Consider the following 56610-nt stretch of genomic DNA (forward strand, 5'->3'; position numbering starts at 1 on the left):
TCATCCGCAATCGCGGCGATCAGTTCGTTCTTGGTCATGCAAACCTCCTGGGACCAATGATGCTTAAATTGACGCCGCGCCGGGCCCCGAGGGTTCCGGCACGTCGCGGCGAATCGACGCAATCGCGCACGAGCCCGCCATTTGACACGCTTGCCGACGGAACACGACGGCAGCGACCGTACATACGCACAGCAATCGGCTTCGTTCCTGTCAAAAGCCGCGAAATTGGGGCGGTTTTCACCAGCTTTGTGGAGCGATTGACAAAATGCCCCAGATTATTTGAAGCTTGAAATAATTCAGGGGAGCGGAACACGGCATGAAGGCCATCATCATTGGCGGCGGCATCGGGGGGCTGTCACTGGCCCTGATGCTGCACGCCCGCGGCATCGCCGCGACCGTCTACGAGCAGGCGAGCGAGATCCGGGAGGTCGGCGTCGGCATCAATACGCTGCCGCATGCGATCCGCGAGCTGGCGGAACTGGGGCTCCTGCCGGCCCTCGATGCGGTGGCGATCCGCACGCGCGAGTTGATCTACATGAACCGCTTCGGCCAGACCGTCTGGCGCGAGCTGCGCGGACTGCACGCGGGTGCATCTGTCCCGCAGTTCTCGATCCATCGCGGCCGGCTCCAGGGCGTGATTCGGGACGCGGTGATCGAGCGGCTGGGCGCGGGCGCGATCCGCACTGGCCGCCGCCTGCAGGGCTTCCTGCAGGACGAGGGCGGCGTGACGGCGCATTTCGCCGACGCCAGGCTGGGTGAGGGTGGCGAGACGGCGCGCGCCGACATCCTGATCGGTGCCGACGGCATCCATTCGACAGTGCGTGCGCACTACTTTCCGAATCAGGGCGGTCCGCGCTGGAATGGCGTCCAGATGTGGCGCGGCGCCTGCGACTGGCCGGCCTTCCTTGACGGTGAGAGCATGATCATCGCCGGAGGCATGGCCGGCAAGCTGGTGCTTTACCCGATCGCCGACGGTAAAAAACAGGGCACGCGCCTGACCAACTGGGTCGTCAACATCCGCACCGGCGACCCGTCGAAGCCTCCGCCGAAGGAAGCCTGGTCGAAGGCCGGGCGGCTCGAGGACGTGCTGCCTTTCGCCCGGCGCTTCACTGTCCCTGGCGTCGATATCCTCGCTTTGATCCACGCGAGCGGCGCGTTCTGGGAATACCCGATGTGCGACCGCGATCCGCTGCCGCGCTGGACCCATGGCCGGGTGACGCTGCTCGGCGATGCCGCCCATCCGATGTACCCGGTCGGCTCGAACGGCGCCTCGCAGGCGATCCTCGATTCCCGTTGCCTCGCCGACCTTCTGGTCAAGGCCGAGCATCCGCGCCATGCGCTCGCCGCCTATGAGGCGCAGCGTCTGCCGGCGACGGCCGAGATCGTGGCGATGAACCGGGCCGGCGGGCCGGAGCGTGTCATCGATGCGGTGGAGGCGCTGGCGCCCAACGGCTTCGACGATGTCGAGCGCGTCCTGCCCTATGGCAAGCGCGAGCAGATCGTGAACGCCTATGCCGGCAAGGCCGGCTTCTCGGCGGCGCAACTGGCGAAGCGCTGAGGTTGCCTCGGCGCTGCCATGGGCGCGTCTCTCTCAAACCGGCCGCAGGCCCTGCAACAGGTCGCGCAAGGTCGGATTTTGCAGAGCGGCGGCGCGGGGGCCGAGCGCATGCGTAGTCAGCCCCATTCGGGCGGCATCCCGGTACTCGCGGGGCGTCGTGCCGTACTCCTTCTTGAAGGATCGGCTGAAGCTCGATGGATCGTAAAAGCCAAAGCGCATGGCAACCGACCAAATGGAGCGATCTCCACTCGCATCGGACAATTCGGCGCAGCAGCGCCTCAGACGCCGCCGCTGGATGAAGTGCCCAACGCCGCCTTCGCCTTCCAGAAGCCGGTAAAGCTGCGAGCGCGACATTCCAGCCAATTGGCAGATCAGGGCCGGGCCAAGTGAAGGGTCGTGAAGGTGGGCGTCAACGAGCCGCGTCACCTTTTGCATCCGAATGATGGTGAGCGGCGCTGAAGCGTGGGTATCGCCCTCGACTTCCACGGTGGGCATAATGCAAGCGCGAAGCAGACCTCGCAAGGCAACGCTGAGGTTCGGCATCTGGGCTCCGGTGAGAGCCGACGCATTCTGTGAGAGCAACACGATGAAGTCGGCCAGAAGCCCTCCCAAGGGGCCGCCGACGGGGTGACCTTCGGCCTTTTCCAGGATCAAGCCAAGTTCTGGAAAGGCATCTCGCGGAAGATAGAGCTGGAGGCGCTCATCTGCCTCGCGGGCGCTCACAACGGCGCGGCCGAGCGAGGTGACGAAAGGCACCCCGGCGGGTATGTCCATCGGCCGGCCGGTCCCGGCTTGCCCCACCGTCCTGACATTGCCGATCGTGACGACCCAATGATCGACGGGATTGCGCCTTATCAGCTCTGGCGTCCGGACCGCTCGGAGCTTGGGGGCTCGCACGCGGCTCAGCCCGAAGCCAATGAAGTCCCAGGTCTCGCTGCTTGCGGGGAAGCCCCGCTCCGGATCGGCGGCTTCTGCTTCGAAGACAGGGTCGAACCAGCCGCGCCAGGCGTCCAGTTGCTTCACCCGGTCGATGGCGGCGGTAGAAAATACGATCGGCTGCATCGGGCCCCTCCGTCGCCGGTACCCTCGGCCTTCCTCCGATCCTCACGTAACGTCAAGTTAATTCCGCCGGGGCCGGGCGCCTTCCCTGCCGTCTCAGCGCCGTTCGGCCTGCACCAGCGGCGCGATCCGGTCGATCCGGCTCGTCCAGATGCCGGGGATCGGCCGCTTGAGAGCGCTGAATTCCTCAGCCCGATCGATCCCGGCCGAGCCGTCGCCGCCAACCAGCGGGCCGGCGACGATAACCTCGCTGCCGGCATCACGCATGCGGTCCGTGAACCGCGCCGGCCAGCCCCAGATCCAGCTGGTGTAGTTGGACGGGATCAGCAGCAGCTGCCGCTCGCAGGCTTTCGGCGTCAGCCCCGCCCAGCCCAATGCGAGATGGTGGATCAGGCAGCGCTTCTCCGCTTCCTTCGACATGGTGCGCAAGGTCGGGATGCGTTCGCGCAGCACCGTGATCGGCCGGTCGCCACCATAGGCCATCAGTAGGGAAAGCTGCGCCGGCGGCAGCTTCCGCAGGCGCTCTGCGAGCGCCTCGCCCTCGCGCGGATCGTTGCTCTTGACGTTGATCAGCAGGCGCCGGTCGGGAAAGCGCGCCAGTACCTCGTCGAGCGACGGCATCAGGCCGGTGCCCTTGCCGCGGAAGGGATAGGTCTTGCCGCCATCGGCTGTATAGCCGAAGCCGATGTCGAGCGCCTTGAGCTCGGCCAGCGTCTTCTCGCGGGTGACGCCGGTGCCGTTCGTGCGGCAGTCCAGCGTCCAGTCATGGATCACGGCGAACTGGCTGTCCGTGGTCGGATGGACGTCGAATTCGACGATGTCCGCTCCCGCCGCGAAGGCCGCCTCCATCGAGGCGATCGTGTTCTCCAGATATGGGTGCTCCGGCGGATTGATCCGGCTTGCCGTGCAGGTCGTGTCGGTGACGCCGCTCGATGGGTAGGTCTGCGCCAGGCCGCGATGCGCCGCCAGGACCGGGCGGCCCGTTGCCGCCGGCGCCAGCAGCGAGGTGTTTTGCACGAAGGCGGTGACGCCCAAAGCCGCGGCGACTACGCCGGCAGCTACCCAGAATCGTTTCATCGCTATCCCCTCGAAGAGGACGCGATGTCTGCTTCGAAAGCCGGCAAAATTCGGCCGGAACTCAGGCGCCTTCCGTCAGCTGGGCGATGCGGGCCTTCAGCGTGGCGTTCTCCTGTTCGAGCTGGCGCAACCGCCGCACCAGATCGAGCGGGATCGGCGCATCGTCCCGGTTGGTGGCGGCGAAGGAGACGCCGATGCGCTCGCCATCGCGCCAGCGGCTGCGCACCATCCGGCTCTCGCGCTTCAGCGGCAAATGGAGCTCGAACAGCTCGGGCAGGGCGACGCTGCCCGGGAAGATCAGTAGCGCCCCGTCATCCGACTGGTTCCTGACCATGCAGTCCAGCGTCGACTGGCGCTGGTTGAAGATGGCCTTGGCGCCGATGAAGGTCCGAATTCGGGTGGAACGGCGGCGTTCGGAGGAGGGCGTTGCGGCGGGCATGGTTCCTGACCCTATTCTAGCTCAGGTTGAAACAATGCCCGCTAATGCCGGTGGTTGCAGCAGTAAGCTTTACTTAACCTTAATTGCCCGCTTCTCGCTCAGGCGCCTTCGGGCGGGGGCGGCAGGAAGTCGATCTCATAGCGCGCTGCGAGGGCGACGACCTCGGCCGGGTTCTGCTCCTTCATCGAATGGATCGCCCAGAACAGATCGTAGAGCCGGCCGGTCGGCGCGACCCAGAACAGGCACTTCACGGCCGAATCGCTCTTGTTGAACAGCCCGTGCGGGATGTTGCGCGGCAGCTTGATCAGGTCGCTGGGCAGGGCATGCGATTCCTGGCCGTCGAGCACGAGGTCGAGCCGGCCCTCGAGCATGTAGATGAACTCGTCCTGCGTCGGATGGATGTGCGGCGGCACGAAGGTGCCGGGCGGGAAGGTGGCGTGCCAGGAAAAGCTGTCCTCGCTCAGCATCTTCGGCACATAGGTCTGGCCGAGGATATTCCAGGAGATCGCGTCGATCCCCTCATTCGCCTTGGTTACGCCAGCCGTCAGAGGCTTCATCGTCGGTCTCCTTCTAAGCAGGTTCCGCAAAAGTGTCGCGCGGTTTTGCGACAAGAACCTGCGACAAAACAAAGGCTAAACAGGCTTGCCAAGGCAAGTCTGCTTAGAGGTGCAGGAAGCGGTCCTTGACCGCGCTGTCGCTGCGCAGGTCGTCGCTGGTCCCGCGCCAGGCGACGCGGCCCTTCTCCAGCACAACATGGCGGTCGGCGATCTTTGCCAATGCGTCGACGTTCTTGTCGATGACGAGGATCGACTCGCCTTCGGCCTTGAGCGCTGCGAGGCAGGACCAGATCTCTTGCCGGATGATCGGCGCCAGCCCCTCGGTCGCCTCGTCGAGGATCAGGAGCTTGGGATTGGTCATCAGCGCCCGGCCGATCGCCAGCATCTGCTGCTCGCCGCCGGAAAGCTGGTTGCCGCGATTGGCCTTGCGTTCTTTCAGCCGCGGCAGGAAGGCGTAGACGCGCTCCAGCGTCCAGCGCGCCGGGCCGAAACGGCTGGCGGCGGTGGCGATCAGGTTCTCCTCGACCGAGAGCGTCGGGAAGACCTGCCGTCCTTCCGGGACGAGGCCGATTCCGGCCTGCGCCAGCCGGAAGGGCGCGCTGCCGGTGAGGTCGACCCCGCCGAAGCTGACACGGCCGGCGCGGGGGCGGATCAGCCCCATGATGGCGCGCACCGTCGTGGTCTTGCCCATGCCGTTGCGGCCGAGCAGGGTGACGACCTCGCCGGCGCCGACAGCAAGATCGACGCCGAACAGGATCTGCGCCTCGCCATAGCCGGCATCGAGGTTCTCGACGGTGAGCATTCAGCCCTCCTCGCCGAGATAGGCTTCTCGCACGGCCGAATCGGCCCTGACCGCGGCCGGGTCGCCAGAGGCGATGACGCGGCCATAGACCAGCACGGTCACCGTATCGGCGAGCGCGAACACCGCCTCCATGTCGTGCTCGACCAGCAGCATGGCGTAGCGGCCCTTCAAGCTCTTGAGCAGGCCGATCAGGCGCTCGCCTTCCTCCTTGCCGACGCCGGCGAGCGGCTCGTCGAGCAGGATCGCCGCCGGCTCGAGAGCCAGGGCCATAGCGATCTCCAGCGCCCGCTTCTCGCCATGCGACAGGCTGCCGGCAGGGACATGGGCGCGCTCGCTGAGGCCGACCGCGTCCAGCGCGGCGCGGGCAGGGCGGTTGAGGCGCTCGTCGCTGGCAGCTTTGCGGAAGAAGGAGAGCGGATGGCTCGCCTTGGCCTGCACGCCGAGCGCGACATTCTCCAGCGCCGAGAGCGAGGCGATGGTCGAGGTGATCTGGAAGGTGCGTGCCAGGCCGTGGCGGGCGCGCTTCTCGGCATTGAAGGCGGTGACGTCCTGGCCGCGGAAGCGGATCGTGCCGTCGTCCGGCGTCAGCATGCCGGAGATCTGGTGGACCAGCGTCGTCTTGCCGGCGCCGTTCGGGCCGATCAGCGCATGCAATTCGCCGGGCGCGACGGCAAGGCTGACACCATCGGTGACCTTCAGTGCGCCGAAGGACTTGCGAACGCCGTCGAGGATGAGGACCGGCTCAGCCATTGCGCGAGCCCAGCTTGCGCAACATCCCGACGATGCCGCCGCGGGTGAACAGCACGAAGAGGATGATCATCGGCCCGAAGATGACGCGCCAGTGCTCGGTCAGGTGCGAGAGCGCGTCCTCGGCGATCAGATAGGCGACAGCGCCGATGATGGCGCCATGCAGCGAGCCGACGCCGCCGAGCACGGCCATGAAGATCAGCTCGCCCGAGCGCTGCCAGGACATGAAGGCCGGGCTGACGAACTCGGTATGGTTGGCGAGGAAGAAGCCGGAGAGCCCGGCGAGCATGCCGCTGATCACATAAGCGATGAGGCGCACCTTGGTGACGTCGAAGCCGGTGACGCTGACCCTGGTCGGGTTCTCGCGCGCCGCCCTGAGCACCCGGCCGAAGCGCGAGGCGACCAGGCCGCGCACCAGGAGATAGGCGCCGCCGAGTGCGATCAGCACGCTGTAATAGAACGAGGTCCGGTTCGCGAACGGGTTGAAGCCGAGCAGCGTGCTCTTCTCATAGAGCGTCAGCCCGTCATCGCCGCCATAGGCCGAGAGCGCCTGGGCCAGGAAATAGACCATCTGGCCGAAGGCGAGGGTGATCATGATGAATGCGACGCCGCGCGTGCGCAGGCAGACCGCGCCGGTGATCGCGCCGAACAGCGCGCAGGTGACGAGGATCGCCGGCAGGATCGCGAGCGCCTCGCTGCGCCCCTCGGTGATCATGATGCCGGTGACATAGGCGCCGATGCCGACAAAGGCGGCGTGGCCGAAGGAGACGAGCCCGCCGACGCCGAGGATGAGGTCGAGCGAGAGCGCCGCGATGGCGAAGATCAGCGCCCGCGTCAGCAAAGCGAGCCAGCCGGCCGGCATGCCGATGGTGACGGCGAGCGGCGCCAGCGCCAGCAGCAGGAACAGCAGGGCCGGCAGCAGCACCTTGGCGCGCTCGCGCGGGGGGGCTGCGCTGGTGACCTCGGCCATGGCCGGTGTCGCGCTCATGTCCGGCCTCGTGCCGGCAACAGCCCTTCCGGCCGCACGAACAGCACCACCGCCATCAGGAGATAGATCAGCATCGAGGAGAGCGCTGCACCGGTCGCCCGCGCCGAGGGCGCGCTCATGAACAGCCTGAGCAGGTCGTTCATGAAGGAGCGGCCGAGCGTGTCGACGAGGCCGACGATCAGCGCCGCGACGAAGGCGCCGCGGATCGAGCCGATGCCGCCGATGACAATGACGACGAAGGCGAGGATCAGCACGGTGTCGCCCATGCCGGGTTCGACCGAGAGGATCGGCGCCGCCATCGCTCCGGCGAAGCCCGCCAGCATCGTGCCGAAGGCGAAGACGATCATGAACAGCTTGCGGATGTCGACGCCGAGCGCCGAGACCATCGAGGCGTTGGAGGCGCCGGCGCGCAGCAGCATGCCGGTGCGGGTCTTCTCGACGATGAACCAGAGCAGGGCGCCGACCGCGAGACCTGAGCCGATCAGCGCGAAGCGGTAGGTCGGATAGAGGATGCCATCCATCAGCGCGACATTGCCGGTGAGGAATTCCGGCAGCGGCACGGAGAGGGGAGCTGCGCCCCAGATGATCTTGACGCCCTGATTGAGCAGGAGGATCAGCCCGAAGGTCGCCAGCACCTGGTCGAGATGGTCGCGCTCATAGAGATGGCGGAAGACCAGGAATTCGAGCGCGAGGCCGAAGACGAGCGCGGCTGCCAGCGCCAGCACCAGGCCGAGCACGAAGGAGCCGGTCAGCGCGACGAAGGTCACTGCCAGATAGGCGCCGAGCATGTATTGCACGCCATGCGCCAGGTTGATGAAGTCCATCACGCCGAAGACCAGCGTCAGCCCGGCCGCCACCAGGAACAGCAGGATGCCGAACTGCAGCCCGTTCAGGATCTGGACGATGAGGAGGCCGGTGGTCATTGCTGGTTCGCGATCGGCTGTCCGGAAAAGGCGCGGGGAACCCTCTCCTGTAAGGAGAGGGCAGGGTGAGGTGTAGGCCATCGGACCAGCGCCGCGAGCGCTGACCGCGCGGTCAGGTTCAGGCCAATGATTTCGCTACGAACACCTCACCCCTACCCCTCTCCTTCCAGGAGAGGGGTTCCCGAGGTTCGGCTGCCCTATTTGAGGGCGCAATCCTTCGCGTGCGGATCGGCGTAGTCCTCGAACACCTTCTGGGCGATCTCGGTCTGGAACTTGCCGTCGGCGCGCTTGGCGACCTTGACCAGGTAGAAGTCCTGGATCGGGTAGCCATTGGTGTTGAACTTGAATTTACCGCGCAGCGAGGTGAAGTCGGCCTTCTTGATCGCGGCGCGCAGCTTGTCCTTGTCGGCGGTGCCACCAGCAGCCTTGACCGCCGAGTCGATCAATTGCGCCGCGTCGAAGGCCTGCTGGGCATAGGAGCCGGGCACGATCTTGTAGGCCGCTTCATAGGCCGAGACGAACTTCTTCGTCTGCGGGTTGTCCATGTTGGGGGCCCAGGTCATGCCGCCGAACATGCCGACCGCCGCATCCTGCTGCGCCGGCAGGGTCGACTCGTCAACCGTGAAGGCGGAGAGGAAGGGTACCTTGCCGGTGAGGCCGGCCTGCGACCACTGCTTGACGAAGTTGACGCCGAGGCCGCCGGGCAGGAAGGCGAAGACCACGTCGGGCTTGGCCGAGGCGATCTTGGCGAGCTCGGCCGAGAAATCGAGCGCGGTCAGCGGGACATAGACCTCGTCGAGGACCTCGCCCTTGAAGTAGCGCTTGAAGCCGGCGAGCGAGTCCTTACCCGCCTGGTAGTTCGGCGCGATGATGTAGGCCTTCTTGTAGTTCTGGTCCTGCGCGTACTTGCCCAGCACCTCGTGGACCTGGTCGTTCTGGTACGAGGTCACGAAGAAGTTCTGGTGGCAGGCCTTGCCGGCCATGGTGGACGGGCCGGCGTTCGGGCTGATCAGGATGGCGCCCGAATCGAGCACGGGCTTGGCGATCGCGCCGAGGATGTTCGAGAACACCGGGCCTACGACGAAGTCGACCTTGCCGCCTTCGACGAAGCTGCGGACCTTGCCGACGGCGACGTCGGGCTTGAGCTCGTCGTCGATCACGGTGATCTGCACCGGCACGCCGCCGAGCTTGCCGCCATTCTGGTCGACGGCGAGCTGGAAGCCGTCGCGAACCTGCTGGCCGAGCGCCGCCGCTGGCCCCGTCAGCACGCTGACCACGCCGATCTTCAAGGGCTCCTGCGCCTGCGCAGCGGAAAGCCCGAGCGCGAGCGCGCCGGCACTGAGCGACAAAGCGAATTTCAGTGTCATGTCTGATGTCCTCCCGGGACCTGCCAGATGCGTCCGCCGGCAGGGTTCCCCAACCCCGTCCATGCGGCTCGGCAGTCATATTGTTTCAAGCTTAAAATATCTGCAAGGGGGTTCCTGCGGGTAATTTTTGTGCGTGGCTGGAGGGCGTCATTCTCGGGCAGAGCGAAGCGTAGACCCGAGAATCGCTGGACGAGAAGGCGCTGGATCGCGCCTCCTCCGGCCTGAGATGCTCGGGACGAGCCCGAGCATGACGCGCTCTGGCTGCCGGCCTTAGGCCTGCACGCCGTCGACGTACCAGTCCATCTTCGAGAGCATCTCGTCGCTGGCGGTCTCGCCGGCCTTCAGGCGCAGCGTGCCCTTCTGGTCCTTGAGCTCGCCGGTGAAGGGGTGGAGCGTGCCGGCGATGATACCCTTTTGCACTTCGTCCGCAGCGGCGCGGGCCGCTGGCGTGATCGCGTCGTTATAGGGCGCGAGCTTGACCATGCCCTCTTTGAGGCCGTGCCAGACGTCGCCGGTCTTCCAGCTGCCGTCCATCGCCTCCTTGACGCGCTTGATGTAGTAGCCCGACCAGTCGTCGACGATGGCCGAGAGATGCGCCTTGGGCGCGAAGGCCTTCATGTCCGACGCCTGCCCGAAGGCGAAGACGCCGCGCTGCTCGGCCGCCTGCAGCGGGGCGGCGGAATCGGTGTGCTGGGTGATCATGTCGGCGCCCTGGTCGATCAGCGCCTTGGCCGCATCGGCCTCCTTGGCGGGGTCGTACCAGGTCGAGCACCAGATCACCTTGGTCTTGAAGTTGGGGTTCACCTTCTTCGCCGCCAGGTGGAAGGCGTTGATGCCCATCACCACCTCAGGAATCGGGAAGGAGGCGACATAGCCGGCCTGGCCGGTCTTCGACATGTGGCCGGCGATGGTGCCGATCGCGGCGCGGCCCTCATAGAAGCGGGCATTGTAGGTCGCGACGTTCTCGGCGCGCTGATAGCCGGTGGCATGCTCGAAGAAGATCTTCGGGAACTGCTTGGCGACCTGGATCGTCGGGTTCATGAAGCCGAAGGAGGTGGTGAAGATCAGCTGGTTGCCGGCCTGGGCGAGCTGGCGGATGGCGCGCGCCGCGTCCGGGCCCTCGGCGACGTTCTCGATGAAGCTGGTCTTGATCCTCGCGCCGTATTCCTTCTCCAGCGCGAGGCGGCCCTGGTCGTGGGTCCAGGTATAGCCATGGTCGCCGATAGGGCCGACATAGACGAAGCCGACGCCGAACGGCGCCTGGGCGCGCGCGCCGAACAGCGGCAGGGCCGAGCTGGCAGCAGCGCCGGCAAGAAGAGTGCGGCGGGTGATGATGGTCGACATGGTGTGGTTCCCCGTTGTCGGTTGCGGCGTCGTCACGACGCCGGGAAAGGCTTGCCGAGGCAGGCGGGCGCGTCGCGCCCACCGGTCCGTCCTCCTAGCGACATCATGGTCAGAACCACAATCGTCGCAAGGTAGGGGGTCATCGCCAGCACCTCGGGCGCGATGAAGCTCCAGCCGGCAGCCTTGGCCTGCAATTCGAAGGTCGCGACCGCGCCGAAGAGATAGGCGCCGAGCAGCAGCCGTCCCGGCTTCCACGCGGCGAAGACGACGAGCGCGAGCGCGATCCAGCCACGGCCGGCGGTCAGCCGGTCGGCCCACATCGGCGTCAGCGCCAGCGAAAAATAGGCGCCGCCGAGCCCAGCCAGCGCGCCGCCGAAGGCGGTCGCAGCCGTGCGGATCGCCAGCACGCGATAGCCGATGGCGTGGGCGGAATCGGCATTCTCGCCGACGGCGCGCAGGATCAATCCGGCCCGCGTCCGGCGCAGGAACAGGCCGACGGCGAGGACCAGCGCCAGCGAGAGATAGACGATCGCGTCATGACCGAAGACGAGGCGCAACCAGGGATGGGCGGCATAGTCGGCGGGAAAGAGCGGGCCGAGCCGCGTGATCGTGCGGCCGACGAAGCCGGCGCCGATCAGCGACGAGGCGCCGATGCCGAAGATCGTTAGCGCGAGGCCCGTCGCGACCTGGTTGGAGCCGAGGCCGAGCGTCAGCAGCGCGAAGATCATCGCGGCCGCGACACCGGCCAGCGTCGCGGCGATGAGCCCGAGGGCGATGCTGCCGGTCGAATAGGCGACCGCGAAGCCCGCGACCGCGCCGCACAGCATCATGCCCTCGACGCCGAGATTGAGGACGCCGGCCTTCTCGGTCACGAGCTCGCCGAGACCGGCAAGCAGGATCGGCGTCGCGGCTGCTGCGAGCGTCATGAAGATCGAGGCGAGGATGGCGGCGGTCATGGCGCCACCTTTGCCGGCCGCGCCTTCCAGGCGAGCCGCCAGCGCACCAGCACATCGGTCGCGAGCAGGAAGAACAGCAGCAGCGCCTGGAACATGCCGGTCGCGGCCGAGGGCAGGCGCACCGTGCTCTGGGCGATCTCGCCCCCGACATAGGTCACCGCCAGCACCAGTGCGCCGAAGACGATGCCGACAGGCGAGAGCCGGCCGAGGAAGGCGACGATGATCGCGGTGAAGCCGTAGCCGACCGGGAATTGCGGGGTGAGCTGGCCAAAGGGGCCGGCCGCCTCGAGCAGTCCGGCGAGTCCGGCAAGGCCGCCCCCGGCCAGCAGTACGGCCCAGGTGACGCCGTTGGCGTCGAAGCCGCCATGGCGGGCTGCGGCCGGGGCGCGCCCGACGACGCGCACGGCGTAGCCAGCGACGGTCTTGCTCAGGACGAACCCGGCGATGAGCGCAAGCAGGACGGCCAGCGGCACGCCGACATGGACGAGCGAGCCCTCCGCGATCGCGGGCAGCGTCTGGTCGGCGCTGAACATCCTGGTCTGGGGGAAATTGAAGCCGTCCGGGTCCTTCCACGGGCCGCGCACGAGGTAATACAGGAACTGCACGGCGACATAGGTCAGCATCAGGCTGGTCAGGATCTCGCTGACCTGCAGCCGGACCTTGAGCAGCGCCGGAACCGCCGCCCAGGCCGCGCCACCGAGGATGCCGGCGAGCGCCATCGCCGGCAGGATCCACCAGCCGGTCATGTCATGGGTCAAAAGCGCGACGCCGGTACCGGCGATCGCGCCCATGACGTATTGACCCTCGGCGCCGATATTCCAGACATTGGCGCGAAAGCCGATGGCGAGGCCGAGCGCGATCATGATCAGCGGCGCCGCCTTGACGCCTAGATCGGCCCAGCGCTGCGGCTCGATCAGCGGCGTGATGAAGATCGCCGTGACCGCGCGAAGGCCGTCATAACCGATTGCGCCGAAGACCAGCATGCCGGTCAGCATGGTGAGCCCGATCGCGATCAGCGGGCTCAGATAGAGCATCGCCTTGCTGGGCTCGCGCCGGCGCCGCCACTCAAGCATGAGCGGGCTCCCCGGCATGGCTCTCGCCGTGGACGCCGCCCATCAGCAGGCCGATCTCTTCCAGCTTCAGCCCGGCGACCGGCCGGGCCTGCGACAGCCGGCCTTCGTTGATGACGCAGAGCCGGTCGGAGAGCTCGAGCAGTTCGTCGAGGTCCTGCGAGATCACCACGATGGCCGAGCCCTGCGCGGCGAGATCGACCAGCGCCTGCCGGATCGCGGCGGCGGCGCCGGCATCGACGCCCCAGGTCGGCTGCGCCACCACCAGCACATCGGGCCTCTGTCCGATCTCGCGGCCCATGATGAATTTCTGCAGGTTGCCGCCCGAGAGCGAGCTGGCGAGGGCCGCCGGGCCGGTGGTGCGGACGTCGAAGCGGGCGATGACATCCTTCGCATAAGCCTCCACCGGTCCTTGCCGGATCAGGCCGGATGGCGCCAGCGGCAGGCGATGGCGCGCGGTCAGCACGACATTCTCGGCGAGCGAGAAGTCGGGCACGGCGGCATGGCCATTGCGCTCTTCCGGCACGCAGGCGAGTCCGGCGGCGCGGCGCGCGCCGGCATTTGCAAGACCGATCGGCCGGCCGTCGAGCCTGATCGCATCAGGCTGGCCAGCGAGATGCTCGCCCGAGAGCGCCATCAACAGCTCGGCCTGGCCATTGCCGGCGACGCCGGCGATGCCGAGGATCTCGCCGGCATGAGCAGAAAACGAGATTCCCTTCAGGCTGGTGCCGAAGGGGGGCTCGCCGGGCATGTCGAGCCTGTCCACGCTGAGCCGCGCTGCGCCTGCCTTGCCGTCGCCAGCTGGGCGATCGAGGTTCTTGAGCTCGGCGCCGATCATCAGCTCAGCCATGTGGCGGGTCGTCTCGGTCCGCGGATCGCAGGTCGCGACGACCTTGCCGCCGCGCAGGATCGTGGCGGCCTCGCAGAGCGCTTTGATCTCGTGCAGCTTGTGGCTGATGTAGAGGATCGAACAGCCTTGGTTGGCAATCTGCCTCAGCGTCTCGAACAGGCGCTCGACCTCCTGCGGGGTCAGCACCGAGGTCGGCTCGTCCATGATCAGCAGCTTCGGCTTCTGCAGCAGGCAGCGCACGATCTCGATGCGCTGGCGCTCGCCGACAGAGAGCGTGTGCACCGCGCGGTCGGGGTCGAGCGGCAGCGAATAGCTGTCGAGGATCGCCTTGATCCGCGCCTTCAGCTCCTCGGCCGGCACCGTCTCGTCCAGACCGAGCGCGATGTTCTCCAGCACGGTCATGCCGTCGAACAGCGAGAAATGCTGGAAGACCATGCCGATGCCGAGCTTGCGCGCCGCCTTGGGCGAGGAGATCTCGACCAGGCGGCCGTCGAAGCTGATCTGGCCCTCGTCGGCCCTCTGCACCCCGTAGATGATCTTGACCAGGGTCGACTTGCCGGCGCCGTTCTCGCCGAGCAAGGCATGGATCTCGCCGGGGCGGACGCTGAGGCTGATGTCCTGATTGGCCTTCACGCCTGGAAAGCTTTTCGAGACATGGGCGAGCGCCAGGCGCGAAGGTGCCGTCTGGTCAGGCGGCTGCGTCATGGCGGTTCCGTGCCCTCACTCGTCTCGTCACAGTTTCGCCAAGCAAGCAACGCACCAGCTCGGCACTCGTCAAGGCGGCGATCACCTCCGGACGCTTGTCATGCACATCCGATCCACCGATCGGGCAGGTGAGTTGCGTCAAGGCCTTGTTGCCGGGGTGACGGCGGCGGAAGCTCGCCTCGAAGCGGGCGCGCTTCGTGGCCGAACCGATCATGCCGACATAGGCGGCATCGCCGCGCAGGAGTGCCGCCTCGGCCAGGCGATAATCGAGCGCGTGGCTATGGGTCAGCACGACGAAAGCCGAGCCGGGCCGGGCTGTAGACAGAGCGGGCTCCGGATCGTCGAGCTGCAGGCAGGCGACGGCCGCTGGCACTTCGTCGAACTGGCCATGCCGATCGTCGACCAGGCTCACGGCGAGGGGAAGCAAGGCGAGGCTCCGCGCCAGCGCCTTGCCGGTGTGGCCAGCGCCGAAGATCAGCACCTGTGGTCGCCCGGCCACCGCTTTCGCCTCGTCCTGCTTGAGCGCTTCCAGATGGGCCGGGGTCGCCGGCTCCATCGCCACCCGGACGCGTCCACCGCAGCACTGGCCCATTTGCGGGCCGAGTGGGATGTCGATGAGCTGCCGCGGGCCGCTACTGTCGAGCAGGACCCGGGCGAGGTCGATGCAATGGAATTCGAGCTGGCCGCCGCCGATGGTGCCGGCGCTGCCGCCGGCGCTGATGATCATGGTTGCACCGGCCTCGCGCGGGGTCGAGCCCTGCGCCTGCGCAATGCTGACGATGACGGCGCCCTCAGTGAGGCTGGCGGCGAGGAACTCGGCGGGGGTCATCGCGCCGCCTCCGCCAGGGCACGCACCCGATCGACTGCGTCGAGCACCCGCTCCGGCGTCGCCGGCGCGTCGAGCTGCGGGCAGAAGCGGTGATTCCCGACGCTGGCTACTGCATCGGAGAGTGCGTGCAGCACGCTGATCGCGAGCATCAGCGGCGGCTCGCCGACCGCCTTGGAGCGATGGATGGTGTGCTCGCGATTGGGCGCATTCTCCAGAAGCGCGACGTTGAAGATGCGCGGCCGGTCGGAGGCGACCGGGATCTTGTAGGTCGACGGGGCGTGCGTCTTGAGCCGACCCTTCTCGTCCCAGACCAGCTCCTCGGTGGTCAGCCAGCCCATGCCCTGGATGAAGCCGCCCTCGATCTGACCCTTGTCGATCGCCGGGTTCAGCGAGTTGCCGCAGTCGTGCAGGATGTCGACGCGTTCGACCTTGTACTCGCCGGTCAGCGTGTCGATCGCGACCTCGGCCGCGGCTGCGCCATAGGCGAAATAATAGAACGGATGGCCGCGGCCGGCCTTGCGGTCCCAATGGATCTTCGGCGTTGCATAGAAGCCCGTGGCCGAGAGCTGGACGCGGGCCATGTAGGCCATTTGGATCAGCTCGACGAAGCCGATTTCGCGCGCCCCGACCCGTACCCTGCCAGGCAGGAAGGCGATCGCCTCCGGAGCCTCCTGCCAGTGCTGCGCGGCGAAGTCGGTGAGCCGCTTCTTGATCGTCTCGCAGGCGTCCAGCGCCGCCATGCCATTGAGATCGGAACCGGACGAAGCGGCGGTGGCCGAGGTGTTCGGCACCTTGCCGGTCGTCGTCGCGGTGATCTTGATCTCGCCGAGCCCGATGCCGAAGGCCTGCGCCACCACCTGCGCCACCTTCTGGTAGAGGCCCTGGCCCATTTCGGTGCCACCATGGTTCAGCGACACCGTTCCGTCGGTATAGACATGCACCAGTGCGCCGGCCTGATTGTACCAGGTCGCGGTGAAGGATATCCCGAACTTGACCGGGGTCAGCGCGATGCCACGCTTGATGATTGGGCTCTCCCGGTTGAAGGCGCGGATCGCCTGCTGGCGGGAGCGGTAATCGCAGCAGCGTTCGAGCTCGTCGATTACCTCGCCGGCGATCATGTCCTCGACCGGCTGATGATAGGGCGTCGTCTCGCGACCTTCGCCGCCATAGAGATTGCGCTTCCTCACCTCCAGCGGATCGAGCCCGGTGGCGTAGGCGACCTCCTCGATGAAGCGCTCGGCCCCGACCATGCCTTGCGGGCCGCCGAAGCCGCGGAAGGCGGTGTTGGAGACCGTATGCGTGCGCAGGGGCTCCGAGCGGGCCCGTACCGCCGGGTAGAAATAGCAATTGTCCATGTGGAACAAAGCGCGGTCGGTGACCGGGCCGGAGAGATCGGCGTTCCAGCCGCAGCGCGCCGCATAAACCGCATCGACCGCATGGATCCGGCCGTCATCGTCGAAGCCGATTTCGTAGTCGACGACGAAGTCGTGGCGTTTGCCGGTGATGACCATGTCGTCGTCTCGGTCGGGCCGGAGCTTCACCGGTCGCTTCAGCTTGCGGGCGGCGAGCGCCGCGACGCAGGCGAAGAGATTGGCCTGCGTCTCCTTGCCACCGAAGCCGCCGCCCATGCGCCGAACCTCGATCGTCACCGCATGCGCGCCGCCGCCGAGCACCTGGGCGACCATGTGCTGGACCTCGCTCGGATGCTGGGTCGAGGACTGCACCAGCATGTCGCCATCCTCGCCGGGGATGGCGAGCGCGATCTGGCTTTCGAGGTAGAAATGATCCTGCCCGCCGATCGCCATCGATCCCTTGAGCCGGCGCAGGCTGGCGGCCAGGGCCTCGGCGACGTCGCCGCGTTCGAGCTTCAGTGGATCGGTGACGAGCTCGCCGCCGGCGGTGCGGGCAGCGGCGACGTCGAGCAGGGGAGGCGCCTCGTCATAGGTCGCCTTGGCCAGCATCGCGGCATGGCGGGCCTGCTCGCGCGTCTCTGCGACCACGGCGAAGAGCGGTTGGCCATGGTGCAGGATCGCGCTGGTCGCGAAGACCGGCTCGTCATGCTTGTGCGTCGAGGAGATGTCGTTCGCGCCGGGAATGTCGGCTGCGGTGAGAACTGAAAGCACCCCAGGTGCAGCTTCGACAGCCGCCAGGTCGAGCGACATCAGCCGGCCATGCGCTATGTTCGAGAGGCCAATATAGGCATGGGCGAGGCCCGCCGGCTCGGCGATGTCGTCGATATAGAGGGCTTCGCCCGCGACATGCTTCTCGGCTGAATCATGCTTCAGCGGCGAGCCGACGATCGGCCGCGTCTCGCCAAGGTCGGGCCGTTTGCGCGCATCAGCCATGGGCGGCCTCCGCCAGCAGGCCGGCGACGCGGGTCGCGGTTTCGGGAGCGGTCGTCTCGATCAGGAAGCGCCGCAACAGGTTGGCGGCGACCTTGAGCCGATACGCGGCCGATGCCCGCATATCGCTGAGCGGCGTGAAATCCTGCGCCAGCGCGGCGATTGAGGCGGCGACCGCGGCTTCGTTCCAGTTACGGCCAATCAGCGCTGCCTCAGCCGCCTGCGCTCGTTTCGGAATACCGGCCATGCCGCCATAGGCGAGCCTAGCCTCGCTGATGCGGTCGGCCAGATCCAGCTCCAGATAGAAGGCACCGCAGACGGCCGAGATATCCTCGTCGAAGCGCTTCGAGATCTTCGAGATGTGGAAGAGCGTACCAGCGGGCAGTTTCGGCACCAGCACGGCTTCGACGAATTCGCCTTGCTGCCGGTCCTGCTTGCGATAGTCGAGGAAGAAGGCTTCGAGCGCGATGGTTCGCCGTTCGATTCCGACATTCCCCGCCGTCATCGCGAGCGAAGCGAAGCGATCCAGGGGGGCTCGCTCTACGTTTCCCTGGATCGCGTCGTCGCTGCGCTCCTCGCGATGACGGAGGCGCGCCAGCGCCAGCGTTGCCCCCAGCGCAATCAGCGCCGGTGGCAAGTCACCAATCGGCGAGCCATTGGCGATGTTGCCGCCGATCGTACCGGCATTGCGCACCTGCTCGCCGCCGAAGCGGCGCATCATCTCGTCGAGCTGCGGCGAGATGCCGGCGAGCGCGTCGCGGACCGCAATCTGGTTCGCCATGGCGCCCAAGCGCAGATGGTCGCCTTCGTCGGAGATCGTGCGCAACGCGCCGATCCGGCCGAGATAGACCACCGGATCGAGCCGGCGCATGCCCTTGGTGACCCAGAGGCCGACATCGGTGGCCCCGGCGACCAACGTCGCTTGCGGATGGGCGGCAACGAGTTCGGCGAGCGCTTCGACGGTCGCTGGCGCGTAAAAGTGACGTTCGCCGTCGCCGATCGAGATCGTCTCTCCATCCGCGAGCGCTTTCAGCCGGGCAATGATCGCAGGCATCGTGGCGACGAACCGATCGGCCTCGCGCTCGGCAGCATCCATGCGCTGCGCCGCGGCGATGATCGGCTCATAACCGGTGCAGCGGCAGAGATTGCCAGCGAGGGCATCCTCGATGCGCTGGACGGATAGCGTCCGCTCGTTGAGCCAGAGAGCGAGCAGCGACATCACGAAGCCGGGCGTGCAGAATCCGCATTGCGAGCCATGGCAATCGACCATCGCCTGCTGCACCGGGTGGAGCGTGCCGTCGGCATTCCTCAGATGCTCGACGGTCAGCACATGGCAGCCGTCCAGCGTCGGCAGGAATCGGATGCAGGCGTTGATCGCCTCATAGCGCATTCGGTCGCCGTCGAGCCGGCCGACCACGATGGTGCAGGCGCCGCAATCGCCCTCGGCGCAGCCTTCCTTGCTGCCGGTGCGGCGCCGGTCGAGCCTGAGCCAGTCGAGTACGGTGCGGGTCGGATCGCAGGCGGCGATCTCGACTAACTCGTCGCCGAGCAGGAAGCGCACGGTCTCACGCATGGCGGGTTGGTGCATGGCGGTCTTGCCGCTCGCAGATCGGATTCATGCCCCAAGATTAGGCACGTTCGCGGCTTGGCCGGAAGCTTTGATTTGGTGCAGATATGATCGCGATTTGAGCCGGAGCGGCGAGCCTTGACCAAAGACGGTGCGATCTCGGCCTTGCGGGGCCGGCTTCTCTGGTTCGTCGGTGATCCACACGAGGTCGGCGAGGCCGCGCATCGCTATGTCGAGGACGGTCTGCTCGTCATTGAGAACGGCCTGATCAAGGCTGTTGGCGAGGCGAGGGTGCTGCTGCCGACGCTGCCGGCCGGCGCGACGATCATCGATCATCGCCCGCATTTGATCATGCCGGGCTTCATCGACGCCCATATCCACATGCCGCAGACGCAAGTGATCGCCTCGTATGGCGCGCAATTGATGGAGTGGTTGAACAAGTACACCTTCGTCGAGGAGCAGAAGCTGGCCCAGCAGGGCCATGCCGAAAAACTCTCCGCCTTCCTGCTCGACGAATTGCTGGCGAGCGGCACGACGACGGCCGCGGTCTATTGCTCGGTTCACAAGCAGTCGGCCGAGGCCTTCTTCGCCGAATCGCACCGGCGCAACACCCGCATGATCGCCGGCAAGGTGATGATGGACCGCAACGCGCCGCCGGCACTGACCGATACCGCCGAGAGCGGCTATGCCGACAGCAAGGAGCTGATCGGCCGCTGGCACGGCAAGGGCCGTCAGCTCTATGCGATCACGCCGCGCTTTGCCGTGACCTCGACGCCGGAGCAGATGGCGGCCTCGCAGCAGCTTGTCGCGGAACATCCCGACTGCTTCGTCCAGACCCATATCAACGAGAACCGGGCCGAGATCGCCTTCGCCAGGGAGCTTTACCCCGACGCCGCCGACTATGCCGGCATCTACGAGGATTACGGCCTGCTGGGTAAGAAGAGTCTGCTCGGCCACTGCATCCACATGACCAAGCGCGAATGGCGCGTCTTTGCCGCGCATGGCGCCATCACAGTCTTCTGCCCGACCTCGAACCTCTTTCTCGGTTCAGGGCTGTTCGATTGGGATCGCGCGCGCCGCGAGGGCGTCAAGGTCGCGGTCGCGACCGATATCGGCGGCGGCACCTCCTATTCGATGCTCCGCACCATGGCCGAGGCCTACAAGATCCTGCAGCTCCAGGGGCAGTCGCTCTCAGCCTTCGAGGCGCTGCATGCGATCACGCTGGGCAACGCCGCGGCGCTGGGCTTGGATCAACTGATCGGCTCGTTCGAGCCGGGGCGCGAGGCCGATATCGTCGTGCTCGCCCCCGCCGCGACGCGGGCGATGGCGCACCGGCTGGAGACGGTGCGAGATCTTGCCGAGGAGCTCTTCGTGCTGGTCACGCTCGGCGACGAGCGCAATGTCGTCGCGACCTATGTGATGGGGGAGCGGGCGGCGTTGCCGTCATTCCCGGGCGCCGCGTAGCGGTGACCCGAGAATCTCTTTCAGGATAGGCCGCCTTCTCGTCCTGAGATGCTCGGGTCAAGCCCGAGCATGACGCCGAGCTAGCCCAGTACGCCGCCCTTGCGGGCATGGTCGAGATAGATCTCGCGCAGCCGGATCGTTGCCGGGCCGGGCGCGCCGTTGTGGATGCTGTGGCCGTCGATCGTCGTCACCGGCATGACCAGGCTGGTCGCGGAGGTGATGAAGGCTTCCTCGGCATCGAGCGCCTCTTCGAGCGTGAACTCGCGCTCTTCAAAGGTAAAGCCGCTCTCCGCCAGGAAGGCGAGCACCGCCGTGCGGGTGATGCCGGGCAGCACCTTGTGCGAGAGCGGACGTGAAATCAGCGTCTTGCCCTTGACGATCCAGGCGGTCGACGAAGCACCCTCGGTGACGACGCCGTCCTCGATCATCCAGGCTTCCTGCGCGCCGTTCTCGGCCGCGAATTGCTTGGCCAGCACCGGAGCGAGCAGGTTGACGCTCTTGATGTCGCGGCGGGCCCAGCGCAGGTCCGGGGTGCTGACGACCTTGATGCCGGTCTTCGCCAGCGGCGTGTCGGCGAACTGGCGCGCCTGGGTGAACAGGACCAGCGACGACTTCACGCCCTTGGGGAAGGCAAAGTCGCGGTCCGAGGCGCCACGTGAGACCTGCAGATAGATGCTGCCCTCGTCTAGCGTGTTGCGGGCGATCAGCTCCTCGTGGATCGCGACGAGCTCGGCGCGCGAGCAAGGGAGGACAAGACCGATCTCGCCGGCCGAGCGCTCCAGCCGGGCAAGGTGCGCTTCGCAGTCGACCAGCTTGCCGCCGAGCACCGCCGAGACCTCGTAGATGCCGTCGCCGAAGATGAAGCCGCGGTCGAAGATCGAGATCGTCGCCTCTTCCTCGGGAAGATAGGCGCCATTGACGTAGACGGTGCGGCTCATGGGGAGGGTCTCATGCGGGAAGGACGAACCTTCCTAGCCGAGCTGGGCGTGTGAGGCGAGACATCATGCCGGCTTGCCGACCGGCGTCAGCTGCAAGGCGGCACGAGAGCATTTTCGAGCGAAGTGGATACCGGTTCGCGTAAAAAACGCGATAAACAGCCTCTATCCGACCGTCTTTGCCTCGAAATTGCGTGTCCGGAATGCGCGAACCTTGGCGCGATTGCCGCAGACCGCCATCTCGCACCAGCGCCGTAGCCTGTTCTTGGTGGTGTCGAAGAACAGCCAGCCGCAATGGTCCCCTTCGCACTGCTTGATGCGGGCGAGGTTCTGCTGGGTCAGCACGGTCAACGCCGAAAGCGCGATCGGCCCGCGGATCGCCTCGCTAAGAGACTGGCTCGCGTCCCAGCGCCAGACGAAACCGTCGCCGAAAGGGGACAGCTTGGCGCAGGCGAGGCAATGCGCGTGGATGGCGGCTAGCCGGGATCGGTCCTGCTCCTCCGGCTGCTGGCGGCGGGAAAGACTGAGGCCGATCCGGTAGATCGTGTCGCGCAGGTCGAGTGCCTCACTGAGCACGCGTGCTGCCAGTCCGGCATCGGCTGCGACCGCGGCCAGTGCGGCATCCCGGTCGCTGTCGCTGATCGCCTTGGCATGGCGCGCCCAGATCACGACGTCACGCCCCTCGCGCAGATGCTCGAGCTCGTTCGGTCCACCGCGACCCGAAGCCGTGTTGGCGAAATCGAAGGCGAGCTCGCTGGCGACGAGCGGCAATGAACCGGCCCGGCTCGGGCCACCTGTACGATCGGCCGTCATGTAACCAGCTATCTCCAATTTACAGGTTAAATCAAGCGGCTTAGCGTCCGGCCACGGATGGAACCGTGGAGGAGAACGGACATGAGAACCAACTGGGCCGCGATGCTAGCCGCTGGCGTGCTCGCGATGTCGCAAGGCGCGGCGGTGGCGCAGATCAAGCTCGGCGTCGCCGGCCCGATGACGGGAGCGAGCGCGGCGTTCGGAGCGCAATTGAAGAGCGGGGCCGAGCAGGCGGTCGCCGACATCAATGCCGCCGGCGGCATCCTTGGCCAAACGATCGTGATTTCGACTGGGGATGATGTCGGCGACCCCAAGCAGGGCGTCTCGGTCGCCAACAAGTTCGTCGGCGACGGCGTCAAATGGGTGGTCGGCCACTTCAACTCCGGCGTCACCATGCCGGCATCCGAGGTCTACGCCGAGAATGGCATGCTGATGATCAGCCCGTCGGCGACCAACCCGAAGATCACCGAGCGCGGCCTGTGGAACGTGTTCCGCACCTGCGGCCGCGACGACCAGCAGGGCGTCGTCGCCTCCGGCCACATCGCCAAGACCTTCAAGGGCAAGGTCATCGTCGTCGTCCACGACAAGACGACCTATGGCCAGGGGCTCGCCGAGGAGACCCGCAAGGGCCTGCACGCGGCCGGCATCAAGGAAGCGCTCTATGAGGGCGTCAACACCGGCGAGAAGGATTTCTCGGCGCTGGTTTCGAAGATCAAATCGGCCAAGGCCGACTTGCTCTATTGGGGCGGGCTGCACACCGAACTCGGCCTGATCGTCCGCCAGATGCGTGACCAGGGGCTGACCACGGTGGCAATGGGCGCCGACGGCATCACCTCCGACGAATACGCGGTGATCGGCGGCCCGGGCACCGAAGGCACGCTGATGACCTTCCCGCCCGATCCGCGCAAGCGTCCCGTCGCCGCCGAGGTCGTCAAGCGCTTCGAGACCAAGGGCATCAACCCCGAGGCCTACACGCTCTATTCCTATGCCGCGGTCCAGATCATGAAGCAGGCGGCCGAGCAGGCGAAATCGCTCGACCCGAAGAAGGTCGCCGCCGCGATGCATTCGGGCATGACGTTCAAGACCGTGCTCGGCGACATGTCCTATGACAAGAAGGGCGACCGCACCAATCTCGACTACACCGTCTACACTTGGAAGAAGGGCACGGACGGCAAGATCAGCTATGTCGAGAACTAAGGACTTCAGCTAGCCGGTGTCGGTGGCCTCCCCTGGCCGGACACCGATAGGGCGCCGCTTCGCTCAAGGCGAGGCGGCGTTTTCGTTTCAGCACTTCAGCGCGGCCGCGATCAGGCGCTGCGTATAATCCTGCTGCGGCGCCTCGAAGATCGCCTCGGTCGGCCCGCGCTCGACCACCCTGCCGTCCTTCATCACCATGATCTCGTCGGCCATGGCGCGGACCACGGCGAGGTCGTGGCTGATAAAGAGATAGGAGAGGTCGTGCCTTGCCTGCAGGTCTTTCAGCAGGGCGACGATGCTCTGCTGCACGGTGCGGTCGAGCGCCGAGGTCGGCTCGTCCAGAACGACCAGCGCCGGGCATAGGATCATGGCGCGGGCGATGGCGATGCGCTGGCGTTGGCCGCCGGAGAACTCGTGCGGATAGCGATTGCGCAGCGCTGGGTCGAGGCAGACCTCGGTGAGCGCCGCCGCTGCCCGCCACTCGCGCTCAACCCGAGACAGAGCGGGCTCGTGCACCAGCAAACCCTCGGTGATGATCTCGCCGACGGTGAGGCGCGGCGAGAGCGAGCCGAACGGATCCTGGAACACGACCTGCAGGCTGCGGCGCAAGGGGCGCATCGCGGCCCGGTCGAGCGGATTGAGCGCCCGGTCCTCGAAGCGAACTGTCCCGGACGAGGGCAGGAGCTTGAGCAAAGCTCGTCCAAGGGTCGACTTGCCCGAGCCGGATTCGCCGACGATGCCGATGGTCTGGCCGCGCCGCAGCGTCAGGTCGATGCCGTCGACGGCGTGCAGTAGCACCCGCTCCCGCTTGAGGAAGCCGCGTGACAAATCGAAGCTGACGCGCAGGTCACGGGCTTCGAGCAGGATGGGCGCATCGGGTGGCGGCGGCGCCTTGTGGCCATGCGGCTCGGCCGCGAGCAGGGCGCAGGTATAGGGATGCTGCGGCGCCTCGAAGATCGCTTTCGCCGGGCCGCTCTCGACGACTTCGCCGGCCTTCATCACATAGACGCGCTCGGCATATTTCCTGACGAGGCCGAGATCGTGGCTGATCAGGATCACCGCCATTCCGAGCCGCTGCCGGAGCTCGGCGATCAGCGCGAGGATCTCCGCCTCGATTGTGACGTCGAGCGCTGTCGTCGGTTCGTCGGCGATCAGGATGTCGGGATCGTTGGCGAGCGCCATCGCGATCATCACGCGCTGGCGTTGTCCGCCGGAGAGCTCGTGCGGGTAGGAATCGAGCCGGCGTTCGGGGTACGGGATGCGCACCAGCTTCAAGAGCTCCAGCGCCCGCGCCCGCGCCGCCTTGCGCGACAGGCCCTGATGCTTGCGCAAAGGGGCAGCCATCTGCGTGCCGATCCTGAACAGCGGATCGAGCGAGGTCATCGGCTCCTGGAAGATCATTGCGAGCTTCCGGCCGCGATAGCTGTTCAGGACCGCGGGCGGCAGTTTGAGTAGGTCGACCTCGCGATAGCGGATCGCGCCGGTGACCTCGCCATTGCTGGCGAGGAGGCCCATCGCCGCCATGACGCTCTGGCTCTTGCCGGAGCCGGATTCACCGACCACGGCGACGAACTCGCCGGGGCCGACATCGAGATCGATGCCGCGCACCGCCTCGCACGGGCCGTCATTGGTCCGGAAGCGGACCTTGAGGTCGCGAATGGCGAGGATGGGCTCAGCCGCCATCTCAACGATCCCTCGGGTCGAGCGCGTCGCGCAGGCCGTCGCCGAGGAAGTTGAGCGCGAACAGCGTCGCCACCAGGAAGCTTGCGGGGAAGACCAGCATCCACGGCGTCGCCTGGATGGCGCGGGCGCCGTCCGAAATCAGCACGCCCCAGCTCGTCATCGGCTCCTGGATGCCGAGGCCGAGGAAGGACAGGAAGCTCTCGAGCAGGATCACCTTCGGCACCAGCAGGGTGACATAGACGACGACCGGCCCGAGCGTGTTGGGGATGACGTGGCGCTTGAGGATGCCGCCGGTCGAGACGCCGAGCGCCTCGGCCGCCAGCACATAATCCTGTCGTCTGATCGAAAGCGCCTGGCCGCGGACGATACGGGCCATGTCGAGCCATTCGATCGCGCCGACGGCGAGGAACATCAGGATGAAATTCCGGCCGAAGAAGACGACGAGCAGGATGACGAAGAAGATGAAGGGCAGGGAATAGAGCACGTCGACGATGCGCATCATCACCATGTCGATGCGCCCGCCGAGATAGCCCGCAGTCGCGCCATAGACGACGCCGATCACCAGCGCGACGCCGGTGGCGAGCAGGCCGATCGCGAGCGAGACCCGGCCGGCGATCAATGTGCGGGTGAGCAGGTCGCGCCCGTTCGAGTCGGTGCCGAACAGGAAATATTGGCGCTTGATCGGCACCTCCAATCCAAGCCTGCGCCCGTCCAGCGCATTTGCAATCACACGCGCCGGGCCGAATAGATCGGAACGGTCGAAATAAACCAGCAGGCGCGGATCGATCAGTCTCGGCGAGATCAGCCCCAACCGGATCCGGTCGGCCTCCACCACGATCTCGCTCGGCGTCGCCCTGATCCGTGATGCGATGCGTTGCACGGCCGCCGGCAGGGCCTCGGCCTTGGGATAGGCGGAGAGGCTGGCGGGTACACGGACATAGTCCTGATAGACCCGGTCGTAAGCGTGCCCCGTCAGCAGTGGGCCGATGATGCAAGCGAGCGTCATCAGCGCCAGCACGATCAGGCTGGCGACGGCGGCGCGGTTGCGCAGCAGGCGGACGCGGGCGTCCTGCCAGAGCGAGCGGCCGGCGGGAGGGACGCGCAGAGCGGTAGTGTCGCTCATCGCCTCAATCCAGCCTGACGCGCGGGTCGAGCAGCGCGTAGAGGATGTCGACCAGGAGATTGAAGGCGAGCACGAAGATCGCGACGACGACCACGGTGCCCATCACCAGCGTGTAGTCGCGATTGAGCGCACCCTCGACGAAATAGCGTCCGATGCCGGGAATGCCGAAGATGGTCTCGACCACGACCGAGCCGGTGAGCAGGCTGGCCGCCGCCGGTCCGAGATAGGAGACGACCGGCAGGGCTGCGCCGCGTGCCGCATGCAGCGCTATGGTCATGGTCGAGAGGCCCTGGGCTCTCAGCGTGCGGATATGGTTGGCGCGCAGCGTCTCGATCATCGCCGCGCGCGTCATCCGGGCGATCACGGCGATCTGGGGGAGGGCGAGCGTCACGATCGGCAGCAGAGTGTTGCGGAAGGCGCCACCGTTCCAGCCGCCGACCGGCAGCCAGGCCAGCGTGAGCCCGAAGACGATCTGCAGCACCGGCGCGACGACGAAGTTCGGGATGGTGATGCCGGCGGTGGCGAAGCCGATCACGGCATGATCGGCTGCGCGATTCTGGCGGAAAGCGGCGAGCATGCCGAGAGGGCCGCCGATCGCGAGCGCGAGCAGCAGTGCCGAGGCGCCGAGCCGGATCGAGACCGGTAGGCCCTGCGCGAACAATTCACCGATCGAGAAATCGCGGAAATAGAAGGACGGGCCGAAATCGCCGCGCAGCAGGGCAGCGAGATAGGTCAGGTATTGCTGGAACAGCGGCTGGTCGAGCTTGTAGATGCGCCGCAGGTTTTCCATCACCTTGGCTTCGAGCGCCTGCTCGAGATCGAACGGCCCGCCCGGCGCGACGCGCATCAGGAAGAACGAGATCGTCACGATCACGAACAAGGTCGGGATCGCGGCGGCCAGGCGGCGCAGGATGTAGGTGAGCACGGGACTGGTCCCTAGGTCATGCCCGGGCTTGACCCGAGCATCTCATGATCGCTGGCGGTCGCCCGCTCCGGCCTGAGATGGTCGGGTCAAGCCCGGCCATGACGCGTTTGGAATCACGGCTTCAGGCTCATGAACCGCGTCGGCAGCGCGCCGCGCAGGTTCTGCTGGAATCCTTGCACCTTCGGCGAGACCAGGTTCTTCGAGGAATAGTAGAGCACCGGGATCCACGGCACCTCGGCGGCTAGGATCGCATCCGCCTCGCGCAGGATCGCGGCGCGCTTGGCGATGTCGATCTCCTCTGCGCCCTGCTTCATCAGCGCATCGAATTTCGGGTTGTTGTACTTGCCGGAGTTGAAGCCGGTGTTGTCGCTCTGGAACAGGAACAGGAAGTTCTGCGGGTCGGAATAGTCGCCGATCCAGCCATAGCGGGCGATGTCGAAATCGCCGCCGTCGCGCAGCAGGGCGAAATGCGTCTTGCCGTCGGTGTTGATGAAGCTGGTCTCGACGCCGATCGCCTTCCATTGCTCGGCGATCGCGATGACGGTGCGGCGGTTGTTGTCGGTGGTGTTGTAGCGCAGCTGGACCCTGAGCGGCATGCCCGGCCCGAAGCCGGCCGCGGCGAGCAGCTTCTTGGCCTCGTCCTCGCGGTCCAGTGGGGAGGTGCCCTTGAAGTCGGCTTCGGCGCGCTCGCCGTAATTGCCGATATTCGGCGGAATCACGCCATAGGCCGGCAGCATGGTGCTGCCCCAGATCTCCTCGGCGATGAACTCGCGGTCGATTACCAGCGAGAGCGCACGGCGCACCCTGATGTCGTCGAACGGTTTTTTCGCGGTGTTGATGATCAGGAAATAGGTGCCGAGATAGGGCGAGATCCTGACCTGCTCCTTGCCGAGCTTCTCACGCAATTGCTGAACCTGATCGGCCGGGATGTCCGATGTCATCTGCAACTCGCCGGCCTGGAAACGACGAGCGGCAGCGGAGAAATCGGGCGTCGGATAGTAGATCACCGTGTCGATCTTGACGTTCGCTGCGTCGTGGAAGGCCTTGTTCTTCTCCAGCCGGATATGCGAGTTCGGCACGAACTCCTTTAGCGTGTAGGCGCCGTTCGAGACCCAGTTCTCCGGCTTGACGAAGTCCTTGCCGAATTTCTGGACGGAAGGCGGATGGACCGGCAGCCCGGTCTGATGCGTCAGCAATTCGAGGAAGTAGGGTGTCGGCCGCTCCAGCGCGATTTCGAGCGTGCGATCGTCGATCGCCTTGACCCCGAGATCCTCCAGCTTGGCGCCTTCGCCTGATTTGTTGATCTTCTCGGCATTGCGGATCGGGTAGAGGATGTTGGCGTATTTCGCGCCGGTTTCCGGATTGACCATGCGCTGGAACGAGAAGACGAAATCGCCGGCGGTGACCGGGTCGCCATTGGACCATCTGGCGTTGGCGCGCAGCTTGAAGGTGTAGGCCTTGCCGTTCTGGGCCATCGTCCAGCTTTCGGCGACGCCGGGCACGACCTCGCCGTTGATGTGGTGGATCACCAGGCCTTCGGAGAGATCACGCAGCAGATGGGCTTCGCTGACTGTCGAGGTCTTGTGCGAGTCGAGCGTCTCCGGGTCGCCGTCATTCCCGCGGTGGAACACCACCTGCGCCATGGCAGCGCCGGCAAAGGTGCTGGCAAGAGCAAGAAAAAGGCCGCTCGCCAGCGCGAGCGGCCGGATGGCGCGCCTGAACCTGGACTGACGGTTGATCTCACGCATGAGCGCTCTCCGAACGTTCGCACGGGCCCCTTTCCCGCTCCTGAAACGAAGTATGAGCCTATCGTGCGCCACCCGCCAAGAGCGAAAAGCCGGTATCAACCGTTCAGCTTAAGTCACTGGCCCGCTTTCGAAAGCTGGCTCAGAAACGACTTCAGCACGGCCTCTCGCAAGGTCAGCCGGCGACTGACCGTCCCTGCGCTTCCGCGACCGCGACCGCGGTCATGTTGACGACGCCGCGCGCCGTCACCGAGCCGGTGAGGATGTGCACCGGCTTGGCAGCGCCGATCAGGATCGGCCCGACCGGAAGTGCGTCTGCCAGCACCTTGGCGAATTGGTAGGCGATGTTGGCCGAGTCGAGATTGGGGAAGATCAGGACGTTGGCGATGCCTTTCAGGCGCGATGAGGGCAGCACGCGCTCGCGGATGGCGGCGACAAGGGCGGTGTCGGCCTCCATCTCGCCGTCGCATTCCAGCTCCGGCGCGCGCTCCTGGATCAGCTTGACCGCCTTGCGCATCTTGATCGAGCTCGGCGTGTCGGCTGCGCCGAAGTCCGAATGCGAGAGCAGGGCGATCTTCGGCTCGATGCCGAAGCGCGTGACATGGCTCGCGGCCAGCACCGCCATGTCGGCGATCTCCTCCGCCGTCGGATCATGCTTCACATGGGTGTCGGCGAGGAAGAAGCCGCCCTTGCTGGTGATGATCAACGTCATCGCCGCGAGGTCGCAGACGCCGGGTTCGAGTCCGATGATGTCGCGGATATGGCGCAGTCGCGAGAGGAACCGGCCTTCCAGCCCGGTGATCATCGCATCCGCCTCGCCACGCACGACGGCGAGCGCCGCGATCACGGTGTTGTTGGTGCGCACCAGCGAGCGCGCCGCTTCGGGCGTGATGCCACGCCGGCCGGCAATGTCGAGATAGGTCTGGACGTAGTCGCGATAGCGCGGATCGTCCTCCGGGTTGATCAACTCGCAATCGATGCCGGGCCGGATCGTCAGGCCGAAGCGTTTGACGCGGGTTTCGATCACCGAGGGGCGGCCGATCAGGATCGGGATCGCCATGCCTTCCTCGATCGCGATCTGGGCGGCGCGCAGGACGCGCTCATCCTCGCCCTCGGCATAGATCACCCGCTTCGGATCGGCCTTCGCCTTGGCGAAGAGCGGCTTCATCAGGAAGCCGGAGCGGAAGACGAAGCGCGACAGGTCCTCGCGATAGGCCTCGAGATCGATCAGCGGCTTCTTGGCGACGCCGGTCGTCATCGCCGCCTCGGCCACCGCCGGCGCGATGCGCAGGATCAGCCGCGGATCGAACGGGTTGGGGATCAGCGACGTCGCACCGAAGGTCTGGGACTCGCCGCCATAGGCGCGCGCGGCGATGTCAGAGGTCGCCTCGCGGGCGAGGGCGGCGATGGCACGCACGGCGGCGAGCTTCATCGCCTCGTTGATCGTCGTCGCCTGCACGTCGAGCGCGCCGCGGAAGATATAGGGGAAGCACAGGACGTTGTTGACCTGGTTCGGGTAGTCCGAGCGGCCGGTGCAAATCATCGCGTCGGGGCGGACGGCGAGTGCATCCTCAGGCGTGATCTCTGGGTTGGGATTGGCGAGCGCCAGGATCAAGGGCTTCGGGGCCATCTGCTTGGCCATTTCGGGCTTCAGCACGCCCGCTGCCGAAAGGCCGAGGAAGATGTCGGCGCCGCCGATCACTTCGGCGAGCGTGCGGGCCTCGGTCTCCTGGGCGTAGATCTCCTTCCAGCGGTCCATCAGCGTGTTGCGGCCCTTGTAGACCACGCCGTCGAGATCGGTGACCCAGATGTTCTGCGTGCGTGCGCCCAGCGAGACGAGGAGGTTGAGGCAGGCGAGCGCGGCTGCGCCAGCGCCCGAGACCACAATCTTGACGTCTCCGATCTTCTTGCCCGCGAGGTCGAGCCCGTTCAGGACGGCGGCGCTGACGATGATCGCCGTGCCGTGCTGGTCGTCATGGAAGACCGGGATGTTCATCCGGGCCTTGAGCTGCTCCTCGATCTCGAAGCATTCGGGGCCCTTGATGTCCTCGAGGTTGATGCCGCCGAAGGTTGGCTCCAGCGCTGCGACGACCTCGACGAATTTCTCGACGTTCTTCTGCTCGACCTCGATGTCGAAGCAGTCGATGCCGGCGAATTTCTTGAACAGGACGGCCTTGCCTTCCATCACCGGCTTTGAGGCCAGCGGACCGATATCGCCGAGGCCGAGCACGGCGGTGCCATTGGTGATGACCGCGACGAGATTCTGGCGCGAGGTGAGCTCTGCCGCCTCGGCGGGGTCGTCGACGATCGCTTCGCAGGCCGCGGCGACGCCGGGTGAATAGGCGAGCGCCAGGTCGCGCTGGTTGCCGAGCGGCTTGGTCGCCTGGATTTCGAGCTTACCGGGCTTGGGAAGGCGGTGATAAACCAGCGCGCCAGAACGAAGATCCGCCGACAAGGTGCTCTTAGCCATCCCCACGCTTCCTCTGCGCCGCCATTGCTTGCAGACGAGGTCGCGCGGAAAGGGGGCAGGCGTCAAGCGGGGGCGGGCGGCGAAAGACTTGTGCCGCAGCAAAAACAACGCCGAGCTTTGTACCAAGCGCCGCGGGATTGGCTAAAACCCACGAAATGAGCGGAGCGTGAAACAGCTGTGAAACAAAACTGAACATTACAAAGAAATAATGATTTCAGAGACCTCCGCTGTTGCAGACTGCCTCTCGCCAGATCCGCGGATTTGATCCCCGCGGGTCGTCCTTGGGAGGGGTTGATGGAAGCGACGCGTTCCGCCTTCGAGGAAGTCGTCTCGTTGCGCCAGGCCAAGCAGCTGATCCAGTGCATGGCGCACGAGCAGAGTTTCCTGCTGCTCTCGCCTCCGGGGCTCGGCAAGTCCGAGCTGGTCTATGAAGCCGCGCGCGAGGCGGGTTTGCCCTGTCGTTCGCTGCTCGGCACCCAGATCGCGCCGGAGGACGTGAGCGGCATCCCCCGCATCGTCGGCGAGCGCTCGGTCTTCTGCCCGCCGCGCGTGCTGCTGCCGGAAAAGCCCGAGCCGTTTTGCCTGTTCCTCGACGAGCTGCCGGCCTGCTCGCCCGATGTCCAGAAAGCGTTCTATTCGCTGCTGTTGGAGCGGCGGCTGGGCGAGCATGCCCTGCCGAAGGGCACTTGGGTCGTCGCCGCCGGCAACCGTCTGCAGGATCGCGCTCTGGTGCGGGCGATGAGCTCGGCGCTGGTCAACCGTGTCACCATCCTGCAATTGCGCGTCGACACGGGCGATTGGCTGGCCTGGGCCCAGCGCGCCGGCGTGCGAGCGGAGATCCGCAGCTTCATCGCGACGATCCCCGATGCGCTGATGCGGCCGGTGCCGGCCGAGCCGGTGCCGTTCTCGACGCCGCGCGCCTGGACGCTGCTGTCGCGGGCGCTCGACATGGCGCAGAAGGCCGGCTTTCTCAGCAATGAACTGCGGCGAGCGCTCGCCTTCGGGCGGCTCTCGCCGGAGGATGCCGTGGTGTTCTGCGCGCTCGCCGAGGATTCGATCGGGGCGGTGCGCCCGCTCGAGGACTATCTGCGCAAGCCCGAGCTATTGCCGAAGGGCGATTCCGCCCGCTGGTTCATCCTCGACTGCATCCGCCAGTTCGTCAGGGACGGGCGCGCGAGCGACATCAAGCCGGCGGTGATCAACCGCTTCCTGCGCAGCCTGTCTCACGAGCATCAGCTTCTCGTGCTCAACGACATGGTCGAGATCTGGGGTGCGCTCGGGGCGGACCGGGCCATGTACGACCTCCTGCGCAAGGTCGCGGCATGAGCACGGCTCCAGAACTCTCGGCCGCCGACCGCGCCACCCATGCGCGCATCATGCGGGGCCTGCGGCTGGTGACAGTGCCGTTCCCGCATCTGGCCGGGCTCGCGGCCGCGGTGCGCGTCGAGATCGACGAGCGCGTGCCGACCATGGGCGTCTTCGCCTCCGGCCGTCTATTGGCGAACCCGGCCTTCACGGCGAGGCTCTCCGGCGACGATCTCGTCTTCGTCCTCGCCCATGAGCTGCTGCATCTGGCGCTGCGAACCCATGACCGGGCCCGCGGCAGCGCCACGCTCGAATTCAACTACGCCCACGACTACATCATCAACGACATGCTGCGGCATGCGCTCGGCACCACGACGATCCCGGCCGGCGGGCTCGACATGCCCGGTGCCCGCGAGCGCTCTGCCGAGGACATCGTTCTGGAGATGCGCCGCACCGGCAATTACATGCCGTCCAGGACGCAGGTCTGGGAGGGGCAGGTCGTCACCGTCGAGCAGGTGCTCGGCGCGGCGCGGCAGGCGCCTGCCGGGTCGATGGGCGATGCGCTCGATGCGCGGCGCGAGCGCGAGCTCTTCCCGGAGGACAGCGCTGACCAGTCCGAGCGAGCACGGGCGGTCCGCGACCTCGCGGCCCGCGGCATGGTGCTGGCGAAGGCCATGGGCGTGATGCGCGGCAAGGGCGACAGCCCGGGCGGTCAGCAGCAGAGCGTGCGGGCGCAGCGCGGCTTCTTCCATACGCCCTGGTACGTCGCGCTCCAGCCCTGGCTCGAAGGCGTCGCGCCGGGCGAGCGCACCTACACCCGCGCCTCGCGCCGCGGCAACGATCACAGCGATGTCGTGATGCCGGGCCGCAAGCGCTATTCCTGGATGCTCAACGTCATTCTCGATACCAGCGCCTCGATGGGCGACGACATCCCGAAGGCGCTCGGCGCCATCGCCGATTTCTGTGATGCCGCCGGAGTCGACGAGATCCGCGTCGTCCAGTGCGACACCGTCGTCACCTCCGATGAAGTGCTCTCCCCGGCTGCGCTCGCCGACTATCAGATCAGCGGCTATGGCGGCAGCGATCTCACGCCGGCGCTCGCCGCTCTGGCAGACGATCCGCGCGTGACCTCGGCCATCGTCATCACCGACGGCGATATCTCCTATCCGAGCGAGGCCGTTCCGTACGCGGTGCTGTGGGCGCTACCGAAGAGCTCGGCCTCGTTCCAGCCCTCCTATGGCCGGGTCGTCGTCATGCAAGGGGGAGGCGCATCATGAAAGTCGTGCAGGATCTCGTCGCCTATTTCGACCAACGCGGAAAACTCTCGCGCCGGCAGCTCAAGACGCTGCTCGAACAGAACGCGATCGCCTCGGACGCGCCGACGAACATGCATGGGCTCTGCGAGAAGGTCGGTGCGGTCTACTATTTCCGCGTCACCGGCACCGTTGAGGGCCAGCTCTGGGGCACCGACATCTATAGCGGCGACTCGACGCTTGGCGCAGCCGCCGTCCATATGGGTCTGCTGAAGCCGGGCAAGAGCGCCGTCTTCAGGGTTACGGTGATGACGCCACCGGAAGAGTTTCCCGGCACCGAGCGCAACGGTGTCACCAGCACGCAGTACGGCCGCTACCAATATGCGTGGCAGCTGTCGGCGATCTGAGCAGCCCTAGGCCGCCAGCGCGCCGACGCCGCCATCGTGCAGATGGCAGGCGGCGACGTGGCCCGTCGTGAGTTCCTTCAGCGCCGGGCGCTCGACCCTGCAGCGCGGGCCGGCCTGTGGGCAGCGTGGGTGGAAATGGCAGCCGGATGGCGGATGCAGCGGCGAGGGGATCTCGCCCTTCAGCGGGGCAAAGCGCTTCTTGCGTGCCGTGATCGACGGCACGTTGGCGAGCAGCGCCTGCGCGTAAGGATGCTGCGGGCCCTTGAACAATTCGGCTGCCGGCGCCGATTCCACGACGCGGCCGAGATACATGATCACGACCCGGTCGGAGAGGTGGCGGACCACCGAGAGATCATGGCTGATGAAGAGATAAGTCAGGTTAAGTTCGTCACGCAGCTTCATGAAAAGATTCAGGACTTGGGCCTGAATCGATACATCAAGAGCGGCGACGCTTTCGTCGCAGACGAGGAATTGCGGCTTGACCGCGAGAGCCCGCGCGATACCGATGCGGGCGCGCTGGCCGCCGGAGAACTGGTGCGGATAGCGCCGGCGATAGGTCGAATCGAGCCCGACCCGGTCGAGCATCTCGGCGACGTAAGCGTCCTGCTGCGCCTTCGGCACCAGCCCATGCACGACCGGCGCCTCGCCGACGATGTCGGTGACGCGCAAACGCGGATTGAGCGAGGACATCGGGTCTTGGAAGATCATCTGGATGGCGAGCGTCGCTGCCTTCCGCTCTTCCGCCGACATCTCGTTGGTGTAGCGCCCGCGCCAGGAGACGCGGCCCGAGCTGGCATGGTGGACGCCGGCGACGACGCGCCCGAGCGTCGACTTGCCGCAACCGGATTCACCGACGAGCCCGACGACCTCGCCCTGGCGGATCGAGAGGTCGACGCTGTCGACGGCATGGACGACCTGCTCGCTGTAGTTTGCGCCGAGCAGGTTGGCGAATTTCGAGGCGGCGTCGAGCGGCTTGGTGAAGCGCTTCGAGACGGCCTCTAAGGTGAGGATCGGCGTGCTCATGCCGCGACTCCGGCGAGGTTCAGCGGGTGGTGGCAGCGCACGCCGCGTGCTTCCGGAAAGGGGGTGACGTCGGGGGCGATGGCGAGGCAATCGGCCTGCGCATAATCACAGCGCGCCGCGAAGGCGCAGCCCTGCGGCAGCCGCGCCAGCGACGGCGTCGAGCCCCTGATCTGGCGCAAGGGCGCACCGGGCTCGCCTTCCGCCGGCAGCGAGCCGAGCAGGCCGTTGGTGTAGGGGTGGAGCGGGGTGTCGAGCACCGGATCGACCGCGCCTGTCTCGACGATGCGGCCGGCATACATCACGGCGATCCGGTCGGCGAGGCCGGCGACGACGCCGAGATCATGGGTGATCCAGACCAGCGCCGTGCCGGTGTCGGCGCAAAGCGACTGCATCTCTGCCAGGATCTGGCTCTGGATGGTGACGTCGAGCGCCGTCGTCGGCTCGTCGCAGATGATCAGCGGCGGGCGGTGCAAAAGGGCGATCGCGATGGCGACGCGCTGGCGCATGCCGCCGGAAAACTGGTGCGGATAGGCGTTGAGCCGCTCCTCGGGCGAGGGGATGCCGACCTTGGCGAGCGCGTCGCGGGAGCGCTCGCGCGCTGCCTTGTGCGAGACCCTGTCATGGGCGGTGACGGCCTCGATCATCTGCGTATCGACGCGCAGGACCGGGTTCAGCGTCATCATCGGGTCCTGGAAGATCATCGCGACCTCGCGGCCGCGGACCTTGCGGAAGCCCTCCTCGTCGAGCCCGACCAGCTCCTTGCCGTTGAGCTTGATCGAGCCCTCGACGATCCTGCCCGGCGGATCGATCAGGCCCATCACCGAGAAGCCGGTGACCGACTTGCCGGATCCCGACTCGCCGACGAGGCCGAGCACCTCGCCGCGCTCGACATGGAAGGAGACGCCATCGACGGACTTCACCGTGCCGGCGCGGGTGAAGAAATGGGTCTTGAGACCGGTGACTTCGAGGACTGGCGCCATGCTCACTTCTCCAGGCGCGGGTTGAGCACGTCGCGCAGGCGGTCGCCGACCAGGTTGATCGAGACGATCGTCATCAGCAGCGCAAAGCCGGGGAAGACCGAGATCCAGTAGCTGCCGGAGAGCATGTACTGGAAGCCGTTGGCGATCAGCACGCCGAGCGAAGGCTCGGTCTGCGGCAGGCCGACGCCGAGGAAGGAGAGCGTCGCCTCCAGCGAGATCGCATGCGCCGTCTGCACGGTGACGATGACGATCACCGGCGCGAGGCAATTCGGCAGGATGTGGCGGAAGACGGTGCGGGCATGGGAGAGCCCCAGCGACTGCGCCGCCTCGACATATTCCTTGCGCCGCTCGACCAGCGCCGAGCCGCGCACGGTGCGAGCGTAATAGGCCCATTGCACCATCACCAGCGCGATGATGATCTTGTCGACGCCCTTGCCGAGGCCCGCGACCAGGATCAGCGCGACCAGCACGGACGGCAGCGAGAGCTGCAGGTCGACGAGACGCATGATCGCGTTCTCGGTACGCCCGCCGGCATAGGCGGCGATCAGGCCGACCGCCGAGCCTATCGTCGCGGCGAGGATGCCCGAGAAGGCGCCGACCATCAGCGAGATGCGCAGGCCGTAGAGGATACCCGAAAGCAGGTCGCGGCCGACACCATCCGAGCCGAGCCACATGGTGAAGCCCTCGCCGGAGGCCGAGCCAGGCGGCTGGCGTGAATCCATCACGTCGACGCTGGCGAGATCATAGGGGTTCTGCGGCGCGATCAGCGGCGCCGCCAGAGCGAGCAACACGATCAGGATGAAGAGGACGAGGCCGAACAGCGCCAGCCGGTCCTCGATGAAGGAGCGGACGAAGCGCCGGAACGGCGTCTCTTCCTTGGTCTCGGCAGGCGGTGCGGCAGCGGGCAGGGCGGCTTCGCTCATGATGTCGCCTCCGTTAGGCGCACGCGTGGGTCGAGCGCCGAGTAGATCAGGTCGACCAGGAGGTTGATGGTGACGAACAGCACGACGACGACCATGACGTAGGCGACGATCACCGGCCGATCGAGCCTTGTGATCGCCTCCAGAAGCAGGCGCCCCATGCCGGGCCAGGCGAAGATCGTCTCGGTCACGACCGAGAAGGCGACGAGCGAGCCGAATTCCAGTCCGAGCACGGTGACGATCGGGATCATGATGTTCTTGAGGATGTGCACGCCGATGATCCGGCTCTGCGACAGGCCCTTGGCTCGGGCGAACTTGACGTAGTCCATCAGCGCCGCCTCGCGGGCGCCGGCCCGCGCCAGGCGGATCACCAGCGAGATCTTGAGCAGCGCCAGATTGAGCGCCGGCAGGGCGACATGCTGCCAGCCCTTCAGCGTCAGCAGCGACGTTTCCAAGCCGAAGATCGAGACTGTCGGTCCACGTCCGGTCGCCGGCAGCCAGCCGAGGCCGACCGCGAAGGTCAGGATCAGCATCAGGCCAACCCAGAAGGTCGGCAGCGAGAAGCCGAGGATCGAGATCGCCATGATGAAGCGCGACAGCCGGCTTTCCGGCTTCAGGCCGGCATAGAGGCCGAGCGGCAGGCCGATCACGATCGCCATGAAGAGCGCGACGAAGGCGAGCTCCAGCGTCGCCGGCATGCGGCTGAGGATCAGCTTGATGGCGGATTCGCCATGGACAAAGGAGCGGCCGAGATCGCCCTGCACGGCGTTCTTCAGGAAGACCAGGAATTGCTCCCAGATCGGCCGGTCGAGCCCGAGCTGGCGCGCCGTCTCGGCGATCTGCTGCTGGTCCATCTCGGGCGAGATCAGCATGTAGATCGGATCGCCGACGACGTTCACGCCGAAGAAGACGATCACGAGCATTGCCGCGATGACGAAGAGGGCTTGCGCCAGGCGGCGCAGGACGAATGCCAGCATGGTCCGGTGCCTTCCGGATCGGAGTGCGGGACGCCCTCCCATTCGGCTGAGCCGGCGGGATGGCGCCTTCGCCTTCTAACAATGAAAGAGTGTCGCGCGGTCCGGACCGGGCTTCAAGCCGGTCCGGACCGGGATCGACAGAGCCGGTTATTCCTTACGGATGCCGGTCGCGAGCGTGTACTCGTCGGTGCGAGCCTGCACCTTGACGCCCTTGCGCGAAGCCCAGGTGTTGAGCTGGTAGTGCGTCGGGATCAGGCCGACATCGTTCATGCTGATCTCCATCGCCTCGGCCAGGGCGGAGTCGCGCTTGGCGTCGTCGACAGTGCGCAGGGCTTCCTCGAGTTTGGCGTCGAAGGCCTTGTTGGAGTAGCGGCCGCGATTGGTCGCGCCCATGCCCTTGGCCGGATCGAAGGTGGCGAGCAGCGCCTTCAGCGAGTCGGAGGATTCGCCTGTGCCCGCGCCCCAGCCGACCAGGATGAAGGAGAACTCAGGCACATTGCCCTGGCCGCCCTGCGAGGCGCGGGTGAAGAAGTTCGCCGATGGCAGCGTCTCGACCTCGGTCTCGATGCCGAGCCGCGAGAACATCTGCGCAACGGCCTCGATGATCTTGGTGTCGTTGAGGTAGCGGTTGGTCGGCCCGTGCAGCTTCATCTTGAAGCCGTTCGGATAGCCGGCCTCGGTGAGCAGCTTCTTGGCGCCGTTGAGGTCGAAGGCGACCGGCTTCAGCTTCTTGGAGGTGCCGAAGAAGCCGTCAGGCAGGAGCTGGCCGGCGGGGATCGCCTCCTTCTCCATGATGCGGTCGACGATGCCCGGGCGGTTGATCGCCATCGAGAGCGCCTGGCGGACCTTGAGGTTGAGCAGCGGGTTCTTGATCTCGGAGCCGTCCTTGCCCTTGATGAAGGGCGAGACCTCGCGGAAGTGATCCATGTGGAAATAGATCACCCGGTTCGAGACCGTGCTCGCGACGCTCAGCTTGGCATCGCCCTTGAGGCGGGCGACGTCGGAGGTCGGCACGTTCTCGATCACGTCGAGATCACCGGCGAGCAGCGCCGCGACGCGGGTCGGCGCCGAGGTGATCATCCGGAAGGTGACCTTCGACCACGGTTCCTTGCCGCCCCAGTAGCTTTCGTTCGGGGTCAGCACGACGCGGTCGCCCGCGACGTATTCGGCCTGCTTGTAGGCGCCGGTGCCGCCAGTGGTGCACTTGCCGAGGTTGAAGTCCTCGGTGGTGGTGTCCTTGCACTTGGCCGGGATGATGCCGAAGGTCGAAAGGTCGGTCGGCACCAGCGGCGCTGGCGTCGCGGTCTTCACGCGGACGGTGAAGTCGTCGACCTTGGTGAACTCCTTGCCGCGGACATAGGCCGAGAAGCTCGACGGGCTCTTCGGCACGTTCGGCGCGCGCTGCATGGTGGCGATCACGTCATCCGCCGTGAACGGCGTGCCGTCATGGAACTTGACGTTCTTGCGTAGCTTGAATTCCCAGGTCGTGTCGTCGATCGCCTTCCAGCTCTCGGCGAGCAAGGGCTTCAACGCCTGCTTCTCATCCTGCCCGACCAGCGGCTCGTAGATGTGGCGCGCCAGCATGTTGTTGGGGGTGAGGTTGTGATAGTGCGGGTCAAGCGAGCTGAGCTCCGCCGACAGGCCGATCTTGAGCTCCTGAGCCGATGCAAGGCCGGCGATTGTCACGACCGGCGCTGCCAACATGGCGAGCTTGAGAGCTTTCAGCCCCCTGGTGCTGAACGTTTTCATTCCGAACCTCCCGATGGCTTCGAGGCGCCATCTTTAACAACTGAGCCGCGCGTGGCGAGTCGCCGGATTGGCCGGTCTACCCCTGATCTCGCCCGCCCGGGCTTGTAGAACGATTTCATATACCTGTAAATTATACGGTGCGCGCTTTTATATAATCTAAACGCATAGTCGGATGCAGAGCGCGGATAGGGACGGGGCGACCATGGCGAACACGGCAAGCGTCGATCGGCGGCCTCCGAGCCTGCGCGAACTCGAGGTGTTGCAGGCAATGATCGCGACCCGCAAGACAGTGGCGGCGGCTCAGATGCTCGGCATTTCCCAGCCTGCAGTGTCGCGGGCGCTCGCCGCGTTGGAGGCCCATGTTGGTCTCCCTCTGTTTGCGCGCGAGGGCGGCAGGCTTGTGCCCACTGCAGATGCCTTTGCGCTGGACGCCGAGGCGCGACCGATCTTCGCAGCGCTCGACCGGCTGAATCGATGGCCCGGACAGGCCGTTCAGGCCAGCGTGCTGCGCATCGCGACGCCGCCGACCCTGGCCCAGTTCGTCCTGCCGCCGGTTCTGGCCGAGTTCCGTCGGCTGGAGCCCGATGTCGTCGCCAATGTCGAGATCGACACCAGCTCGACCGTGATCACGCAGGTTGCCGACCGTGCGGTCGATCTCGGGCTGGTCGACATGTCGGCGTCGCATATCGGCATCCATGGCGAGGTCATCCGCGAGGCCGTGGCGCATGTTCTGATGCCTGAGGGCCATCCGCTCGCCGACCGCGAGGTGCTGGGCCCACAGGATCTCGCCGACGAGCCGATCATCGCGCTCGCGCGGCGTTTTCCCGAGCGCATCAAGGTGGAGCGGGCATTCGCCGACGCCGGGGTGACGCTGCGCCTGGTCGGGGAGGGCACGGCGGCCGTTTTCGTCGCCGAGATGGTCAGGCAGCGCGTCGGCCTGGCTTTGCTGAATCCCTTTCCCCTGACGCTCGGCGGCATGCAGGGGCTGGTGGCCCGTCGCTTCGCGCCGGCCATCGCTTATCGGACGATGCTGCTGTTCCCCTCCGCCGGGTCGGTCGCTCCGGCGGCGCGCCGTTTTGCCGATCTGCTGCTGGCGATGCAGCCGGAAGACGGCCTCACCAAGCCAATCAGGTAGCGGACTTAGAACGCCTTGAAGGTGATGATCGTGTGGGTGTCGGCGATCTCGGGGATCGACTGCACCTTCTGGGCGACGAAATGGCCGATGTCGACATCGGCCGCGACGTGGAACTTGGCCAGGATGTCGTAGTTGCCGGCGGTCGAGTAGATTTCCGAGGCGATCTCGCGGTCGGCGAGTTCGCTGGCGACCTCGTAGGTCTTGCCGAGCTTGCATTTGATCTCGACGAAGAAGGTCTGCATCGCTTGGCTCCGGAATCCCTGTCGCCTCTGGATAGAGCCTGCTGCGGGCGGGTCAAGCGCCCGCGAGTTCGGCGATGCGGCGCGTCATGCTGCTGTCCGGATCGGGGACCGTATCGAGCACGGTGAAATGGTTGGCGCCGTCGATCTCCTCATAACGGGTACGCACGCCCTCCAGCCCCCAGACATCAGCCAGCCGGCGGCTCTGCTTGTGATATTCGGCGCTCTCGGCTCCGCCGACGACCGCATCCATGACGAGACCGGACGGCGCCGGCCAGAACAGCGGGCTTTCGCGCTCGGCGCCCTCCAAGGTCAGCCCCAGTGCCTTGTTGAGGCTGGTCTCGGTCAGGGGCTTCAGGTTGTAGAGGCCGGAGATGCCGTAGGCGGCGGGGACGACATGGCCGGGCAGCTTGGCATCGACATTTCCCCAGTCGGTCGCCAGCAGGCAGGCGGAAAGCTGGCCACCGGCCGAATGCCCGGCCGCGACCACCGGCAGGTTGTAGCGCCGCCAGATCGCAGCGGCCGCCTGCTGCAACTCCCAGACGATGTGGCCGACCTCGACCTGCGGGCAGAGGTCGTAGCCAACGACGGCGACGGGGACGCCGAGTTGGTTCAGCCCCCGCGCCATGTGCGAGAAGAAGCTCGGATCGAGCGCCTGCCAGTAGCCGCCATGGATGAAGAGCACGATCGCCTGGCTCTGCACCGCCTCGGGCTTGAACAGATCGTAGGTCTGGCGCGGGCCCTCGCCATAGCGGATGCCGAGCTCGCTGACGGCGACCTCGCGATAGGCGGCCGCATCGCGCGCCCAGCCTGCGATCAGGCCGGGGTGCTCGGGAACGCGGGCGCGGTTGTTGTACTCGACTTCGTAGTCGGGGGCCGTGCTGCTGTCGGTCATCTGATCCTGGTCGCGCCTCGGTGGGGCACGGCGTCTGCTCAAGTTCGCGGGTGGGTGAGGGCGCTGATCTGTCCCATGTCCGCACTGTGCGCCATGGGCTTTGACAGGTCGAGAGACAAACGCGACAAGGCGAGGCCTGTTCCGCCGGAGCCCCCCATGGACAACCCCGTTCTCGCCGAAGTCACCCGTGGCAATACGGTCGAATCGCGCCATCGCGGTGCGGTGGTCGTGGTCGATGCGGACGGGGCGGTGGTGCTCTCGCTGGGCGATGTCGAGCGTCCCGTCTTCCCGCGCTCGGCGGTGAAGGCGCTGCAGGCCCTGCCGCTGCTCGAAAGCGGCGCCGCCGACCGCTTCGGCCTGACGCCGACCGAGATCGCACTCGCCGTCGCCTCGCATTCCGGCGAGGAACGCCACGCCGAAACCTCGCTCGCCATGCTCAGGAAGGCTGGTCGCGATGCCGCTTGCCTCGAATGCGGCGCGCATTGGCCGATGGGCGAGGCGGCGGCAAGGGCCCTTTCCAAGGCCGGCCGCGAGCCGACCGCGCTCAATAACAACTGCTCTGGCAAGCATGCCGGCTTCATCTGCCTGTCCTGTGGCATAGACGAGGACCCGGCCGGCTATGTGAAGGGCACCCACCCCGTGCAGCAGGCGGTGCGCGCCGCGCTCGAGGAAGTGACCGGCGCTCCCCACAAGGTCGAGCTTTCCGGCACCGACGGCTGCTCGATCCCGACCTATGCGGTGCCGCTGAAGGCGCTGGCGCTGGGTTTCGCCCGCTTCGGCACCGGCAATGGCCTCGGTCCCAAGCGCGCCGATGCGGCGCGGCGCATCCGCGAGGCGGTCGCGGCCAATCCGTTCATGGTCGCCGGCACCGGCCGCTTCGACACCCGCTTCATGGAGGTCTTCGGCGCCCGCGCCTTCATCAAGACCGGGGCCGAGGGCGTCTATTGCGGCACCTTGCCGGAACTCGGCTACGGCATTGCCCTGAAATGCGATGACGGCGCCGGCCGCGCCACCGAGATCGCCATGGCCGCATTGGTCGAGCGGTTCCTGTCGCGGCAGGGCGGCGACGAAGTGGCCTTCGCGCCCTTCCGCGAGACGGTCATGAAGAACTGGAACGGGATCGAGGTCGGCCGCGTCCGCGCGGCGGAGACGCTGCGGCCGCGCGCTTGACGGCAGTGGCGTGCCAGCGCGAGGTTCGGTTCTCGCCTCCGGTCTCGTGCGATGCCGCCTGTTTCCTCGTCGGATAAGAACATTTCCGCACTGGGGCGCGCCGGCGCCTTCGGCCGCGACCTGCTCGCCGGGCTGACGCTCGCGGCGATCACCATCCCCGAGCAGATGGCGACGGCCCGGCTCGGCGGCTTCGAGCCGCAGATCGGCTTCTACGCCTTCGTCGCAGCGACGCTCGGCTTTGCCCTGTTCGGGGCGAGCCGTCTCCTGACGGCCGGAGCGGATTCGACGATCACGCCGATCTTCGTCAGCGGCCTCGCGGCACTGGCGGCGGGCGGCGCGATCCCGCCTGGCGCTGCGACCTTGCTCGCCCTCCTGGTCGGGCTCGCACTCGTCATCGCTGGCCTGCTCCGGCTCGGCTGGGTCGCCGATCTCCTGTCGGTACCGGTGCTGACCGGCTTCCTCGCCGGCATCGCCGTACATATCGCGGTGTCGCAGCTTCCCGGCCTGCTTGGCATTCCCGGCGGCGGCCATCACATCGCCGGCCAGCTCGCGGCGCTCTGGCACGGGCTTGGCGGCGTCAACCTGATCTCGCTGGCGATCGGTGTTGGGACGCTGCTGACAGTGAACCTGTGCGAGCGCTTCGCGCCGCGCGTGCCGGGCGCACTGCTGGCGCTCGTGGCTACGACGGCAGCTGTGGTGCTCTTCAAACTGGAGACGCACGGCGTCGCCGTGCTCGGCGCCTTGCCTTCGGGCTGGCCGAGCTTCGTGCCGCCGGTGCTCGACTGGGCCGATATCCGCAGCCTCGTCCCGCTCGCACTCGTCATCGCGCTGGTGGTGATGATGCAGACGGCGACGGTGAGCCGCTCCTTCCGCGATCCCGATGGTGGCGAGCCGAAGGTCGATCGTGATTTCATCGGGGTCGGCGCGGCGAACCTGTTCGCGGGCCTCGCCAGCACCTTTCCCGTCAACGCCAGCCCGCCGAGGACGGCCGTGGTCGCCGAGAGCGGCGGGCGCTCGCAGCTCGCGGCCGCGACGGCGGCGCTGATCGTGCTCGCGCTCGCCGTTGCCGGCGGCTCGCTGCTGGCGCAGGTGCCCGTGGCGGCGCTGGCCGGCGTGCTGCTGTTCGTGGCGCAGCGCATCGTCCGCGTCGACGTCATCCGGCGGATCGCGGGCCAGTCGCGCTCCGAATTCGCGCTCGTGCTGCTCACCGCCGTCGCGATCGTCTGGTTGCCAGTCGAGACCGGCGTCGCCGTCGGGATCGGTCTGTCGCTGCTGCATGGTGTCTGGATGACGACGCGCAGCGAGCCGGTCGAGCAATTGCGCATTCCCGGCACGACGATCTGGTGGCCGCCCGAGCCCGGCCGTCATGGCGAGCAGGTCGCGGGCGTGCTGGTGATCGCCTTTCCGGCACCGCTGCTCTTCGCCAATGCGGAGAGCTTCCGGCTTGGTGTGCTTGCCGCGGTGGCCGAGCGGAAGCCGAGCCTGCTCGTTCTCGATGCCGGCGGCATCCCCGTTATCGACTATACGGCAGCGCAGGCGTTACTCGCCGTGGCCGAGGCCTGCCGGCGCCGGGGCGGCACCTTCGCCATCGCCCGGGCCGAATCCGTTCGGGCGTTGCAGGCACTGCAGGATTTCGGCGTGGTCGCCGAGATCGGGGCCGAGCATGTCTTCCATAGCGTCGAGGAAGCGGTGAGGGCGCTCGCGCCCGCCGTTAGGGAGCCGTCATGAGCTATTCGGTCGAACCGCGCTTGCATCCGGTCGCCATCGCCGATCTCCGGCCGACGCAGATCACCGTCGGCATGCGCGAGGTCGAGATGAAGCGCATTCGCTGGCGGGCGGAGCGCGAAGAGAAGGGTGCGGATTTCCTCGGCCGGCACGCCGTCCCGGTCGTCATCGGTTCGAAGCGTCGTCTCTATCTGATCGACCATCATCACCTTGCGCTCGCCTTGCACCTGGAGGGCGAGCAGGAGGTTCTGATCACGGTCGTTGCCGACTTGTCGCGACTGGGCAAGGACGAGTTCTGGAGCGTCCTCGACAATCGCTCCTGGATGCATCCCCTCGATGCCGAGAGCGGGCGGCGCGGCCATGAGGAGATCCCGCGCAAGGTCTCCAGCCTCGTCGACGATCCCTATCGCTCGTTGGCGGGCGCTGCGGCTCGCCGGCGGCTATGCCAAGATCGAGGCGCCGTTCAGCGAGTTCCTCTGGGCCGATTTCCTGCGCCGACGCGTCAAGCCCGACCTCGTCAGGCGCTTCTTTCCCAAGGCGCTACGGACGGCGCTTGACCTGGCACGATCGCCTGAGGCCGAGCATCTGCCGGGCTGGTGCGGGCCTTCGGACTAAGCTTCAGCCGACGGAGTTGCCCTCGATCCGGATGCCGGCGGCGCGCTTGTCTTCGCCCTTGGTCAGGTCGCCGGTGACCGCCTTGCCGAATTCGGTGCCGACCACCGCGCCGAGCTTCGCCTCGCTGATCACATTATTGGCGATCAGGGCGTTGCGCTCCTTTGCGACGAGTGAAACGGAGATGCCGATCCCGCTGCGCCGCACCATGTTGCCGGTCGCGACGAGGTTGCGCATCGCCCAGGACCAGCCGAGCGAGATGCCGATCTCGCTGGCGTTCTCGATGACGTTGCCGGTGACCGCCGCTTCCGCCTCGACATGCACGCCGATACCGCCGACGAGCTCCTTGCCCTTCGGCGCCAGCCCCTTCTGCGCATTGCGGATGACGTTGTTGGCAAAGACCGAAAGGCGCCCGCCATGGTCGAGATTGGTGATGTTGGCACCCTGCGCGCAATCCTCGACCAGGTTGTTGGCGATGATCGCGCCCTCGAAGGCGAATTCCGAATAGAGCGCGGTCTCGCCGCAGCGCCGGCCCTGATTGCCGAGGATCTGCACGGCCGAGCCGGAATTGTTTCGGATGAAGGTCAGCGCGCAGTCGCGCAGGCTGTTGCCTTCGATCAGGACGCCGCCGGCCCGGAACAGGCTGATGCCGTTGCCGTTCGGCCCGTCGCCGCCGCCATCGTTGCGGATGCGGTTGATCCGGTTGCCCCTGACGAGGCTCTGCTCGTCGCCTGCTTGGCTGCGCCAGAGCTGGATGCCGTTATTCCCGCAATCCTCGACTGTATTGGCCTCGATCGAGAGCCCGCGCGAATCGAGCGAGAACAGCGCCGAATCCCGCATCGAGCGGAAGCGGTTGCGCTCGATGCGCCCCGCCGTGCGGTTGAGCGTCAGCCCGACTGCACCGGCATTGGCGAACTCGCAGTCGGACAGAGCGAGATCGAGCACCTCGTCGGCGTTGAGCAGGCCGGCCCGCTGGCCCGTCTTGATGTCGAGCCCGTCTAGTATGATCCCGGAGATGGCCGCACGCTTGATCCGCCGCGCCACCAGCAGCGGCCCGGCCTGTGCGGCGATGAACTGGGTCGCGCCCGGCACGCCGATCAGACGGGCATTCTCGGGCAGGACGACATTGGCGATGCGGTAGCGACCGGGCGCGACGATGAGAGGCGCATCGCGCTTGACCGCTTCGACCAGAGCGGCCTGGAGATGACGCGACTGATCCTCGGACGAGCCGGGGCGCAGGCCGAATTGCGTCGCTTCGAGCCCGAGCGTGCCGAGCGGGGCCGGTGTGTTGGGGCGCGGCGCCTGTGCCAGGACGGGACCGGCAGAGGCCGCGACCGTGCCGAAAAGGGCCGTGCGCAGCCAATCGCGGCGCGAGAGCGTCATCGGAGCCTCCATCATGACCGCTCGGGTTCAAGAGGCGTGCCGAGGGCCTGGCGTTGCCCGAGCCTACAGGCCGAGCGCCTTGGCGATCTCGTCGGCGGCGGCAGTCGGCGCCATCTCGCCCGCGGCGACGGCGGCTTCCAGCTTCGGCGTGCGCGCCTTCAGGGCCGGATCATGCCGGAGCTTGGCCTGCAGCCGGTCCTGCACCATCGCCCAGATCCATTTGACGTCCTGCCGCCGGCGCTTCTCGGCGATCAGGCCTTTCGCCTCGAAGCGGGCGCGGTGGTCCTCGATCTTGGCCCAGAGTGCGTCGAGGCCGGCCCCGGTCAGGCCGGAGATGGTGACGACCGACGTCGACCACAGCGGCGAGGTCGGCGCGAGGATGTGCAGTGCCGCCTTGTATTGCGCAGCCGCAGCACGCGCCGCGGTCGCGCCATCGCCATCGGCCTTGTTGACCGCGAGCATGTCGGCGAGCTCGATGATGCCCTTCTTGATGCCCTGCAATTCGTCTCCGGCATTGGGCAGCATCAGCACCAGGAAGAAATCGGTGAGATCGGCGACCGCCGTCTCCGATTGGCCGACGCCGACGGTCTCGACCAGGATAACGTCGAAGCCGGCGGCTTCGCAGAGCAGCATGGTCTCGCGCGTCTTGGCCGCGACGCCGCCTAATGTGCCGGAGGAGGGGGAGGGCCGGATATAGGCGTTCGGATCGACGGCAAGCTGCGCCATCCGGGTCTTGTCGCCGAGGATCGAGCCGCCGCTGCGTGTCGAGGACGGATCAACGGCGAGCACCGCGACCTTGTGACCCCGGCTGGTCAGATAGCTGCCGAGCGCGTCGATCGTGGTCGATTTCCCGACGCCGGGCACGCCGGTGATGCCGACGCGGATCGCCTTGCCGGTCTGCGGCAGGAGGCGGGAGAGCAGGGCCTGCGCCTGTTCGCGATGGTCGGCGCGCCGGCTTTCGGCGAGCGTGATCGCCCGCGCCAGCGCCGCGCGCTCGCCCTTGAGAATCGCATCGCCGAGCGCCGTGAGGTCGACCATGGCTGCTGGTAGCAAGAGAGCGGGCGCAGCGGAAGCAACGCTTTTTTGCTGGCAACGCTCCCCCAAGCCTCTTGCTAACGCACGAGGACGGTGGGACGAGTCGCGCGGGGTGTGGAGAGCGTGTGGCGTGTCCGGCTTGCGGTCCTTGGTTCTGGTCTCGCTGTTGTCATTCGTGCTTGCCGCTTGCGGCGGCCCGCCGCGCCAGCTGGTCGTGTCGGCGGCAAGGCCAGAGGACACTGCCAGCACGGTCCGCATTTTCGTTGCGACCTCGCGCGCCTCGACCAAGCAACCGGAGTACTTCAGCGGCGAGCGCAGCTCGGCGCTCGGGTTCGCCCGGCTCGACATCAGCGTGCCGCGCAGCCACAAGGTCGGCCAGCTCGAACTGCCGGGCAGCGTCACCAGCGCGGGCGATCCCGCCAGCCATTTCACCGTCGGCGGCGTCAAGCTCCTCTCCGAGCCGGAAATGCTGAAAGAAGTGAAGGCGGCGGTCGTCCAGCGCCCGCAGGCCGAGCGCGAGGTGCTCGTCTTCGTCCACGGCTTCAACACCAATTTCGCCGACGCTGCCTTCCGCTTTGCCCAGATCGTCACTGATTCCGGCTTCAAGGGCGTGCCGGTCATGTTCACCTGGCCGTCCCGCGCCCAGATCCTCGCCTACCCTTATGATCGCGACAGTGCCGATTTCTCACGCGATGCGCTCGAGACGGGCCTGCGCGTGATCTCTCGCGATCTCGGCGCCAACCGTTTCGACATCCTGGCGCATTCGATGGGGACGCTACTGACCGTCGAGACGCTGCGCCAGGCGGCGATCCGCGGCGACGGCAGCTTCGGCGGCAAGCTGCGCAATGTCATGCTGGCGGCGCCCGACATCGACCTCGATGTGTTCAAGACCCAGCTCGCCACGATCAAGCGGCCGGTCACCGTCTTCGTCTCCTCGGATGATCGCGCGCTCGATTTCTCGCGCCAGTTCGCCGGCGACAAGGCCAGGCTCGGGGCCATATCGGAGAAGGATACCGACGTCGTCGCCGATCTGCGCAGGTCGGGGGCGACGATCATCGATCTGTCGGCCGATCGCTCCAGCGACGACTACAACCACGGCAAGTTCGCGAGCACGCCGCGGATCGTCGAGTTGATCGGAAAGCGGCTCGGCGCCGACGGCCTGGATGGCGGAACGGGCGGCGGCATGCTCGGCCTCGACTCCAAGGCCTCGCCCTCTTTCGTCGCGCGCGACGACTAGCGCATTTCCGCGGTTCTCTGAATCGCGGAAATGCTCCAGTTCTTTGTTTTATCGCATTTTCTTAATGCGAACCGGTATGCACTTCGCTCGAAAATACTCTAGCTGCCTAATTCTGGCCGCGTTGGTCTGGCCTTAAGGGTTTTGCGGCCAGAAGGTCCGCGCCCCCCATTTCCGGACTTCGCCAGTGACCTCGCCTTCGCGACACGCCGTTTCACGCCGCTCCTTCGTTGCCCTGCTCGGGCTGGGGCTGGCCGGCTGTGGGCAGAGCGAGGCGTCGATCTCGCCCTTCGTCGGGCCGGCGGATTCGTCCAGCTTCGGCAAGGAGCCGCAGCTGCTCGTGGCCACGACGCGCAAGTCGACCGGCGATCGCCCGCCCTATTTCGCCGCCGAGCGCGGCAACGGGCTGACCTTCGCCGAGGTCAGGCTGTCGGCACCGGGGCGCGGCGTTGCCGCTCAGGTAAGTTCGGTCGTCAGCGGCGACTGGGCCGTGCTTGGGGTCACACGCCGCAGCGCTAACGATGCCGCCCGCGCCTTCGCCGATTCCGCGACCGGCCGCGACGTGCTGCTCTATGTGCACGGCTTCAACGAGACCTTCGAATCGGCCGCGCGCAGCGCCGGTCAGCTCTCGCATGCGCTCGCCTTCGAGGGCCGCACCGCCCTGTTCACCTGGCCGTCCGGCGGCGGCCTGCTCGCCTATGCCTATGACCGCGAGAGCGCGCTCTGGTCGCGCGACGGCTTCGTCCAGACCCTGAAGGCGCTGGTCGCCAACCCGACGATCGGGCGGATCAACATCGTCGCGCATTCGATGGGCAGCTTCCTGGCGCTGGAAGGCCTGCGCGAATTGCGCGATTTTGAAGGGCTGTCCGACCGGATCGGCGCCGTCGTGCTGGCCTCGCCGGATGTCGACATCGACGCCTTCGAGCAGATCGTGCCGAGGCTCGGCTCGGTCGCCCAGCGGATGACCGTGATCATCGATCCCGGCGACAAGGCGTTGGCCGTTTCCTCTCGCCTTGCCGGCGGCGTCGCCCGCGCCGGCGCCGCCGACCGTGAGCGGTTGGAGCAGCTCGGCGTGCGCGTCGCCGACACGGCCGGCCGCGGCTGGAGCCTGCTGCGCCACGACCTCTTCCTGTCGAACAGCGAGGTCACGCAGGTCGTGCGCCGTGCCATCGACCGGGCCCGATCCTGAGAACGGAGGCCGGGGCCTCCGTTCCGGGTTCTCGTCGCGTCAGCCGGCCGGCTTGAGCGCGATGACGGAGCGGGCCGCTTTCTCGATCGCCTCGCGCGAATAGAGTAGCGGCGCATAGTCGCCGGCCGCCCAGAGCGGCGCGAGATCACGATAATGCGGGCTGTAGGCGTCGCCTGACTGGCCCGGCGTGTTGATGAAGCGACTGTCGTCCCAGTTGCCGACGTCCAGCACCATGCGGAACGAGGCCCCCGCGGTCACCCTGAAATCGGAGATCCGATAGGAGGCTGCGCGCGGGCTGAAGGCCGAGCCGGCCATGGCGAGCCGGCCGACATTGAGCTGCGCCCGGTCCGGGCCGCCGGCGAGCGGCGAGAGTGCATGGTCGAACTGGGCGTGGTGGATCTTGCCCCAGTTCCAGCTTGCCATATCCGGGCCGAGCGATTGGCGCAGCTCCTCCATCGCCGCTTTCAAGGTCTCGAGCAGCAAGGCATTGCGCGCCGCCTTCGGGTCGGCGCCGAGCGCGCTGTCTGGCGCTTCGAGATAGGCGACCACCGCGGCCACATCGAGCGGACCGATCACGCCGCGCGCCTTTTCCGGCACGGCCTTGGCCGTCAGCGCCCGGCCGAGATGCTTGCTCATCCAGACCTCGGATAGCGCAGCGGCTGCGCTGTCGACCGCGATCTCGTGGTTCCAGCCCTTGATCAGCTTCAGGCCTTCGGCCGTGACCGGATCGTCCGAGGACAGCGGCGCCAGCAAAGCGGCGAGCTTGCGGGCATTGTCCGAGCTGTCGTCGTTCTGCAGGGCCATGGCGTCGGCGAGCGTCACCTTGTTCCTGGTGCCGAGCACGGACTTGATCCGGTTGATGCGCGAGGGATCGGACCATTCGAAGCCGATGCGCTTGGCCAGCAGCGGGTGGTCCTTCGGGATATTCATTTCGTTGGCGGTGGCGAAGAAGCTGTCCGTCGGGTTGTAGATCTCGGGTAGCTCGCCAGCTTTCAGGAAGCCGGTCCATTCATAGCGGCCGTCGCCAGGCACCGGCATCAGGCCGTCATGGTTCGGCCGCTGCGGTGCGCGCCCGCCGACGATCCAGCCGATATTGCCCTTGTTGTCGGCATAGACCTGGTTCTCGGACGGCGCACCCCATTCGGCCATCGCCTTCTTGAAGCCGGCCCAGTCCTTCGCCGTCATGTACTCCGCCGAGTTGAAATAGGCTGAGGTCCCCGGCTCGAACCAGACCGTGCGGATGGCAAAGGCGCGCTTCTCGTCGGGCTCGGCCTTCATGATCGGGCCGTGGCGGGTGAATTTCAGCTCGACCTGGCGCGGAGCCTCGCCCTTGACCTCGATCGCCTCGGTGACGGTCCGCATCTCCTCCCAGCCACTGCCATAGCGATACTGGTTCGGATTGGCCGGGTTGGTCTCGTAGACGTAGAGGTCCTCCTGATCGATCGCGAAGATCGTCAATCCGAAGGCGATCTCGCCGTTGTGGCCGATCGAGATGCCGGGCAAGGCAGGCTCGCCGCCGCCGATTACCGACAGGCCCGGCGCGTTGAGGTGCACGACATAGCGCAGCGACGGCACGCCATGGGCGCGGTGCGGGTCGTTGGCCAGGATAGGCCGGCCGGTTGCGGTGCGGCTCGCCGCGATCGTCCAGTTGTTCGAGCCGATGGTGGAGATGTTGTCGCCGGCCGCAGCGAAGACGGCGTCGCGGTCGAGTGCGGCGCGCTTCTCGCCGGGGGCGGCGAAGGTGACGTCGCGCGTCGCAAGATTGTAGTCGTCGAGGATGTCGGGCTTGATCGCGCAGGGGTCGAGCCCCTCCGGTACCTTGGTCTTCACGCTCGGCTCCAGCACGCGCCGGAAGCGATCCGCCTCGATCCCGGCGGCGCAGGCGACACGGGCGCGCACGACCTCGGACATCACATTGCGGGTCAGGCCATGGCTGCGGATGCGCACCACGTCCTCGGCGCTCCAGCGATCCGGCAAGGTGCCGGAGACGCGAAAATCGAGCGGTAGCGACTGCTTGCCGGCCCTGACTTCATCGACGCGCGCATTGATGCCCGCGACGAAGGCGTCGGTATAGGCCTTGGCGTCGGGGCCATAGGCAGCCCATTCCTTGTCCATCTCCCCGCGATAGAGGAAGAGCCGGGCGGCGCGGTCCTGCGCGACATAGGACGGGCCGAAATCCTTGGCGAGGAGCCCGAGACCGCGCTTGCGCCAGAGATCGATCTGCCAGAGCCGGTCGCGCGCCGCATTGTAGCCTTGCAGGAACAGCGCATCGCGGCTCGATGCCGCGTAGATGTGGGCGACGCCCCATTGATCGAGGATCAGCTCCGCCGGCCCCTGCAGGCCGGCGACCGTCTGTTCGGAACGCTTCACGGCGCTGGACATCTCGGCCTTGGCGGGCAGGCATCCGGCGATCGTGACGGCGGCAATGGCAAACAGCGACGCTGCGCTGTGGGCGCGATCTGCTCTGCTCATGGTGTTCCTCCGTGCGGCTCGTCTTTGGCGACGGCCTTGCCGGGGGAGCTTAGGAGGAGACCGAAGGGCGGCCACCGCACATGTCCACATGGCAGCCTTGCCGCTCTGGCATGTGGCGCGGATCGTTTCTTGCGCCGGAGGCCAAACTATAGCGGCGGCAGGCCGACGCGCTTCTTGATCGTTGCCAGGGCGAAATTGGATTCGACCGACTGGACGCATTTCAGCCGCGTCATCTTCTGCTTCAGGAAGCGCTCATAGCCGTCGATGCCGTCGGTCAGGACCCGCAGCAGATAGTCCTGGCTGCCGGTCATCAGGTAGCATTCCGCCACTTCGGGCCAGCCTTCGATCGCTTTCTCGAACTCGGCGATCTGCTCCGTGTTTTGCTGGCTGAGCCGGACCGAGACGAAGACGCTGAACGGCAGGCCATAGGCTTTGGGGTCGACTATCGCCGAATAGCCCCTGATGACGCCGGTCTCTTCCAGGCGCTTGAGCCGGCGCAGGCACGGCGTCGGCGACAGGCCGATCTTCTCGGACAGGTCCTGATTGGTGATGCGGCCATCCTCCTGCAGCAATGTCAGCATGCGGCGGTCGATCGTATCGAGCATGATCTGCTCCTCCGGGCGTTCAATCGAGCAGGAAGCTGCAAAATCTTGCTCTAGAGCACAGGTGATCGTTCATGCAATGGCCTTAGGATCGGCCTAGGTTCGCGTCGCGGGGCCGCGCTGGCCGGCGAGGAGACAGTCATGAGCGACGACAACTACCATAAGGACCGGATCGCCAATCGCCGGCTCCATCCCGAGACCCTGATGATGGGCTACGGCTATTCGCCGAAGATGTCGGAAGGGGCGCTCAAGCCGCCGGTCTTCCTGACCTCGACCTTCGTCTTCGAGAACGCCCAGCAGGGCAAGGACTTCTTCGACCTGACCGCCGGCCGTCGCCAGCTCAAGCCGGGCGAGAAGTCTGGCCTGGTCTATTCGCGCTTCAACCACCCGAACATGGAGATCCTCGAGGATCGCCTGGCGATCTGGGACGAGGCTGAGGCCTGTGCCGTCTTCGCCAGCGGCATGGCGGCGATCGCCACGACCTGCTTCTCCTTCCTGCGACCGGGCGACACCATCATCCACAGTCGGCCGCTCTATGGCGGCACCGAGACGCTGCTGAAGAACCAGATGGGCGCCTTCGGCGTCACGCCGTTCGGCTTCACCGACGGCGTCGACGTCGCGCAGATGCGCAAGGTCGCGCAGGACGCTGCGGCCAAGGGCCGGGTCGCGATGATCCTGGTCGAGACGCCGGCCAACCCGACCAACGGCCTCGTCGACCTCGCAGCCTGCAAGGCGATCGCCGATGAACTGGAGAAATCCCAGGGGCATCGTCCGCCGGTCGTGGTCGACAACACCATGCTCGGGCCGATCTTCCAGAAGCCGCTGAAGCACGGCGCCGATCTCACTCTATTGTCGCTGACCAAATATGTCGGCGGCCACAGCGATCTCGTCGGCGGCTCGATCAGCGGCTCGAAGGCGCTCGTGCGGCAAGTGAAGAGCTGGCGCGGCTCGCTCGGCACGCAAGCAGATCCCAATTCCTGCTGGATGCTGATGCGCTCGCTCGAGACGCTCGACATCCGCATGAACCGCGCTAACGAGAACGGCCGCAAGGTCGCGGACTACCTGCGCAAGCACCCGAAGATCGCCAAGGTCCATTATCTCGGCGATCTCGCTGAGGGCGATCCGCGCAAGGCTGTGTTCGACCGGCAATGCACCCAGCCCGGCTCGACCTTCGCCTTCGACGTCAAAGGCGGCGAGAAGCAAGCCTTCGCCGTGCTCGACAACCTCCAGATCATGAAGCTCGCGGTCAGCCTGGGCGGCACCGAGACGCTGGTCTCGCATCCCGCTGCGATGACCCATTCCGGTGTCGCCCGCGAGCTGCGCGAGGAGATCGGTCTCACCGATGCGCTGATCCGGATTTCGGTCGGCATCGAGAACATCGAGGACCTGATCTCGGATCTCGCCCAGGCGCTCGACGCCGCGTGAGGGCAGGGCGGCGCCGCATCGTCGTCGTGGCACTCGCCACCACGCTCCTCAGCGGCCCGGCCCTGGCCGAGCCGCAGACCGAGAGCGTGGCGCAGACCATCTGCCGGCTGATCGAAGGCGCTGCGAAGACGCATGATCTGCCGGTCGCCTTCTTCACCCGGTTGATCTGGCGCGAGAGCAGCTTCCGGCCAAACGTCGTCAGCCCGGCCGGGGCTCAGGGCATCGCCCAGTTCATGCCGGGCACGGCGAACGAGCGCGGCCTCGCCGATCCGTTCGATCCCGAAGCGGCGATCCCGCATTCGGCCGCCTTCCTCGCGGCGCTGAAAAACCAGTTCGGCAATCTTGGCCTGGCCGCGGCGGCCTATAATGGCGGGCCGAACCGCGTCGCGCGCTGGATCGAGCGTGGCGGCATGCTGCCCTACGAGACGCAGGCATATGTCCGCTTCATCACCGGCCGCCCCATCGAGGAATGGCGGTTGGGCGCAGGCGAGACGCCGCCGCCGGCGACGCGGGAGGAGACGGATTGCCTCGCCACCGTCGCCTCGATCCGCATCACCACGCCGGCCGTGCTGGTCGAGGGCGCCTACGAGCCGTTCGGTGTGCAGCTCGCTGGCAATGCCTCGAAGGCGCGCGCTATCGCCTCGTACCAGAGTGTCGTGACCCGCTTTGCTTCACTGCTCGCCGGCAAGCCGACCATGATCCTGGGTTCGGCCGTGGCGGGACGGGGCAGGGGCCGGTTCTACCGCGTCAGGCTGCCGGCACAGAGCCTGCGCGAGGCGACGCTGGCGTGCAATCGCCTGCGCCAAGCCGGCGGGGCGTGTCTGGTGCTGCGGAATTGACGAAGCGCGTCATTCTCGGGCGAAGCGAAGCGCAGACCCGAGAATCTCATGACGAGAATGTCTCGTGGGAGCCTCTTCTGGCCTGAGATGCTCGGGTCAAGCCCGAGCATGACGCCTAGAGCCCCACCCGTCCCCAGCCGGGCAGCTTCAGTGCAGGCCGCTGCAGGTCGAAACCGGCGACGAGACCGAGCAGGTTGACCTCGACACCCTCGACCCAGCCGAAGGTCACGCCGGCGAGCCCATAGAGCGAGGCTTGCAAACCGGTGCGGCTCGGCGTGAGGCCGGCATAGAGCCCGCCCTCGCGCCAGTCCTTGCCGATCGCGGTCGGCGGCAGGGTGCGGCCGAGCTCGGGCACTTCGGCGAGGATATGCTGGACGAAGCTGTTCGAGTTTGGTCCCGGCCAGGCGGCATAGGAGCCGTAGTCGCTGTAGCCGTAGCTCTTCACGGCCTCGCGGATACGCGGGATCAGCGCCTCGGCGGCCTGCCCCCTGATCTCGCCGACGACC

Annotated in this window: 49 protein-coding genes and 1 pseudogene (2 of these 50 running past the window's edge); 14 read left to right on the top strand and 36 right to left on the bottom strand. The window is 66.7% G+C overall.

Annotation, left to right across the window (positions count from 1 at the left end):
* A protein-coding gene (locus ASE66_RS13105; protein ID WP_274532954.1) for an HU family DNA-binding protein crosses the window boundary here: on the bottom strand, positions 1-122 show its 5' portion. The gene continues 235 nt to the left of window position 1, outside the view; the window shows 122 of its 357 coding nt (coding positions 1-122); the start codon lies at positions 120-122; its stop codon lies off the left edge, out of view.
* A gap of 194 nt (positions 123-316) precedes the next feature.
* Between ASE66_RS13105 and ASE66_RS13110 the strand changes: the two genes are divergently transcribed.
* Complete coding sequence (locus tag ASE66_RS13110) at positions 317-1558, top strand: flavin-dependent oxidoreductase (RefSeq protein ID WP_057190078.1); 1242 nt, start codon at positions 317-319, stop codon at positions 1556-1558.
* Between the two features lie 33 nt (positions 1559-1591).
* Here ASE66_RS13110 and ASE66_RS13115 read toward each other — a convergent pair whose 3' ends face one another.
* From ASE66_RS13115 to ASE66_RS13190, 16 genes are all read right to left on the bottom strand, one after another.
* The gene (locus tag ASE66_RS13115) at positions 1592-2620 is read right to left on the bottom strand and encodes a helix-turn-helix domain-containing protein (protein ID WP_057190079.1); all 1029 of its coding nucleotides are present in this window, start codon (positions 2618-2620) and stop codon (positions 1592-1594) included.
* Positions 2621-2713: 93 nt separating this feature from the next.
* Complete coding sequence (locus tag ASE66_RS13120) at positions 2714-3700, bottom strand: glycerophosphodiester phosphodiesterase family protein (RefSeq protein WP_413814267.1); 987 nt, start codon at positions 3698-3700, stop codon at positions 2714-2716.
* A 55-nt stretch (positions 3701-3755) separates the two neighbouring features.
* Positions 3756-4133, bottom strand: coding sequence for a PilZ domain-containing protein (locus ASE66_RS13125; RefSeq protein ID WP_057190081.1), 378 nt, complete (start codon positions 4131-4133; stop codon positions 3756-3758).
* A gap of 98 nt (positions 4134-4231) precedes the next feature.
* The gene (locus tag ASE66_RS13130) at positions 4232-4690 is read right to left on the bottom strand and encodes a cupin domain-containing protein (RefSeq protein WP_057190082.1); all 459 of its coding nucleotides are present in this window, start codon (positions 4688-4690) and stop codon (positions 4232-4234) included.
* A gap of 103 nt (positions 4691-4793) precedes the next feature.
* Positions 4794-5492, bottom strand: a complete 699-nt coding sequence (locus ASE66_RS13135) for an ABC transporter ATP-binding protein (RefSeq protein ID WP_057190083.1) — start codon at positions 5490-5492, stop codon at positions 4794-4796.
* The gene (locus ASE66_RS13140; protein WP_057190084.1) at positions 5493-6242 is read right to left on the bottom strand and encodes an ABC transporter ATP-binding protein; all 750 of its coding nucleotides are present in this window, start codon (positions 6240-6242) and stop codon (positions 5493-5495) included.
* On the bottom strand, positions 6235-7227 hold the full coding sequence (locus ASE66_RS13145) for a branched-chain amino acid ABC transporter permease (protein ID WP_057190085.1): 993 nt from the start codon (positions 7225-7227) through the stop codon (positions 6235-6237). Before ASE66_RS13145 ends, ASE66_RS13140 begins: the two co-directional genes overlap by 8 nt.
* Positions 7224-8150, bottom strand: coding sequence for a branched-chain amino acid ABC transporter permease (locus ASE66_RS13150; RefSeq protein ID WP_057190086.1), 927 nt, complete (start codon positions 8148-8150; stop codon positions 7224-7226). The genes ASE66_RS13145 and ASE66_RS13150 overlap by 4 nt, the downstream gene beginning before the upstream one ends.
* Before the next feature lie 197 nt (positions 8151-8347).
* Positions 8348-9517, bottom strand: coding sequence for an ABC transporter substrate-binding protein (locus ASE66_RS13155; RefSeq protein WP_156412141.1), 1170 nt, complete (start codon positions 9515-9517; stop codon positions 8348-8350).
* A 270-nt stretch (positions 9518-9787) separates the two neighbouring features.
* Positions 9788-10861 carry a BMP family ABC transporter substrate-binding protein gene (locus tag ASE66_RS13160; protein ID WP_057190087.1) on the bottom strand — a complete coding sequence of 358 codons (1074 nt, stop codon included), beginning with the start codon at positions 10859-10861 and terminating at the stop codon, positions 9788-9790.
* A 32-nt stretch (positions 10862-10893) separates the two neighbouring features.
* A complete protein-coding gene (locus tag ASE66_RS13165; protein ID WP_057190088.1) occupies positions 10894-11817 on the bottom strand; it encodes an ABC transporter permease in 924 nt (307 codons plus the stop codon).
* Positions 11814-12890, bottom strand: coding sequence for an ABC transporter permease (locus tag ASE66_RS13170; RefSeq protein ID WP_057190089.1), 1077 nt, complete (start codon positions 12888-12890; stop codon positions 11814-11816). The genes ASE66_RS13165 and ASE66_RS13170 overlap by 4 nt, the downstream gene beginning before the upstream one ends.
* Positions 12883-14442 carry an ABC transporter ATP-binding protein gene (locus ASE66_RS13175; protein WP_057190090.1) on the bottom strand — a complete coding sequence of 520 codons (1560 nt, stop codon included), beginning with the start codon at positions 14440-14442 and terminating at the stop codon, positions 12883-12885. The genes ASE66_RS13170 and ASE66_RS13175 overlap by 8 nt, the downstream gene beginning before the upstream one ends.
* Positions 14426-15271, bottom strand: coding sequence for a xanthine dehydrogenase accessory protein XdhC (xdhC, locus tag ASE66_RS13180; protein WP_057190091.1), 846 nt, complete (start codon positions 15269-15271; stop codon positions 14426-14428). The genes ASE66_RS13175 and xdhC overlap by 17 nt, the downstream gene beginning before the upstream one ends.
* Entirely contained in the window at positions 15268-17616 is a 2349-nt protein-coding gene (xdhB, locus tag ASE66_RS13185; RefSeq protein WP_057190092.1) for a xanthine dehydrogenase molybdopterin binding subunit, read from the bottom strand. Before xdhB ends, xdhC begins: the two co-directional genes overlap by 4 nt.
* Complete coding sequence (locus tag ASE66_RS13190; protein ID WP_200964591.1) at positions 17609-19201, bottom strand: xanthine dehydrogenase small subunit; 1593 nt, start codon at positions 19199-19201, stop codon at positions 17609-17611. The genes xdhB and ASE66_RS13190 overlap by 8 nt, the downstream gene beginning before the upstream one ends.
* A 117-nt stretch (positions 19202-19318) precedes the next feature.
* Between ASE66_RS13190 and guaD the strand changes: the two genes are divergently transcribed.
* Positions 19319-20644 (top strand): guanine deaminase, encoded by a 1326-nt coding sequence (gene guaD, locus ASE66_RS13195; RefSeq protein ID WP_082613411.1) that lies wholly within the window; start codon positions 19319-19321, stop codon positions 20642-20644.
* An 80-nt stretch (positions 20645-20724) separates the two neighbouring features.
* Here the strand turns inward: guaD and ASE66_RS13200 are convergent, their stop codons facing one another.
* Both ASE66_RS13200 and ASE66_RS13205 read right to left on the bottom strand, forming a co-directional pair.
* Complete coding sequence (locus ASE66_RS13200) at positions 20725-21582, bottom strand: D-amino-acid transaminase (RefSeq protein WP_057190094.1); 858 nt, start codon at positions 21580-21582, stop codon at positions 20725-20727.
* 162 nt (positions 21583-21744) lie between these two features.
* Positions 21745-22392 carry a CGNR zinc finger domain-containing protein gene (locus tag ASE66_RS13205; protein ID WP_082613412.1) on the bottom strand — a complete coding sequence of 216 codons (648 nt, stop codon included), beginning with the start codon at positions 22390-22392 and terminating at the stop codon, positions 21745-21747.
* An 81-nt stretch (positions 22393-22473) separates the two neighbouring features.
* On the opposite strand from ASE66_RS13205, the gene ASE66_RS13210 reads away from it, so the two are divergent.
* On the top strand, positions 22474-23589 hold the full coding sequence (locus ASE66_RS13210; RefSeq protein WP_057190096.1) for a branched-chain amino acid ABC transporter substrate-binding protein: 1116 nt from the start codon (positions 22474-22476) through the stop codon (positions 23587-23589).
* 87 nt (positions 23590-23676) lie between these two features.
* Here ASE66_RS13210 and ASE66_RS13215 read toward each other — a convergent pair whose 3' ends face one another.
* The 5 genes from ASE66_RS13215 to ASE66_RS13235 form a co-directional block, all read right to left on the bottom strand.
* Complete coding sequence (locus ASE66_RS13215) at positions 23677-25272, bottom strand: ABC transporter ATP-binding protein (protein WP_057190097.1); 1596 nt, start codon at positions 25270-25272, stop codon at positions 23677-23679.
* A 1-nt stretch (position 25273) separates the two neighbouring features.
* Positions 25274-26395 (bottom strand): ABC transporter permease subunit, encoded by a 1122-nt coding sequence (locus ASE66_RS13220; protein ID WP_057190098.1) that lies wholly within the window; start codon positions 26393-26395, stop codon positions 25274-25276.
* Between the two features lie 4 nt (positions 26396-26399).
* Positions 26400-27320 carry an ABC transporter permease subunit gene (locus ASE66_RS13225; RefSeq protein ID WP_057190099.1) on the bottom strand — a complete coding sequence of 307 codons (921 nt, stop codon included), beginning with the start codon at positions 27318-27320 and terminating at the stop codon, positions 26400-26402.
* Positions 27321-27433: 113 nt separating this feature from the next.
* Positions 27434-29068, bottom strand: a complete 1635-nt coding sequence (locus ASE66_RS13230) for a peptide ABC transporter substrate-binding protein (RefSeq protein ID WP_057190100.1) — start codon at positions 29066-29068, stop codon at positions 27434-27436.
* A 172-nt stretch (positions 29069-29240) separates the two neighbouring features.
* Positions 29241-31535, bottom strand: a complete 2295-nt coding sequence (locus tag ASE66_RS13235; RefSeq protein WP_057190101.1) for an NADP-dependent malic enzyme — start codon at positions 31533-31535, stop codon at positions 29241-29243.
* Between the two features lie 294 nt (positions 31536-31829).
* On the opposite strand from ASE66_RS13235, the gene ASE66_RS13240 reads away from it, so the two are divergent.
* The 3 genes from ASE66_RS13240 to ASE66_RS13250 are packed head-to-tail and all read left to right on the top strand — an operon-like array spanning position 31830 to position 34500.
* Positions 31830-32861, top strand: coding sequence for an AAA family ATPase (locus ASE66_RS13240; protein WP_057190102.1), 1032 nt, complete (start codon positions 31830-31832; stop codon positions 32859-32861).
* Positions 32858-34117 (top strand): DUF2201 family putative metallopeptidase, encoded by a 1260-nt coding sequence (locus ASE66_RS13245; protein ID WP_057190103.1) that lies wholly within the window; start codon positions 32858-32860, stop codon positions 34115-34117. The genes ASE66_RS13240 and ASE66_RS13245 overlap by 4 nt, the downstream gene beginning before the upstream one ends.
* The gene (locus tag ASE66_RS13250) at positions 34114-34500 is read left to right on the top strand and encodes an LCCL domain-containing protein (RefSeq protein ID WP_057190104.1); all 387 of its coding nucleotides are present in this window, start codon (positions 34114-34116) and stop codon (positions 34498-34500) included. The genes ASE66_RS13245 and ASE66_RS13250 overlap by 4 nt, the downstream gene beginning before the upstream one ends.
* Positions 34501-34506: 6 nt before the next feature.
* Here the strand turns inward: ASE66_RS13250 and ASE66_RS13255 are convergent, their stop codons facing one another.
* The 5 genes from ASE66_RS13255 to ASE66_RS13275 form a co-directional block, all read right to left on the bottom strand.
* Positions 34507-35523, bottom strand: coding sequence for an ABC transporter ATP-binding protein (locus ASE66_RS13255; protein WP_057190105.1), 1017 nt, complete (start codon positions 35521-35523; stop codon positions 34507-34509).
* Positions 35520-36503, bottom strand: a complete 984-nt coding sequence (locus tag ASE66_RS13260; protein WP_057190106.1) for an ABC transporter ATP-binding protein — start codon at positions 36501-36503, stop codon at positions 35520-35522. The genes ASE66_RS13255 and ASE66_RS13260 overlap by 4 nt, the downstream gene beginning before the upstream one ends.
* Before the next feature lie 2 nt (positions 36504-36505).
* Positions 36506-37426, bottom strand: a complete 921-nt coding sequence (locus ASE66_RS13265; protein WP_057190107.1) for an ABC transporter permease — start codon at positions 37424-37426, stop codon at positions 36506-36508.
* Positions 37423-38400, bottom strand: a complete 978-nt coding sequence (locus tag ASE66_RS13270) for an ABC transporter permease (RefSeq protein ID WP_057190108.1) — start codon at positions 38398-38400, stop codon at positions 37423-37425. The genes ASE66_RS13265 and ASE66_RS13270 overlap by 4 nt, the downstream gene beginning before the upstream one ends.
* Positions 38401-38547: 147 nt before the next feature.
* Positions 38548-40149 carry an ABC transporter substrate-binding protein gene (locus ASE66_RS13275; RefSeq protein ID WP_057190109.1) on the bottom strand — a complete coding sequence of 534 codons (1602 nt, stop codon included), beginning with the start codon at positions 40147-40149 and terminating at the stop codon, positions 38548-38550.
* Between the two features lie 202 nt (positions 40150-40351).
* On the opposite strand from ASE66_RS13275, the gene ASE66_RS13280 reads away from it, so the two are divergent.
* Positions 40352-41284: a LysR substrate-binding domain-containing protein gene (locus ASE66_RS13280; RefSeq protein WP_057190110.1), complete on the top strand. Its 933-nt coding sequence runs from the start codon at positions 40352-40354 to the stop codon at positions 41282-41284.
* Between the two features lie 5 nt (positions 41285-41289).
* Here ASE66_RS13280 and ASE66_RS13285 read toward each other — a convergent pair whose 3' ends face one another.
* On the bottom strand, positions 41290-41526 hold the full coding sequence (locus tag ASE66_RS13285) for an Lrp/AsnC ligand binding domain-containing protein (protein ID WP_038361355.1): 237 nt from the start codon (positions 41524-41526) through the stop codon (positions 41290-41292).
* 52 nt (positions 41527-41578) lie between these two features.
* Positions 41579-42418 carry an alpha/beta hydrolase gene (locus ASE66_RS13290; RefSeq protein WP_057190111.1) on the bottom strand — a complete coding sequence of 280 codons (840 nt, stop codon included), beginning with the start codon at positions 42416-42418 and terminating at the stop codon, positions 41579-41581.
* A gap of 156 nt (positions 42419-42574) precedes the next feature.
* Between ASE66_RS13290 and ASE66_RS13295 the strand changes: the two genes are divergently transcribed.
* The 3 genes and pseudogenes from ASE66_RS13295 to ASE66_RS13305 all read left to right on the top strand — a co-directional run bounded on the left by ASE66_RS13295 (position 42575) and on the right by ASE66_RS13305 (position 45928).
* Positions 42575-43588: an asparaginase gene (locus ASE66_RS13295; RefSeq protein ID WP_057190112.1), complete on the top strand. Its 1014-nt coding sequence runs from the start codon at positions 42575-42577 to the stop codon at positions 43586-43588.
* A 51-nt stretch (positions 43589-43639) separates the two neighbouring features.
* A complete protein-coding gene (locus tag ASE66_RS13300) occupies positions 43640-45316 on the top strand; it encodes a SulP family inorganic anion transporter (protein WP_057190113.1) in 1677 nt (558 codons plus the stop codon).
* Positions 45313-45928 (top strand): annotated as a pseudogene (locus ASE66_RS13305) (ParB-like protein). Before ASE66_RS13300 ends, ASE66_RS13305 begins: the two are co-directional and overlap by 4 nt.
* A gap of 3 nt (positions 45929-45931) precedes the next feature.
* On the opposite strand, the gene ASE66_RS13310 reads toward ASE66_RS13305, so the two are convergent.
* Complete coding sequence (locus ASE66_RS13310) at positions 45932-47308, bottom strand: TIGR03808 family TAT-translocated repetitive protein (protein WP_162262482.1); 1377 nt, start codon at positions 47306-47308, stop codon at positions 45932-45934.
* A 63-nt stretch (positions 47309-47371) separates the two neighbouring features.
* Entirely contained in the window at positions 47372-48346 is a 975-nt protein-coding gene (meaB, locus tag ASE66_RS13315) for a methylmalonyl Co-A mutase-associated GTPase MeaB (RefSeq protein WP_057190115.1), read from the bottom strand.
* 127 nt (positions 48347-48473) lie between these two features.
* Here meaB and ASE66_RS13320 point away from each other — a divergent pair, with 127 nt between their 5' ends.
* Both ASE66_RS13320 and ASE66_RS13325 read left to right on the top strand, forming a co-directional pair.
* Positions 48474-49580 (top strand): alpha/beta hydrolase, encoded by a 1107-nt coding sequence (locus ASE66_RS13320; protein WP_156412142.1) that lies wholly within the window; start codon positions 48474-48476, stop codon positions 49578-49580.
* Between the two features lie 184 nt (positions 49581-49764).
* Positions 49765-50766 carry an alpha/beta hydrolase gene (locus ASE66_RS13325; protein WP_057190117.1) on the top strand — a complete coding sequence of 334 codons (1002 nt, stop codon included), beginning with the start codon at positions 49765-49767 and terminating at the stop codon, positions 50764-50766.
* A gap of 39 nt (positions 50767-50805) precedes the next feature.
* Here the strand turns inward: ASE66_RS13325 and ASE66_RS13330 are convergent, their stop codons facing one another.
* Positions 50806-53238, bottom strand: a complete 2433-nt coding sequence (locus tag ASE66_RS13330; RefSeq protein WP_057190118.1) for a penicillin acylase family protein — start codon at positions 53236-53238, stop codon at positions 50806-50808.
* Between the two features lie 146 nt (positions 53239-53384).
* Positions 53385-53843, bottom strand: coding sequence for an Lrp/AsnC family transcriptional regulator (locus ASE66_RS13335; protein ID WP_057190119.1), 459 nt, complete (start codon positions 53841-53843; stop codon positions 53385-53387).
* 138 nt (positions 53844-53981) lie between these two features.
* Here ASE66_RS13335 and ASE66_RS13340 point away from each other — a divergent pair, with 138 nt between their 5' ends.
* Positions 53982-55265 (top strand): cystathionine gamma-synthase family protein, encoded by a 1284-nt coding sequence (locus ASE66_RS13340; RefSeq protein ID WP_057190120.1) that lies wholly within the window; start codon positions 53982-53984, stop codon positions 55263-55265.
* The gene (locus tag ASE66_RS13345; protein WP_200964592.1) at positions 55262-56104 is read left to right on the top strand and encodes a lytic transglycosylase domain-containing protein; all 843 of its coding nucleotides are present in this window, start codon (positions 55262-55264) and stop codon (positions 56102-56104) included. The genes ASE66_RS13340 and ASE66_RS13345 overlap by 4 nt, the downstream gene beginning before the upstream one ends.
* Positions 56105-56219: 115 nt before the next feature.
* Here the strand turns inward: ASE66_RS13345 and ASE66_RS13350 are convergent, their stop codons facing one another.
* Positions 56220-56610 carry the 3' portion of a DUF3750 domain-containing protein gene (locus ASE66_RS13350; RefSeq protein WP_057190121.1) on the bottom strand. It continues 341 nt past the right edge of the window, so 391 of the gene's 732 nt are visible here — the last part of the coding sequence; the start codon falls outside the window, past its right edge; it ends in the stop codon at positions 56220-56222.

The organism is Allobosea sp. Root483D1 (genome assembly GCF_001429505.1).
Classification (GTDB): domain Bacteria; phylum Pseudomonadota; class Alphaproteobacteria; order Rhizobiales; family Beijerinckiaceae; genus Allobosea.

What these genes read in the sequence shown, in the direction of transcription:
- ASE66_RS13110 (WP_057190078.1), top strand. Translation starts at nt 317, where the DNA reads ATGAAGGCCATCATCATTGGCGGCGGCATCGGGGGGCTGTCACTGGCC.
- ASE66_RS13115 (WP_057190079.1), bottom strand. Translation starts at nt 2,620, where the DNA reads ATGCAGCCGATCGTATTTTCTACCGCCGCCATCGACCGGGTGAAGCAA.
- ASE66_RS13125 (WP_057190081.1), bottom strand. Translation starts at nt 4,133, where the DNA reads ATGCCCGCCGCAACGCCCTCCTCCGAACGCCGCCGTTCCACCCGAATT.
- ASE66_RS13130 (WP_057190082.1), bottom strand. Translation starts at nt 4,690, where the DNA reads ATGAAGCCTCTGACGGCTGGCGTAACCAAGGCGAATGAGGGGATCGAC.
- ASE66_RS13135 (WP_057190083.1), bottom strand. Translation starts at nt 5,492, where the DNA reads ATGCTCACCGTCGAGAACCTCGATGCCGGCTATGGCGAGGCGCAGATC.
- ASE66_RS13140 (WP_057190084.1), bottom strand. Translation starts at nt 6,242, where the DNA reads ATGGCTGAGCCGGTCCTCATCCTCGACGGCGTTCGCAAGTCCTTCGGC.
- ASE66_RS13145 (WP_057190085.1), bottom strand. Translation starts at nt 7,227, where the DNA reads ATGAGCGCGACACCGGCCATGGCCGAGGTCACCAGCGCAGCCCCCCCG.
- ASE66_RS13150 (WP_057190086.1), bottom strand. Translation starts at nt 8,150, where the DNA reads ATGACCACCGGCCTCCTCATCGTCCAGATCCTGAACGGGCTGCAGTTC.
- ASE66_RS13155 (WP_156412141.1), bottom strand. Translation starts at nt 9,517, where the DNA reads ATGACACTGAAATTCGCTTTGTCGCTCAGTGCCGGCGCGCTCGCGCTC.
- ASE66_RS13160 (WP_057190087.1), bottom strand. Translation starts at nt 10,861, where the DNA reads ATGTCGACCATCATCACCCGCCGCACTCTTCTTGCCGGCGCTGCTGCC.
- ASE66_RS13165 (WP_057190088.1), bottom strand. Translation starts at nt 11,817, where the DNA reads ATGACCGCCGCCATCCTCGCCTCGATCTTCATGACGCTCGCAGCAGCC.
- ASE66_RS13170 (WP_057190089.1), bottom strand. Translation starts at nt 12,890, where the DNA reads ATGCTTGAGTGGCGGCGCCGGCGCGAGCCCAGCAAGGCGATGCTCTAT.
- ASE66_RS13175 (WP_057190090.1), bottom strand. Translation starts at nt 14,442, where the DNA reads ATGACGCAGCCGCCTGACCAGACGGCACCTTCGCGCCTGGCGCTCGCC.
- xdhC (WP_057190091.1), bottom strand. Translation starts at nt 15,271, where the DNA reads ATGACCCCCGCCGAGTTCCTCGCCGCCAGCCTCACTGAGGGCGCCGTC.
- xdhB (WP_057190092.1), bottom strand. Translation starts at nt 17,616, where the DNA reads ATGGCTGATGCGCGCAAACGGCCCGACCTTGGCGAGACGCGGCCGATC.
- ASE66_RS13190 (WP_200964591.1), bottom strand. Translation starts at nt 19,201, where the DNA reads ATGCACCAACCCGCCATGCGTGAGACCGTGCGCTTCCTGCTCGGCGAC.
- ASE66_RS13200 (WP_057190094.1), bottom strand. Translation starts at nt 21,582, where the DNA reads ATGAGCCGCACCGTCTACGTCAATGGCGCCTATCTTCCCGAGGAAGAG.
- ASE66_RS13205 (WP_082613412.1), bottom strand. Translation starts at nt 22,392, where the DNA reads ATGACGGCCGATCGTACAGGTGGCCCGAGCCGGGCCGGTTCATTGCCG.
- ASE66_RS13210 (WP_057190096.1), top strand. Translation starts at nt 22,474, where the DNA reads ATGAGAACCAACTGGGCCGCGATGCTAGCCGCTGGCGTGCTCGCGATG.
- ASE66_RS13215 (WP_057190097.1), bottom strand. Translation starts at nt 25,272, where the DNA reads ATGGCGGCTGAGCCCATCCTCGCCATTCGCGACCTCAAGGTCCGCTTC.
- ASE66_RS13220 (WP_057190098.1), bottom strand. Translation starts at nt 26,395, where the DNA reads ATGAGCGACACTACCGCTCTGCGCGTCCCTCCCGCCGGCCGCTCGCTC.
- ASE66_RS13230 (WP_057190100.1), bottom strand. Translation starts at nt 29,068, where the DNA reads ATGCGTGAGATCAACCGTCAGTCCAGGTTCAGGCGCGCCATCCGGCCG.
- ASE66_RS13235 (WP_057190101.1), bottom strand. Translation starts at nt 31,535, where the DNA reads ATGGCTAAGAGCACCTTGTCGGCGGATCTTCGTTCTGGCGCGCTGGTT.
- ASE66_RS13240 (WP_057190102.1), top strand. Translation starts at nt 31,830, where the DNA reads ATGGAAGCGACGCGTTCCGCCTTCGAGGAAGTCGTCTCGTTGCGCCAG.
- ASE66_RS13245 (WP_057190103.1), top strand. Translation starts at nt 32,858, where the DNA reads ATGAGCACGGCTCCAGAACTCTCGGCCGCCGACCGCGCCACCCATGCG.
- ASE66_RS13250 (WP_057190104.1), top strand. Translation starts at nt 34,114, where the DNA reads ATGAAAGTCGTGCAGGATCTCGTCGCCTATTTCGACCAACGCGGAAAA.
- ASE66_RS13255 (WP_057190105.1), bottom strand. Translation starts at nt 35,523, where the DNA reads ATGAGCACGCCGATCCTCACCTTAGAGGCCGTCTCGAAGCGCTTCACC.
- ASE66_RS13260 (WP_057190106.1), bottom strand. Translation starts at nt 36,503, where the DNA reads ATGGCGCCAGTCCTCGAAGTCACCGGTCTCAAGACCCATTTCTTCACC.
- ASE66_RS13265 (WP_057190107.1), bottom strand. Translation starts at nt 37,426, where the DNA reads ATGAGCGAAGCCGCCCTGCCCGCTGCCGCACCGCCTGCCGAGACCAAG.
- ASE66_RS13270 (WP_057190108.1), bottom strand. Translation starts at nt 38,400, where the DNA reads ATGCTGGCATTCGTCCTGCGCCGCCTGGCGCAAGCCCTCTTCGTCATC.
- ASE66_RS13275 (WP_057190109.1), bottom strand. Translation starts at nt 40,149, where the DNA reads ATGAAAACGTTCAGCACCAGGGGGCTGAAAGCTCTCAAGCTCGCCATG.
- ASE66_RS13280 (WP_057190110.1), top strand. Translation starts at nt 40,352, where the DNA reads ATGGCGAACACGGCAAGCGTCGATCGGCGGCCTCCGAGCCTGCGCGAA.
- ASE66_RS13285 (WP_038361355.1), bottom strand. Translation starts at nt 41,526, where the DNA reads ATGCAGACCTTCTTCGTCGAGATCAAATGCAAGCTCGGCAAGACCTAC.
- ASE66_RS13290 (WP_057190111.1), bottom strand. Translation starts at nt 42,418, where the DNA reads ATGACCGACAGCAGCACGGCCCCCGACTACGAAGTCGAGTACAACAAC.
- ASE66_RS13295 (WP_057190112.1), top strand. Translation starts at nt 42,575, where the DNA reads ATGGACAACCCCGTTCTCGCCGAAGTCACCCGTGGCAATACGGTCGAA.
- ASE66_RS13300 (WP_057190113.1), top strand. Translation starts at nt 43,640, where the DNA reads ATGCCGCCTGTTTCCTCGTCGGATAAGAACATTTCCGCACTGGGGCGC.
- ASE66_RS13310 (WP_162262482.1), bottom strand. Translation starts at nt 47,308, where the DNA reads ATGACGCTCTCGCGCCGCGATTGGCTGCGCACGGCCCTTTTCGGCACG.
- meaB (WP_057190115.1), bottom strand. Translation starts at nt 48,346, where the DNA reads ATGGTCGACCTCACGGCGCTCGGCGATGCGATTCTCAAGGGCGAGCGC.
- ASE66_RS13330 (WP_057190118.1), bottom strand. Translation starts at nt 53,238, where the DNA reads ATGAGCAGAGCAGATCGCGCCCACAGCGCAGCGTCGCTGTTTGCCATT.
- ASE66_RS13335 (WP_057190119.1), bottom strand. Translation starts at nt 53,843, where the DNA reads ATGCTCGATACGATCGACCGCCGCATGCTGACATTGCTGCAGGAGGAT.
- ASE66_RS13340 (WP_057190120.1), top strand. Translation starts at nt 53,982, where the DNA reads ATGAGCGACGACAACTACCATAAGGACCGGATCGCCAATCGCCGGCTC.